Origin of the sequence: Ruegeria profundi, from assembly GCF_049800715.1 — a bacterium.
In the GTDB taxonomy this organism is placed as follows: Bacteria; Pseudomonadota; Alphaproteobacteria; order Rhodobacterales; family Rhodobacteraceae; genus Ruegeria; species Ruegeria profundi_A.
Window position 1 is genome coordinate 1 of the sequence record NZ_JBNAFO010000002.1, and the last position, 57,671, is coordinate 57,671.

The following is a 57,671-nucleotide window of genomic DNA, read 5'->3' on the forward strand; positions in this document are numbered from 1 at the left end:
CATAGCAAAAGCCCCGGGGTTTTGCCCGGGGCTTTTGGGTTTGTTGTTTTTGTGGTTACACGCAGTCTTGGACGGCGCGTTTCGTCATCACCCCAACCAAATGCGCGCGGTAGGTTTTGCTGCCATGCAGGTCGGCGATCATGTTCATCGGGTTGACGCTCAGCCCCATCAATGCCTCGGCGCTGAAGGATTTGTTCAAGGCCTCTTCGGCCTCTGCCCACCGGAACACGCCGTCTTCGCTGGCGCCGGTCACGGCCACGCGGACACCATCCGCGAACCGCGCCACGTAGACACCGACCAATGCAAACCGGGACGCGGGCTGCAGGAACTTCTGATAGCTCGCCGCCTGCGGCACAGGGAACCGGACCGAGGTGATGATCTCACCCTCATCCAGCGCGGTGGCAAACATGCCCTGAAAGAAGTCGTCCGCCGCGATCTGCCGCGCGTTGGTCACGATGGTCGCGCCTGAGCCCAGCACACCCGCCGGATAACAGGCCGCCGGATCATTGTTGGCCACCGACCCGCCAATGGTGCCGCGGTTGCGCACCGCCGGGTCGCCGATCTGACCCGCCAAAGCCGCCAGCGCCGGATACGACCCCGCCGCCTCACGCGCCACCGTGGCATGGGGCGTCGCCCCGCCAATGACGACCGAGCCGTCATCCTCGACACAGACACCCTGCATCTCGGCAATCCCACCCATGCTGACCAGCACCGAAGGGGCCGCCAGGCGCTGCTTCAGCGTCGGGATCAGCGTCTGACCCCCGCCCAATGGCTGCGCATCCTCGGCCCCCAACGCAGCAACCGCGTCGGCAATGCTCGAAGGCTTCTCAAACTCGAAACTGTACATTCCGCTTTTCCTTTCCGAAGAGCGCAGATCCGCTCTTCATCTGGCTAAAAATACCTCGGGGGTCCGGGGGCTGGCCCCCGGTCCGCCCTCTCAACTCAGCTGTTCATCGCCGCCCAGACGCGCGACGGGCTTACTGGCATGTCGATGTGATCCACCGCCTTGCCGCCCGAATTCATCGCATCCAGAACGGCATTGACCACAGCCGGCGGAGAGCCAATCGCCCCGGCCTCACCACAGCCCTTCACACCCAGCGGGTTATGCGTACAGGGCGTCTGGCTGGAATGATCCACGCCGTAGAAGGGCACATCATCGGCGCGCGGCATGGCGTAATCCATGAAGGACGCGCTCAACAGCTGGCCATTCTCATCATAGGCGCAGTTCTCCAGCAGAGCCTGGCCGATACCCTGGCCAATGCCGCCATGCACCTGACCATCCACGATCATCGGATTGACAATGTTGCCAAAGTCATCCGCCGCGGTGAAGGCCTCGATACTGACCTGACCGGTCTCGGGGTCGACCTCAACCTCGCAGGCATAAGCGCCCGAGGGGAAGGTGAAGTTGGCCGGGTCATAGAACGCGGTCTCCTCCAGCCCCGGCTCAACCTCCAGCGGGAAGTTATGCGGCACATAAGCTGTCAGGGTCACGTCGCCCCAGGCCACCGACTTGTCGGTGCCCGCGACGCTGAACTGACCGTCCTTCAGCTCAATATCGGCCTCAGACGCCTCCAGCAGGTGGGCTGCGATCTTCTTGGCCTTGTCGATCACCTTCTCGGTGGCCTTCACCATGGCCGAGCCACAGACCGCCAGAGAGCGCGAGCCATAGGTGCCCATGCCGAACGGGATTTTTGAGGTGTCGCCATGCACGATCTCGACCATCGATTCATCAATGCCGATCATGTCGGCCACAACCTGCGGGAAGGCGGTCTCATGCCCCTGCCCGTGGCTGTGCGCGCCAACCATGACGCTGATCGAGCCGGTGGCATTCACCCGCACGGTCGCCGCGTCATAAAGACCCGCTCGGGCCCCCAGCATGCCAACGATGTTCGAGGGCGCAATGCCGCACGCTTCGATATAGCAGTTGATGCCCAGACCCCGCAGCTTGCCCTTGGCCTCGCTTGCCGCACGGCGCGCGGCAAAGCCTGCCAGATCAGCCGCAGCTTCCAGCTTGTCCATGGTCCCGTTGTAATCCCCAGTGTCATAGGTCAGAGCGACCGGCGTGTCATAGGGGAACTGGGTGATGAAGTTCTGACGGCGCAGGGCAATCGGATCGACTCCCAGCTCGCGCGCAGCTTTATCCACCACGCGTTCCAACTGGAACGTCGCCTCGGGCCGGCCCGCGCCGCGATAGGCATCCACCGGCACTGTGTTGGTGAACATCGCCTTCACATTCACCTGAATGACCGGCGTCTTGTAATTGCCCGCCATCAACGTGCCGTGCAGCCATGTGGGCACCGAGCTGGAGAAGGTCGACAGATACGCTCCAAGGTTCGCGTAGGTGTTGGTCCGCAACCCGATGAAGTTATTGTCTGCATCCAGCGCCAGTTCGATTTTGCTGACATGATCCCGGCCATGGGCGTCCGACATGAACGCCTCGGACCGGCTGGAGGTCCACTTGACCGGGCGGTTGCAGGCCTTGGCGGCGAAGGTACAGAACGCCTCTTCCGCATAGTGGAATATCTTGGTGCCAAAACCGCCGCCCACATCCGGGGCCACCACGCGGACCTTATGCTCGGGCAGGCCCAGCACAAAGGCGCACATCAGCAGGCGGATCACATGCGGGTTCTGCGACGTGGTATAGAGCGTGTACTCATCCGTGCCCCGCTTATACTCACCAACCGCCACGCGTGGTTCCATCGGGTTGGCGACCAGGCGGTTGTTGACCAGATCCAGCGTGGTCACATGGGCCGCATTGGCGAAGACCTCATTGACCTTTGCATCGTCAGTCTCGCCCAGCTGCCAGTCATAGCAGATGTTGTTCTTCAGATCGTCATGGACCAGCGTCGCGCCCTCTTGCGCTGCGGCCTTCATGTCGATCACGGCGGGCAGTTCCTCGATCTCGAGGTCAATCGCCTCGGCCGCGTCACGCGCCTGCTCCAGGCTGTCGGCCACGATGGCGGCGATGGGATCGCCCACATGGCGCACCTTGCCCTGGGCCAGAATGGGATGCGCAGGCTCCTGCATGGGCGCGCCGTGCTTGTCCGTCACCTCCCAGCCGCAGGGCATGCCGCCCACGCCTTCGAAATCCTTGCCGGTGAACACCTTGACCACGCCCGGCATGGCCTCGGCCGCCGAGGTATCAAGGCTGGTGATCCGGCCATGCGCGATATCCGAGCGCAGGAAATGAACATAGGCCTGTCCGGCCACGTTGATGTCGTCGGTGTAATTGCCTGCTCCGGTCAGAAAGCGCACGTCCTCGCGCCGCTTGGAACTGGCTCCGATGCCACTGTCTTTGGGCATTGCTTGTTCTCCTCCCTCGGGCCGCTTATTCGGCGGCGATGCTGCTGACGTCCTGGCCCGAAGCGGCCATGATCGCCTTGACGATGTTGTGATAGCCTGTGCAGCGGCACAGGTTGCCTTCCAGATACTTGCGAATCTCGGCCTCGGACGGGCGGGGATTGTCCTTCAGCAAGGCCGCCGCGCTCATCACCATGCCCGGTGTGCAGAAGCCGCATTGCAGCCCGTGGTGATCCTGAAACGCCTGCTGGATCGCATTGAGCGTCCCATCCTCGGCCGCCTGACCCTCGATCGTGCCGACCTCGGCACCGTCGGCCTCAACCGCCAGCATGTTGCACGACTTCACGGCCTCGCCGTTCACATGCACCACACAGGCCCCACATTGCGCCGTATCACAGCCAACATGCGTCCCCGTCAAAGACAAATGATCCCGCAAAAAACCAGACAATAACGTCCGACCCTCAACATCACCGCTCACAGACATGCCATTCACAGTCAGCGATATATTTGGCATAAGACCTCCCCTTCTTTAGCTCATTCGCTTGGGGCGAGTTAAACACGGGAGGTCTGGCTTGAGAACAGGAATTTGTCGCTTTTTGACACCAGAGGGACGCAAAAGGCCGATGCCATAAACTCATCGGCGCCACCTGTGGGCCTCTGAACTATTTCTTCCGTTGCGCGCGAGGTTGCGGCCGGGTCGGGATTTCCTTGAGCAGACCGCCCACACCCATCGCAGCAATATCAGCACCAGTGGTCTCGACCCCACAGGCCACGCGGGACAAAACCCAATCGGCGCCGTTCAAAGCCGGAGAGCGCGCGCATCCCGGCAGGCCGATCACAGGGCGCGTGTTCAACGCCCCCAGAAACAGCAAATTGCCCGGATCCACCGGCATGCCGAACCGATCAACATCCCCGCCTGCGGCGCGCACGGCAGACGGGGCCACGTCTTTCACATCCGACGTCGCCGAGGCCGTCAGGATCATCAGCACATCGCCTTCGGCCCGATTAATGGCCGATGCAAGTTGATCGGTTTTATGCGGGACGATCTGCACATCGCATAAATCCATTCCTAGTGCTTCGACACGCCCGCGCATGGCCGCGATGCCCTTCTCATTGGGCGGCCCTCCGGCGATTTCCGTTACGATCAATCCCGCGCTGCGATAGACCGGCGCAACAAGGCGGACCGAGGCCTGCGCCAAGGCGGCCGCGCGTTCGACATCGGCTTTGGGAACGGCGTAGGAGATCACCTTGATCGTGGCGACCATGCCGCCCGCGCTCATCTGCTGATGCTGCGGGACCGTTGCGACGGTGATCATCGGATTGATGCGGTTGAACTGCTCGAGTGCGGCCACATCCAGCACCACCACGCCCGATCCCTCAGCCAGAAGGTTCACACGGCCGGTAAACGCCTCGGTCAAGCGTAGATTGGCGTCGGTGGGATCGGGGACCAGAGCACGGGCCAGCACTTCGGCAGCTTCGTCCTCATGACAATCGCCGGGTTCCAGACGGGCGACGATGACCTCGTCAAACCCCGCGCTGGACAATTGCGAGACATGCTCGGCAGTTAGCATGAGCCCTTTGCGCAGCTTTTGGTCCGAGACTTTGACGGAATGCGCGAGAATGGCTCCGGCAGCTTCGGTCACGGGCACAGGGCCGAATTTCATGCCTTACCTCGCAGAACCGCCGTCATCTGGGCCAGGATGGCCACGGCAATCTCGGAGGGACCTGCGGCACCGATATCTAGACCGATCGGACCATGTATCCGCGCGATCTGAGCTTGGGTGAACCCCGCCTCGGTCATCCGCTCAACCCTTTTGGCATGGGTGCGGGTCGACCCAAGGGCGCCAATGTAGAACACATCCGCATCCAACGCGGCCTGCAGGGCCGGATCATCCAGTTTCGGATCGTGGGTCAACAGGACAATGGCCGTACGTTGATCCAGACCCAGCTTGGCAACTGCCTCATCAGGCCAATCGGTCAACAGGGTCTCTCCGGGGAAGCGGCTGTCTGAGGCAAATGCCTCGCGCGGGTCGATGATGGCCGGGTCGTATCCCGCAATCCGCGCCATCGGCACCAAGGCCTGCGCGATGTGAACCGCACCGACTATGATCAATCGCAAAGGTGGGTTGTGAACGGCGACGAAGGTCTTGCCGTCTTCCTCGAACCCAGACCGATCCATACGCAACCGATCCGCGTAAGCATTGCGGCGCAAAGTCCTGTATCCGCTGTCTGTATTCACTTCATAGGCCAGCGGTTCACGGCGCACACGGGCGGCGACCAACTCGGCCAGCATCGGCTCAGGCAGGACAGAGCCGACCGGTTCGACCAGCACCCGGATGGTGCCGCCGCAGGCCAAACCGACGGCAAAGGCGTCTTCGTCGCTGACACCGAATTCAAGCAAACGCGCCTCGCCCTCATCAATGGCTTCAATGGCTTCGACGATAACGGCGCCTTCGACGCAACCGCCCGAGACCGACCCTTCGATCCGCCCGTCACCACCAATCACCAGCTGAGACCCCACGCGCCGAGGAGCGCTGCCCCAGGTTTCGACAACAGTTGCCAGCGCGGCACCGCGACCACTGCGGTGCCATTCCAAAGCGCGTTCCGGGCTGCTGTCGAATCGATCCATCGAATCCTCCTGGCTTGTTGCAAACCAACATAGGCAGCCTTGGACCAATGAAAAGCGAACGTTAGTCGGAGACGGCAGTCAATTCGCGTTTATGTGGGCAGTAAAAGGCCGATTTGATATTCACACTCTCAAAGGATTGATTGCGAATACCCCACGTCCTAAGTTGAAACTGTGCCTGAATTTGGATTGGGCGCTCTCAATAAATTTCTCAACGGAGACGAAGAGTTGAAACGCATTCTTACACTGGGAACGGCGATCGGCCTGTTGGCCTCGACCGCTGCATGGGCTGATACATTCGAACGCTACGGTGAGGTTGAAGGCTGGAAAGTCTTCATCGACAACGAAAAGAAATCCTGTCTGATTGAGGCCGTGGATGACGCGGAAAACGTTGTTCAGATGGGCCTGACCGAGGATCGCGGTGTAGGCTACGTTGGCGTTTTCACCAAGGCGGAAACCAATATCAAACGCGGAGAAAAAGAAGCCGTGGCAATCCTGCTGGGTGATAACCTTTACGTGGGTGAAGCCACTGGCATGAAGGGCAATATCACCAAGGGTTATTCCGGCGGTTATGTCCTGTCCGACGACCCACAATTTGCGGATGATCTGGCCAAGAAACAGGTCATGATCGTCTTCCCCGAAAAGGAATTTGCGTTCACCGTAGATCTGACCGGCACATACAAGGCTATGGAAATGGCGCGTGAGTGCAACGAAAAGCAGCTGGGCTAAATCCTAGCCGGAAAGCGCGGACATGAGCCGCGCTTTCTCTCCGACATCGTCCTGAGCAGAGATGACAGTGGCGAGGTCTTCGAGCGACGCAATCGAATGACCCGCGCGGAAGCTGTCGACATGGGGCAGCATGGCGGCCACGCCCTGTGCTTTGGGGGCGAACCCATCCCAACGCAGCAGTGGGTTCAGCCAGATCAGACGCCGGGCCGAAAGATGCAGACGCTCGGTCTCTTTCGCCAAAGCTTCGGGCGCGCCGCGATCCAGCCCGTCCGAGATCAGCAGAACCACCGCGCCCTGCCCCATGACGCGCCGCGACCAGTCTCGGTTGAAGGCGTGCAGGCAGTCTCCGATCCGCGTACCCCCTTCCCAATCCTGCGCCTCGGCCCCGGCGGCAGCTAGGGCGGCATCCACATCGCGATGGTGCAGGTGACGGGTTATATTGGTCAGTTGCGTGCCGAAGGTGAAGGCATGGACCTTGGCCCAGCCAGCCCCCTTGGCGTTCGAGACCGTGTGCAGAAAATGCAGGATCAGTCGGCTGTATTGGCTCATCGAGCCGGAGATATCGCAGAGCACGACCAGATTGGGCCAGCGCGGCCGGGGTTTTTGTTTCGCGATATCGTGCAGCTCACCGCCCTGACGCATGGCGGCGCGCAGGGTTCTCGCCCGGTCGATCCGGTGGCCGATATAGCTGGCCTGGCTGCGGCGGCTTTCGATCGGCTTGACCGGCAGGCTGAGGCGCGACAGGAGGCGCTTGGCCTGCGCTATCTCATCAGTACTCATCTGTTCAAAATCCAGACTGCGCAAACGCTCCTCGGACGAAGTCGTTTGCGAAGCGTCGATCTCAAGCTCGGTCTCGCCCTCCTGCTCCTCGGAGGTTTCAGGCTGATCGCGTTCAACCCCGTCAAGCAACGCCTCAGCCGCGCGTTTTTCACCGGCGTCGGCTTTGCGTTCTTCCTGCACACCGCGAATGGCGGGCAGCATCATGGACATCATGTGTTCCAGATACCTTGGGTCGCGCCAATAAAGGCGAAAGACTTGCGCGAAGACGGTGCGATGTTCGGGGCGGTTCACGAAACAGGCGTGTAGGGTCCAGTAGAAATCCTGCTTCTCAGAGAAGCCTGCGGCCTCAACAGCGCGGATGGCATCCACCACACGACCGGTGCCGATCGGCAGCCCGGCTTTTCGAAGGGCGCGGGCGAAATGTGTGATGTTCTGCGCCAGCTTCGGGTTTTCGGGAATGTCGAGCGGGATCTGTTCGGCCATCAGCGCTCATGGGGGCTCTGCCCCCATACCCCCGAGGTATTTTCAAACAGAAGAAGCATCAGGCCGGTTCTAAGTCGGCCTTGGCTTCGTCAAGAATGCGTTTGGCCTCGGACCCTTGCAGTTTCTGGATGTCGTCCTGATATTTCAGGATCGCGCCGAGGGTATCTCCGATCACTTCGGGGCTGAGGTTGATGACGTCCAGCGCAAGCAGGCATTTGGCCCAGTCGATGGTTTCCGCCACGCCGGGTTTCTTGAACAGATCTTCGGTGCGCAGACGCTGCACGAAGGCCACGACCTCGCGGCTGAGGGACTGGGCCGCTTCGGGCGCGCGGGCGTTTAAGATTTCAATCTCCCGGTCGAAATCCGGGTAGTCGACCCAGTGGTAAAGGCAGCGGCGCTTGAGGGCATCATGCACCTCACGCGTGCGGTTTGAGGTGACGATAACGACGGGTGGCTCGGGGGCTTTGACGGTGCCGAGTTCCGGGATTGTGACCTGAAAATCGCTGAGTGCTTCCAGCAGGAAGGCCTCGAAGGGTTCATCGGTGCGGTCAAGCTCGTCGATCAGCAACACCGGCGCGCCGTTTTCATCGGGCCTCATGGCTTGTAGCAATGGGCGTTCGACGAGATAGTCATCCGAGAACAGCTCGGTCTGCAGGGCTGAGCGGTCTGCGCCGCCCGCAGCTTCGGCGGTTCTGATAGCGACCATCTGCGCGGGAAAGTTCCATTCATAGACGGCAGAGGACGCATCAAGCCCTTCGTAGCATTGCAAGCGGATCAGGCGGCGACCAAGCCCTGCGGCCAGTGCCTTGGCGATCTCGGTCTTGCCTACACCGGCCTCACCTTCCAGAAACAACGGCCGGCCGAGTTTCAGCGACAGGAAGACGACCGTTGCCAGCGCGCGGCCGCAAACATAGCCCTGTGCGCTTAGCATTGTTTGAACCGCGTCTATGGAATCTGGCTGTGTCATATGCTGAATTCTCCCTTGCCACAAAAGGTCATGACCGCGCTTGTGCGTCAAGGCCATGACCCGTTTCTGAGCTACGACGTTCGAACGAGTTGACAAGGGCTTTTACGGCGGCGGCCTCTGTGCTAGCGGAGGCGCATGACCGATAGCATCACGATCCGCCGCCCCGACGATTGGCATCTGCACCTGCGCGATGGCGCGATGTTGCAGGCCGTCCTTCCCGAAACCGCACGCCATTTTGGCCGTGCGATCATCATGCCCAATCTGGTGCCCCCGGTGGTAACCGGCGCGCACGCCGCCGCCTATCGCGAGCGTATTATGGCGGCGCTACCTGAAGGGATGACGTTCGAGCCGCTGATGACCCTGTATCTGACCGAAGATACGGATCCAGAAGACCTCGCCGCTGCGCATGCAAGCGGGTTGGTGAAGGCGGTCAAGCTCTACCCGGCGGGTGCGACGACCAATTCGCATTCGGGTGTTCGGAATTTCGACAATGTGCGCCCGGTGCTGGAGAAGATGGCCGAGATCGGCCTGCCACTCTGTGTTCATGGCGAAGTCACCGATGCCGAGATCGACATCTTCGATCGTGAGGCTGTGTTCATCGACCGCGTTCTGGATCCGATCCGCCAAGCCACTCCGGGCCTGCGTGTTGTCATGGAGCATATTACGACTCGCGACGGGGTTCAGTATGTTGCCGCCGACGAGACCGATCTGGGCGCAACGATCACGGCGCATCACCTTATCATCAACCGCAACCACATTCTGGTGGGCGGGATCAAACCCCACTACTACTGCCTGCCAGTCGCTAAGCGTGAAGAACATCGGTTGGAGCTGCTGAAGGCCGCGACCTCGGGCGATGCGCGGTATTTTCTGGGCACGGACAGCGCGCCGCATACGGATGACAACAAGGAAATGGCCTGTGGCTGTGCGGGCTGTTTCACGGCGACCAACACCATGTCCTTGGTGGCCGAGATGTTCGACCGCGAAAGTGCCTTGGACAAGCTGGAAGGGTTCGTGTCGCTGAATGGTCCGGGTTTCTATGGCCTACCGGTGAACGAAAGCTCGATCACGCTGACCAAAGGTGACCCGGTCGAATACCCGTCGAAGATCGAAAGCGGCGACGGACCCGTCACCGTATTCGACCCCGGCTTCCCCCTGCACTGGCGCGTGGTTTAACCCGCCAGTTTTGCAGCCAGATCGCGGGCGCGACCTCCGGTGCGCAGCATCGACCATATCGCGTCCGCCTCGTCCCCTCCAATCAGTTTCGACGCTTTGGCCCGGACACGGTCTTCCCGATCCGCCAGAGACATCGGAGCCATCAGATCTTGGGTGACCTCGCGTCGCACGCCGTCGCGCCGCAGAAGCTCTAGGCGGGCCTGGGTCTCGGTGAGGGTTTCATCCGCCTCGACCGTGATGCGGTCTCGCAAAGAGCGAATGCGAGGATCAGCGCAGACCTTTTCGGTGTAACTGCTTGGCAAAGCGGTGTCGTAGCCGAGCGCCTGCATGGCGATCACCGTACGATAGGAAAACTTCGCCCCCAGCCCTGTGGTCGGAGACATCTGGTTGCAGACACTCATCCAGCGCGGATGGGTTTTGACCTTGATTTCAGCCACTTCAGGTTCGGCAACATCAAGACGCAGAGCAGCCTCAAGCGCGGCGTGCAAACCGTGGCAGCACGCGTGGAACTTGTGGCTGACCGATTCGAACAGCCACTCCTCCCCCAACCCGTCCAGCGCTGCTGATGTATCCGCCGCGCCCTGGTGGGTTGCACCAAAGCCGTACTGGCCTTCTAGCGCACTCGCATTGGGCTCAAAGCCCCGTTTAATCAGCAAGACGACCTCGATCCCGGCTGATGCGGCCAATCCTGCATTGTAGGGTTTGCCCATGGTGCCGAACTGAGCTTTCAGGCCGGCCGAGCGCGTGGATGTCAGGCCCAGAACTTGCTGCATCTGGTTCGCATCAAACCCAAGAACCCGACCCGCTGCAACCGCCGCCCCAAAGGCCCCCGCAGTCGCCGTTTGGTGGAACCCAGCCTGATAGTGGTCTCGACCGAGCCAGAGGCCGATACGGATCGAAACCTCCATCCCGATCAGGGCAGCTTCCAAGAGATCAACTAGAATACGGTCATCCCATTCTGAAACCGCCAAGGCCGCAGGTAGGATTGCAACCGACGGATGGCCGATATGGGCGAAATGGGTGTCGTCATAGTCCAGCGCGTGGGACACCGTTCCATTGACCAGTGCCGCCGCCCGCAGAGGTGCGGCCCCGCCGCCGAACAGATGGGCCTGCGCTGCGCCGCCCTCCTCCTGCACCAAGTCCCGGACGGCGACTGACACGGGCTCGGACACACCGGCACGGCCCACGGCGATCCAGTCGAGAACGGATAGAGATGTAGTAGCCCGCGCCTGCGCGGTTGTGTTGACGGGGCCAGCGGCAAAACTCGCAAGCGTTGAGGTGAATCCAGACATAGCGCGCAGTCTAACGCGCGCCGGTCGTTGGTAAAGCCTTAGCTGTAAAGCTCGGCAGCTCGGGCCTCGAATGCGCGCACGATGCGTTGCATGGCCTCGTTGAAGACGACACCAATAATCCCTTGCAGAATGGCGTTCTTGAACTCGAAATCTACATGGAACGAGACGTTGCACCCGCCTTCGGGGGCGTCTGCAAACTGCCAGTCCGATTTCATGTATTTGAACGGGCCGTCCAGATACTCGGTGTCTATCTTCTTTTGACCCGCAAACAAGGTCACCCGGCTGCCAAAACGCTCACGAAACACTTTGAACGAGATCACCAGATCAGCCTCCATCACCTCGGCCTCGCCAGCCGCATAGGTCCGGCGAATACGCGCGGCGGCGCACCATGGCAGGAACTTGGGATAGCTCGCCACATCAGCAACCAGATCATACATCTGTTGGGCCGAATAAGGCAGGTGACGCGTTTCCGAGTGGATAGGCATGGCAATCCGGCATTAGAAGGTGACAATGGCGCGTCATGTCGTATGTTGCGCGCCAAAGATCAAGGGGGCTGCGATGACTGACCGCGCTTATGTGATAGATGAGATGATCTCGGCCAAGGCAATTGCAGCCAGAATCGAAGAGCTTTGCCGCGAAATTACCGAAGAATTCGGCAATACTGACAAGCTCGTTGTCGTTGGCCTACTGCGTGGCTCTTTCGTGTTCATCGCTGATCTGGTCCGTGAGTTGGACCTGCCCATCGAGGTGGATTTCCTTGAGGCCTCCTCTTACGGCGACGCGATGGAGAGCAGCCGGGAAGTGCGCATTCTCAAGGACTTGCGGGGCGCGATTGAAGGTCGCGATGTGCTGGTCGTCGAAGATATCGTCGATACGGGCCATACGCTGAACCACGTCACCAACCTGCTACGCAGTCGTGAGCCAAAACGGCTTAAGTCCATTGCCCTACTCGACAAACCGAGCCGGCGCGAGGTCGATTTTCGTTCAGATTGGATCGGGTTCGAAATCCCCGATGAGTTCGTTGTGGGCTACGGAATCGATTACGCGCAGCGCAATCGCAACCTGCCGTTCATCGGTAAGGTTCGGTTTACCTGAACGCGACCTCAGCCCAGCACCTGCCGGATCGCCGCAAAAAAGACGCCCGTACCAATTGGGATCAGCGCGTCCGGGAAATCATAGTCGGGATTGTGCAACTGGGGGTGATCTCGCCCTGCTCCCAACCAAAACATCGCCGATTTTGCGCCTTTGCCGAACTGACCGAAATCTTCCGAGAACCTTTGCGGCTCATCGCTCAGCTTGCATGCAACAGATTGATCCGCACAGGCCTCGGCCAGAATAGTCACCGCGTCGGAGTCATTGGTGCAGGCCTCGAAGACATCCTCATAGGTGATCTCGACACTCAAATTCTCGGATTTGGCGATCTGCTGAACCAAGGCCTCAGAATCGGCAATGAGCTTTGCCATCCGGTCGTCAGACACGGTGCGCAATGTCACCCAAAGCTCAGCTTGACCGGGGGCGACACCAAAGGTCCGCTCTCCGAGGCTGGCATGGGTGATCGTGGTCAGCGCGTAGTCAGCGTTCAGCACCCCTGATGTGCCGAGCCGGGTAAGTTCCTGGATCAGTGCGGACAAAGCACCCGCCGGAGAAACCCCATCCTGCGGCGCGGCGGCATGAGAGGTCTTTCCGGTTAATGCAATCCGCATACCGCGAGAGGCGCAGTTGGTTGGCCCCTGACACAGCTCAACCTCGCCCAGTTCCAGCCCCGGCAAGTTATGGAGAGAAAGCACGTAATCCGGCGCAAGTTGCGCGAATTGGGGATCGTCGCGGAACGCCTTGGCCCCCTGCCCGGTTTCTTCGGCAGGTTGGAAAATCAAAACCACCCGTCCGCGCGTCGGGCGCTGTTCCTGCAACGCAAGCGCCACACCGAGAACCATCGACATATGGCCGTCATGCCCGCACAGATGCCCTTTACCCGGCACGGTCGAGACATACGGCAGCTCCGAGAGTTCCTTGATCGGCAACCCATCCAGCTCGCATCGAATGGCGACGGTGGGACCAGTCGCACCGCTGTCGAAGACCGCGGCAACTCCGTGCCCGCCGAGGTCAGTCACTACGGTATCAGCCTCCGCACGACGCAGCTCATCGGCCATGCGCGCGGCGGTTTGACGTTCTTGCCCAGAAAGTTCGGGATGTTGATGCAAACTACGGCGCAGCACTGTCAGCTGCGCCAATCTTTCAGGCGTCACGCTTGCCCCAGCTTCGCCTGCCGTGCCGCACGCAAACGCGCGAAATCATCCCCTGCGTGGTAGGACGAGCGCGTCAGAGGTGTAGCTGAGACCATCAGGAAGCCCTTGCCATAAGCCGCTTTTTCATAGGAGGCGAACTCTTCAGGCGTCACGAAACGGTCCACCGCGTGGTGCTTGGGCGTCGGTTGCAGATATTGACCAATGGTCAGGAAATCTATGTCCGCAGCGCGCATGTCATCCATGACCTGACCGACTTGCTGCTTGTCCTCACCCAGACCGACCATGATGCCGGATTTGGTGAAGATCGACGGGTCCAGTTCCTTCACTCGCTGCAACAGGCGCAGCGAATGGAAATACCGCGCGCCGGGGCGAACCTCGGGATAGAGGCCCGGTACGGTTTCGAGATTGTGGTTGAATACATCCGGCTTGGCCTCGACTACGGTCTCAAGCACTTCGGGTTCACATTTCAGGAAGTCAGGTGTCAGAATCTCGATCGTCGTCTTCGGGGAACGGTGACGGACGGCGCGAATTGTCTGCGCAAAGTGATCCGCTCCGCCGTCTTTCAAATCGTCCCGATCAACCGAGGTGATCACAACGTGGTTCAGACCCAATTTTTGAACCGCATGCGCTACACGACCCGGCTCAAACGCGTCCAGCGAGTCCGGACGTCCCGTGGCAATATTGCAGAAGGTGCAGCCGCGGGTACAAATCTCACCCATGATCATCATGGTGGCGTGACCCTGGCTCCAGCACTCGCCTACGTTGGGGCATCCGGCCTCTTCGCAAACCGTCACCAGATTGTTTTCACGCATGATCTTATGCGTCTCGGCATAACCCTTGCCGCCTGGCGCCTTGACCCTGATCCATTTCGGCTTCTTAGGCTGGGCGTTGTCCGGGCGATGCGCCTTTTCGGGGTGACGTTGTTCTGGGATTTTCAGATCGCGCACGGGCAGTTTTCCTAACTTTGGGTCAACTTTGTGTACCCATAACATAAAACACTCACGCCTGTTACACCAGCGACGCATAGCCGCTATGCACAAATCTGGCGAGCGTCAAATTAGTTTAAACTTAAACTATATTTTTCACTCGAAAAATCAATAGACAAGCCCATCAAACCAATCTTGCAGATGCAGCATTTCATGGATTGCAGGCAATCTAGAACTGATTTAGATCGCCAGAAAGTCACAACTGAATCACAGGAACTTGAACATGAAGACCGGAGCAAAACTGCCCGATGTGACCTTCCACACGCGCGTCCGCGACGAGGCCGTCGAAGGCCCCAACCCGTTCCGCTGGAAAGACAAGACAACCGCCGACTATTTCGCTGGCAAACGAGTGATCCTGTTCTCGCTGCCCGGCGCTTTCACCCCCACATGTTCGACCTACCAGCTGCCCGGATTTGAAAACGGTTACGCCGATTTCACCGCCAAGGGTATCGACGAGATCTACTGCATGTCCGTCAATGACAGCTTTGTCATGAACAAATGGGCACAGGATCAAGGCCTGAAGAACGTTAAGGTCATCCCTGACGGTTCGGGTGAGTTCACCCGCAAGATGGGCATGCTGGTCGACAAGGACAACCTGGGCTTTGGCATGCGCTCGTGGCGCTATGCGGCCATCATCAATGACGGTGTTGTCGAAGCATGGTTCGAAGAGCCCGGCCTGATGGACAACTGCCCCGAAGACCCTTATGGCGTGTCCTCGCCCGAGACTCTGATCCAGCATCTGGAAGCTGCCGCCGAACCCGCGTTGGCGTAAATCTGGTGCTTAAACGCTGAATACAGGCCCGCTTCTGGCGGGCCTTTTCATATCCGCGTGGCCGAAACGATTTGCTCCCCCACATCCCGGATTACCTGGGCCAAACGATCCACCCAACCGTCATCCGTTGTTGATGCACGCCGGACAAGCCCCACCGTGCGCGCCGGTTGCGGGGCGCCAAACCGCAAAAGCTTCAAGCCCGGAACCGCCTCTGATTCTGATTTCGCGGCCAGCTCGGGCATCAGGGTCAGGCCGAACCCCTCGGCAACCAGCCGGGAAAGCGTCGCAAGCGAAGAGGCCCCCATGTTGATCTGCCCACTGCCCCGGTCCTGCCCGCAGACCTCCAGCGCTTGATCCGTCAGGCAATGGCCATCCTCCAACAACATCAACTGCGCCGATTGCAGATCCAGAGGGCGCAGCATCTCGGGGCTGGTGTTCACACGTTGCAGCCGCGCGGCGCTGCCTGCCAGCAGGAAGTGATCTTGAAACAACGGCGTTTCGTGGAATTCTGAGCCACCTGCCGGCAGGGCCAGAACCGCAGCGTCGATCTCACCTTCGCGGAGCAATGATAGCAACCGTTCGGTCCTCGCCTCGCGGATCTGCACGCGCAGCGAGACATCTTCGGCGCGCAAACCACCCAGAACGCCGGGCAGAAGATACGGTGCAATCGTCGGGATGATCCCGATCGACAGCGATCGATGGCCGCCGGAGTGATCCCGCGCGAACTGGTCCAGCCGCACAGCTGCCCCCAGAACCTGGCGCGCATGCTCCAGAACGTCTCGCCCCAGCGGTGTCAGCAGGATGTCCCGCGCTTGACGCTCGAACAGAACACCGCCCAGCGTTTCCTCAAGCGATTTGATCTGAACAGACAGCGCAGGTTGCGATACATTGCAGACCTGCGCGGCGCGGCCGAAATTGCGCTGCTCGGCCACGGCTTGAAAGTACTGCAACTGTTTGAGTGTAAAATTCATAGCCCCTGATTATCACCAAGGGCCAAAACCACAAGAGAGGGTTATCCCTAGCCAATCATGCGATCTTGCCCAGAGAGGTCTTCATAGTGTCGCTTCAAGCGCTGCAAGGCGATGCGCAGAACGATCTTACCTGAACGCGCGGACCAACCCATGCGCTTTTCGGCCAGTTCCAGCCCCTCAAGATAACAACAACAGCGCAGCGCAACGTCGCTCAGCCCCGGCCCAAGGTCCGACAACGCGCACGCCACACGGTCTTTCGCGTCCGAGGCCCCTCGCCCGCCGTGAGATTCACTGTCGAAATTGCCGCGCCCTCCTCCGGTTAGAAAGCGATCCCAGTTCTGCGCAACCTGCGGGCCGATCTGAGCCAACTCAAAGTCTTCACGCAGACGTTCCCCGGCGCGGACAAGCGTTTCATCGAGAAAGGGTTTGCCGTCTCGGTCCCGCCGCCGCGCCAAGGCGATCAAAGGACTTTCCGCAGCACTGTAGCGCACGCGTCGGGAGCGTTCCGGTGCGTCTCCACTTAACTTCGGCTGGAACGCCGCCTGTGCCTCGGCCATGCCGAATTCGTTGCGCGACCGGGCCTTGTTTTCCGCCTCGGCCACCAACCTATTGAGCGCCGCGCGCCCTGATGTCGAGATCCGGTACCGCGAAATACGGCCCGGATTGTCGCAGGAAATCCAGTCCTGCAAGGCAAGCGCTTGCGCGATTTTGCAATCAACAACGGCCGTCCTTGTGGTGCCGGCCTCACCGGTGTCACGCACGACCACGGCCTTGTCCATGTCCTCGGCCACCGCCAAAACCGATCCCGTCTCACATAGGCGTCTCAGCACACGCAGCGCTTCACCCTCGAATGAGTCGTCTTCCTGGTTGTCCTGTCCGCTTGCGTCAAAGCGGCGCGTCCGATCAGAGACCGAGAAATGTGTCTCGGCCAGCGATTGCAGAGCCGCATCGACCAAGGGATCATCGCGGCGCATTTCGACCCGTCGGATTTGTCTGAGAATGGTCGAAGCATGGCACCCGGCCGATCTTGCGATATCCCGGATCGACTGACCGGTTTCCGTGTGCGCAAGGTAGCGCTGTGCTCCCTCGGGAACCCATGCCGGAATAAAGAATGCCACGTTGTTTTCCATGTTCATTTGCCCTCGTCGACAAAACAGACAGCCACTTTTGCCCCCGAAATTATAGTTAACCAAATCTAACTAGAGGTGGTTTCGTTACTCGTTCGTTAACCCCGAAGCGCAGCAACCAGATTTGATTCAAAAAGATAAACAGTCGTGAAACCAACGTTCGGGGCGATCTTGAAGAGCGCAACACCCTCTTAGGTTGTGTGACAAACAGGGCGTCAATTATCCGACCAAGAGGCACATGAAATGCAAGACTTGATGACCATGATCGCGACCCTGCGCCGCCCCCGACTACTGGCGCGCGCTGCAAAATTCGGGGCGCAGGATTACAACCGTGACCGGCATCTTCAGCGCATCCTGGGCTATGGTCGACTGCCCGGAAACGGGGCCGCTCTGATGCGGCTTATGGATATGGAGAGAGAGCAAGATACGCTGCGAAAAGAAGAGGACGCCGCCTATTCTCTGGTCAGACACCTTGATCTTCTGATTGCGCTTTTGGGTGAGGCGCAGCTGTACCAAGCCAGCCGCGCCGCACAGTTCGAATGATCAGGTAAATGCGTCCGGCATCGAGGCTTTCTTATCGGCAATATAAGCCTCGAGCGCCTCTTTGGTGGCCGGGTCCATCTGCGGCTGCTGGTAGTTGGCCAGCAGATACTCGACCCGGGCCGAGGCCAGCTGACGCGTATCGCGTGAACCTTCATCCTGCCAGGTCTCGAACGGTTTGTAGTCCAGCACCTCGGTTTTCCAGAAGGCTTCCTTGAAGTTGGCCTGCGTGTGCTCGCAGCCAAGATAGTGACCGCCCGGCCCAACTTCGCGGATTGCACCCATCGCCTGTGCGTTCTCGTCATAGGCTACGCCTTTGGCCAGGCCGTGCAGAACACCTAGTTGATCGGCGTCCATGACGAACTTTTCAAAGTCCGCAACCAGACCGCCTTCGAGCCAGCCGCACGAGTGCAGCATAAAGTTCACGCCCGACATCAGACCCATGTTCAACGAGTTCGCGGTCTCATATGCCGCCTGCGCGTCCGGCAATTTCGAGCCACAGAACGACCCCGCAGAGCGGTAAGGCAGGTTCAGACGACGTGCCAGTTGACCTGCACCATAGGTGATATGCGCGGCCTCGGGTGTACCAAAGGTCGGCGCGCCCGAGTTCATGTCGATCGAAGTCACAAACGCACCAAAAATTACGGGTGCACCAGGACGGATTATTTGGCTATAGGCGATACCCGCCAGTACTTCGGCCAGAACCTGCGTCAGCGTACCTGCAACCGACACCGGCGCCATCGCACCACCGACGATGAAGGGCGAGACAATGCAAGCCTGATTGTTCTTCGCGTAAACCTCTAGCGACCCCATCATCACATCGTCAAAGGTCATCGGCGAGTTGATGTTGGTCAGCGAAGTCATCACTGTGTTGTTCTGAACGAATTCCTTGCCGAACAGAATCTCGCACATCTCGACCGAATCTTTCGCGCGGCTGGGGTCGGTCACGGATCCCATGAAGGGTTTGTCCGACAGTGTCATGTGCGCCATCAACATATCGAGGTGGCGTTTGTTCACCGGGATATCGGTCGGTTCGCAAACGGTACCGCCCGAGTGGTGAAGCCATTTGGACATGTAGGCCAGTTTCACGAACTTGTTGAAATCATCCATGGTCGCATAGCGACGACCACCCTGCGCATCACGAACGAACGGAGGGCCGTAGACAGGCGCTAGAACCATGTTACGGCCGCCGATCACCACCGATTTCTCTGGGTTGCGGGCGTGCTGAGTGAACTGGCTTGGGGCTGTTTTTATCAGCTGGCGCGCCAGCCCACGCGGGATGCGCACGCGTTCACCATCAACATCCGCACCCGCATTGCGCCAACGCTCCAGCGCGGCGGGATTGTCGACAAAGTTGACGCCAACCTCTTCCAGAATCGTTTCGGCGTTGTACTCGATGATCTCCAACGCTTCTTCGTTGAGGACCTCAAAGTTCGGAATGTTCCGCTCAATGTACTTTGCGGTGTCGATCCGAACCGCAGTGCGTTCTGCCCGGCGGGCGGCTCCGCCACCACCGCGACCTCGACGACGTGCTGATGCTTCAGCCATTTTTCCTCACCATACTTTGGATGTGTTGATTAGGGTTCTATCTAGCCCGCCAACACTCGCTACTATTGGAAGATAACGGCTATTGGCACATAAAAGCGACATTACGCCGCGACGGGACCCTTTAAAACAACGGTTTCAGGTCTCGTTCGCATCTTCCCACTCAACACTCAGAATCCCCGGTTCAAGAATAAGTGGCGCTGCGATTTTGTGTTGCACGTTTTCGGGATGATCTTCGGTGGAAACGAGAATTTCCAGTGTTTGCAAACCTTTGTCGTCTGCATCTCCCTTTTGAAACCCGACAATGCGCACCCCGTTTTGCGCCAAAGCCTGTAGTGCCGCCGCACGGACCTCCGCCTGAGCATCCGCCGCGCACTGCACGAGGATGCGGAACTCCTGCGTCAAGGGAACCCCGGCACGTGTCGTTTTTTTCAACCATTTCACCAAAGGCCGAAGCCCCAGATTCACAAAAATGACGAAACCCGTCATCATGATCGCAAAGATCCAAGCCCCACTGCCGGCCATCATCCCCACAGCCGCCGAACACCACAAGGTCGCCGCCGTGTTCAGACCATGAATGGTGAACCCGTGCCGAAAGATGATGCCTGCCCCAAGAAACCCAATCCCCGAAACGACCTGCGCGGCCACGCGTGTCGGACTTACCTCATCCGGATAAAGCGCCGAGAACACCACAAAAGCTGCAGCGCTCAGGGCCACCAGCGCATTGGTGCGCAAACCTGCCATACGTTGGCGCACCTGACGCTCGGACCCGATCAAAGCCCCGCAGAACATGGCCAAAGCCAGATTCAAAGCGGCAAGTTCAACAGCTATGGGCAAACGCATCTCTCCTGTTCTGGGTGTCTGCATGACGCAGACGGAAAGATCGTCATATTTTTGTTACAAAACTTTTACAATAACCGAAGCGCAGTTTCCCCAAAATGTAGTGTCCTGCCCCCTACCAAAGACCTTATCTCTTGCGAATTCGTTACGCTTGGCCTATGGCCCGCACATGAGTGATACATCCCACGACCGCCTTCTGATCATCGACTTCGGCAGCCAGGTAACGCAGCTGATTGCACGCCGTCTGCGCGAGCTGAATGTCTATTGCGAAATCCACCCCTACCAGAACGTCACCATGGAATTTGTGCGCGAAATGGCGCCCAAAGCGGTGATTTTTTCGGGTGGGCCGGACAGTGTCACGCGTGAGGGTTCTCCGCGCGCGCCGCAAGAGATTTTCGACTATGGCGTTCCGATCCTGGGCATCTGTTATGGCCAGCAGGTGATGATGCACCAACTGGGCGGCAAGGTCGAAAGCGGCCATGGCACCGCCGAGTTTGGCCGCGCCTTTGTCACTCCGAAAGGTCAGTTGGATATCCTGAAAGACTGGTTCGCGGATGGTGATGAACAGGTCTGGATGAGCCACGGCGACCATGTCAGCGAAATCGCTCCGGGGTTTGAAGTTTTCGGCACCTCGCCCAACGCACCGTTTGCCATCACGGCAGACAGCAAGCGCCATTTCTACGCTGTGCAGTTCCACCCCGAGGTGCATCACACGCCCAAGGGCGCGAAACTGTATGAAAATTTTGTGAAGCTCGCCGGGTTCAGCGGCGACTGGACGATGGGTGCCTATCGTGAACAGATGATAGAGAAGATCCGCGAGCAGGTTGGTGATAAGAAAGTCATCTGCGGCCTGTCCGGCGGCGTCGACAGCTCGGTGGCCGCGATCCTGATCCACGAGGCGATCGGTGATCAACTTACCTGCGTCTTTGTTGACCACGGGCTGCTTCGCAAAAACGAGGCGCAGGAAGTCGTCGGCATGTTTCGCGACAACTACAACATTCAGCTGATCCATGCGGACGAAAGCGATCTGTTCCTGGGCGAGTTGGACGGTCAAAGCGACCCGGAGACCAAACGCAAGATCATTGGCAAACTGTTCATCGACGTGTTCCAGAAGCACGCCGACACTATCGACGGGGCGGAGTTCCTGGCCCAAGGCACACTCTACCCGGACGTCATCGAGTCCGTCTCTTTCAGCGGTGGCCCTTCTGTCACGATCAAATCGCACCACAATGTCGGTGGCCTGCCCGAGAAGATGGGCCTGAAGCTGGTCGAACCCCTGCGTGAGCTGTTCAAGGATGAGGTCCGCGCGCTGGGTCGCGAACTGGGTCTGCCCGACAGCTTCATCGGCCGCCACCCCTTCCCCGGACCGGGCCTCGCCATTCGCTGCCCCGGAGAAATCACCCGCGAGAAGCTCGAAATCCTGCGCGAAGCCGATGCAGTCTACATCGACCAGATTCGCAAACACGGCCTCTATGACGATATCTGGCAGGCCTTTGTGGCGATTCTCCCCGTGCGCACCGTCGGCGTCATGGGCGATGGCCGTACCTATGACTACGCCTGCGCGCTGCGTGCCGTGACGTCAGTTGATGGCATGACCGCCGACTATTACCCCTTCAGCCACGAGTTCCTGGGCGAAACCGCCACACGGATCATCAACGAGGTCAAGGGTATCAACCGATGCACCTACGATATCACTTCGAAACCTCCGGGAACGATCGAGTGGGAGTAGTTCAAAATGGGATTCAGGCAATCTGCATCGCATAGACTAAAAAAAGCCTTGCGAAAACTGAATAGTAATTGGAATTCAACCTATAATTCCAACCGGTTAAAGACCGACTATTCGATTGATGAACATCGCGGTACTGATAGGCAGAGTATTGTAGGCCTTTCCGTCGAAGAGTATGGCAGGATGGGGAATAGTCTTCTTCAATCAAGCAATGCTCTATTTTTGGCCCGCTCCCTGAGACTCCCCTTTATCCAGTTGCCAAAGACCGAATTGATCAAGATAGATAGCCCTACTGAGGTATCAGGACTAACGTTTCTTCCCCACGATTATGACACAAGCTCTCTCGGTCTTTTTTTGAAAGGCACATTTTACACTGGCCCGCGAATGGAGCGGCTTGGCATACGAATGCCTTTGCGTAGACAGGTATTGCAAAAATATCTTGTTCCAGCGGCTCACATCCCATTACCAGAACCAGAACCCCGAGGTTGCCTCACAATACACATTCGATCGGGCGATGCATTCGACGCGAGACCACACCCGGACTTTTCGCAGCCACCCTTGGCGTTCTACAAAAAAATGATTGAACAAGCACGCAAAGAGCTTGGTATCAACCGCGTTCGCTTGGTTTTCGAAGATCGGCGAAACCCGTGCGTCGGCGCATTGGAAACTTATATAGAAAACTCAGAACTAACACTGTTATTACAAAGTGGTTCTCTCAAGGAGGACTTGGATGTATTGCTGGCCGCGCGACATTTGACCTTTGGCTACGGTAGTTTTGGGGTGGGCATCTGTCTTCTCAGCATTGCTGCTGAGACAGTTTATGTATTTGGAGCCAGCGGGCACGCATACAATCAGTTTGATCACCTCAATAAGGTAGACGCGTGGGATGATGTATCCGGACGTTACCCTGATATTGGCGAATGGAAAGCTTCACAAGAACAACTTGCACTGATGCTCAATTTGCCAGGTTGTGCAATAGGAAAGCTAGAACAACGAGGCTTCAATTATAGCAAGAGGCCAGATTGGTGGATTCATCCAGATGAAGAGCTATGAATCTTACTGAAGTTCAGCGAAAACAGTCCCTTCCCCTCAAGAAAACAAAATAGGCAATTCATAGCCATGAGATTTTCCGACCTGATTGGCCGCAAGCGAAAAAAGAAACCCGAATCCAAGTATTTTGGCCTCAATAGCCTCGATCAAAAACTTGAACCCTACGTTGATTTTGACAACGGGTTCTATGTCGAACTTGGCGCCAACGACGGGGTGAACCAATCCAATACACTTTACTTCGAGAAGGAACGGAACTGGCGCGGGGTGCTGATCGAGCCATCTCCACACAATTTCCTAAAATGCCTGAAACGTCGCGGCGAAAACAACCAAGTTCATTGTAACGCCTGCGTAGAGTTCGGGTTCCCTGACAAGTTTGTCGAAATGGCCTATGCGAATTTGATGACTGTTCCCGTAGGAATGGAATTGGACCTGCCTGATCCAAACGCGCACCTCCTAGCGGCGCAACAACATATGAGAGAAACGGAACGCACCTTTACCTTTGGCGCCGCGGCCAAACCTCTCAACGATATTTTGGTTGATTCGAATGCTCCTTCTCGTATCAATTTTCTTTCACTCGATGTTGAAGGAGCGGAACTCAGTGTATTGAAAGGTCTGGATCACAACCAGTTTCGGTTTGACTACATGCTGATCGAGTGCAGGGACTATGACCGCATGGCCAGCTACCTTGAATCCGTAGGATATAAATTAGAAGCCTTACTTTCACAGCACGACTATCTCTTTAAAGATGAACGGAAAAACACTTAAGTCTGCGTAGAGACAAATGTTCTGCTGCAACAGAGATTAAATATCGCGAGATTGTCCATCGTAAAATGAAACAACGCGCAGGCTCTTCACTTTCTGCCGCTCTGTGGATGACCGGCGCTATTGCCTCGTTCTCCTCAATGGCCGTCGCCGGTCGAGAGTTGAGCCTGCATCACGATACTTTCGAGATCATGATGTATCGCAGCTTTGTCGGCGTGCTCATCGTAGCGCTAGTACTGACGGCGACCCGCAAATGGCATCAGGTCACAACCGAGCGTCTTGGTTTGCACGCCTTACGCAATACGTTCCATTTCACCGGCCAAAACCTCTGGTTCTACGCGGTCGGAGTGGTCCCTCTGGCGCAGGTATTCGCGCTTGAATTCACCCAACCGATCTGGGTTATCCTGCTCTCTCCGCTTCTCTTGAAAGAGCGCCTTACCGCAATCCGTATGACTTCGGCGTTGATTGCGTTTGCCGGAGTTCTGATGGTGACAAGACCCGGAACCGCAAGCCTTTCGCCGGGTATTCTCATGGCAGCGGGAAGCGCGATTTTCTTCGCGTTTACAACAATCACGACGAAACAGCTCACCCGACACGCCAGTATCGGATGTATCGTGTTTTGGTTGACTGTGATGCAGGCTGTTCTTGGCACGGCTGCGGCAGGGATAGACCAGCAAATCGCCTTGCCAACGCTACAGACGGCACCCTTTTTGTTGCTGGTTGGTCTGGCCGGTCTTCTTGCTCATTTCTGTATCACAAACGCGCTTGCAATCGCCCCCGCGACCGTGGTGGTGCCGTTCGACTTTGCCCGCCTGCCGACAATCGCAGTTGTCGGTATGCTTCTTTATCATGAACCACTGGATCACTGGACGCTGCTCGGAGCAGCCGTGATCTTTTCAGGTATCTTTCTGAATGTTTGGTCCGAAAATCGTAACAGTTTAGCAACAGTTCGTGCCGACACTCATAAGAAGTAACGCACGGTCACTAGTTGACGATAAAATAGACACCGAGACAGTATCGGGCATTCAAATCGAGCGGGTCGGCATCCGTACACTCACACGATGCCATACAGGCCTTCAAGGGACAGTAAGGGAGGAATACATGAGAAAGGCGCTACTATCAGCGTGCGCGATTTGCGTGGGGGCAACGGCCGGGTACGCTGGCGGTCTGGACCGAAGCGGTCAGGGCATCAACTTGATCTTCGAAGAAGGATCGGTAGTACAGTTTCGCTTGGGCTACACAGACCCCAGCGTAAGCGGGACCATGCCGAGCTTTACTACAGGTGAGCCGATTGACTCTGGAAACGTCGCCAATGACTTTTTCACTCCACATCTGGGATATAAGACTGCGCTCACAGAAAAACTTGATTTTGCGATTATGTATGACGAGCCCTATGGTGCCGATATCGCGTATTCGCCCGATTATCCCCTTTCGACAAACCTAGTTCCGGGTGGTAGATCTGATGTACTGCGAGCAAAAGCCGACACAGAGGCGATCACTGCTTTGCTGCGCTACAAGTTTGACGGTGGTTTCAGCGCTATTGGCGGTATTCGTGCGCAACGCGTAAAAGCATCAGTTACCGTACCTCTCGCACAGGGCTACGAAACGCGTTCCGATAAAGACCTTGCCTTCGGCTATGTTATTGGTGTGGCTTGGGAGAAACCCGAGATCGCGGCGCGCGTGGCTCTGACCTATAACTCAAAAATCTCTCATGACCTGTCGCAGACAGAGTCCTTCAACCCGATTCCGATCCCGCCTGTCACACCGGGACAAGTGAACTCAGAGAATACAAGCACGGAAATCGAAACGCCTCAGTCTATCAATTTGGACTTCCAAACCGGTGTCGCGCCAAAAACGCTTTTGTTTGGTTCTGTTCGTTGGGTGGATTGGCCACAGCTTTCTTACGCTCCACCAGTTTATGTGAACAACGTAGGTGCCGCACTAGTCGACTACGACGATGACACTTTCACCTACACCTTAGGTCTTGGATATCAATTCTCGGAGGAGTTTTCGGGCGCGGTTACATTGGGTTACGAGACTTCGTCAGGCGACCCGGTATCAAATCTCGGTCCCACAGACGGCTTCTGGAGCATTGGTCTCGGCGGCACATACTCTTTGGAAAAAGCCAAAGTCTCCGCTGGTGTGCGGTACACTGACATCGGAGATGCGACGGCCGACGGAGCCCGCGGTGTTACGGCAGACTTTACCGGCAACAGCGCTTGGAGTGTCGGTTTCCAGATCACCTACGCACTGGACTAATCAACCCCAGACAAAAACCAATCAGACCCCGCCGTTTCGGTGGGGTCTTTTTGTTTCCGCATCTTTCGGGTCGCCGCATGAACTTAAAGCTGCCACAACCTGTTCATGGAACAGCAAAAACACCTATCCCCTCGCGCATGGGCTGAACTTTCGCTGCTGGGTCTCATCTGGGGCGCGTCTTTCATTTCAATCCGTATTGCGCTGGACACGATACCAGTGATGACCTCGGTATTGCATCGAACGTTCTGGGCAATGCTGGCCTTGTGGTTGGTGGTTTGGCTTAGGGGTCTAAGCGTCCCGTCCTCACCGCGCCTCTGGTTTGGTTTTCTGGTCATGGGACTGCTCAACAACGTGATTCCGTTCTCGCTGATGGCGTGGGGACAGTTGTACATAGACACCGGCCTCACGGCGATTTTGAACGCGGCAACGGCCATCTTTGGCGTACTCGTTGCTGCGCTCTTCTTTTCCGACGAGAGGTTGACATCACCGCGCCTTCTCGGCGTCGGCCTCGGTTTTTTCGGCGTTTCAATCGCGATCGGGGTCGGCAACCTCACCAGCTTCAGCCTGCAAAACACAGCTCAACTTGCCATCCTCGCGGGCACTATCTCCTACGCATTTGCCGGCGTTTGGGCGCGCAAACATCTAAGCTCCCTCCCGCCGATTGTCGCCGCCGCCGGGATGCTGACCGGCTCGACACTCTTTTTGATCCCAATTGCCCTCATGACGGACGGCATCCCAAGCCTCAGCCTGCCCGCGGTCACATGGGCGGCAATCGCGTATTATTCCCTGATCGCGACGGCGGGTGCATATCTTCTCTACTACCGGGTCCTAGCAATGGCGGGCAGTGGCAATCTGTTACTCGTGACCCTGATCATCCCACCTGTCGCGATCGTTTTGGGCGCGTTGCTGCGAGACGAGGCACTGGATCCCCGCGCCTATATCGGCTTTGCCGTGCTGTCTGCGGGACTATTGATCCTCAATCGAGCCGTCCCACGCGATTGACGCCGCCGCCTGCCCGAATTAGCAAAGGCAAAAACAAGGGACAGCGCAAGATGATCTACAGCTCGGCAAGAGATTGGCGTGGGGCTGCACGCAAGAAGGTGCTGTTTTTCGGCATGTCGGGGCTGGGCAAGACCTATGTATCCAACATCCTGCGGGACAGCGGTGGCTGGTTTCACTACTCGGTCGACTACCGGATCGGTACCCGCTACATGGGCGAATACATCGCCGATAACGCCAAAGCCGAGGCGATGAAAGTCCCGTTCCTGAGGGACCTTTTGCTGTCGGATTCGATCTATATCGGCTCGAACATCTCGTTCGAGAACCTGACCCCTGTCGCATCCTATCTTGGCAAGCCCGGTAATCCGGCGCTTGGCGGGTTGGAGATGTCCGAGTACCGGCGCCGACAGGAACAATTCCGATTGGCCGAAATTCACGCCCTTCTGGACACCGAATATTTCGTGGACCGGGCAGAGCGTCTCTATGGCTATCCGCATTTCATCTGCGACACGGGCGGGTCGATTTGCGAGTGGGTCGACCCGAACGACCCAGCGGATCAACTGATGTCTGAGCTGTCAAAACAGACGCTGATGATCTGGCTGAAGGGTGACGACGACCACACCGCCGAGCTGGTCCGACGCTTCGACAAGGCCCCAAAGCCGATGTCCTATCAGGCTGAATTCCTGACCCGAGTCTGGTCCGAATATCTGGATCAACACGGCTGCTCCGAGTCCGACGTGGACCCGGACGCGTTCATCCGGTGGACCTACGCTCAGGCGCTTGCCCATCGTCAGCCCCGGTACGAGGCGATGGCGAAGAAGTGGGGCGTTACGATAACGGCCAAAGACATCGGAGAAGTGCGCGATGCGGCTGATTTCGATGAGTTGATCGAACGCACCCTTGAGACCGGGCGCGATCGCGCCTAACTACCTCCTCCTAACCTATTCAGAAGTCTGACCCGATGCCGATCAAAATCCCATCCGAACTGCCCGCCTTTGACGTCCTGACCCAGGAAGGCGTCATGGTCATGGCTGCGGATCAGGCAATGCGTCAGGATATTCGCCCCCTGCGGATCGGGCTGCTGAACCTGATGCCCAAGAAGATCCAGACCGAGAACCAGTTCGCGCGTCTGATCGGGGCCACTCCACTGCAGATTGACCTGTCTCTGATCCGCATGACCGAACATCGGACCAAGAACACCGCCGCTGCGCACATGGCTGAGTTCTATCAGCCGTTCAAGGACGTGAAGGACCAGAAGTTCGACGGCCTGATCATCACCGGTGCGCCGATCGAGCATCTGGAATTCGATGATGTCACCTATTGGGAAGAACTCCGAGAGGTGTTTGAGTGGACCCAGACCAACGTCCATTCCACCTTCGGAGTCTGCTGGGGCGGCATGGCGATGATCAATCACTTCCACGGCGTGAAAAAACACATGCTGGACGCCAAGGCCTTTGGCTGTTTCCGGCATCGGAATCTGCTCCCGTCGTCTCCGTTTTTGCGGGGATTCTCGGATGATTGCGTTATTCCCGTCAGCCGCTGGACCGAGATGAAGCAGGCCGAGATTGACGCCGCGGACGGCCTTGTCACGTTGCTTGGCAGCGATGAAGCAGGTCCTTGCCTTGTCGAGGACCCGGCGCATCGTGCGCTCTACATTTTCAACCATTTCGAATATGATAGCGATACGTTGAAGCAGGAATATGATCGGGACATCGCCAATGGCACGCCGATCAACGTGCCGATGAACTACTATCCAGATGATGATCCGACGCAGGCGCCGCAGAACCGATGGCGCAGCCATGCGCATCTGCTCTATGGTAACTGGATCAATGAAATATATCAGTCCACACCCTTCGATATGAGTGAAATTGGCCGCTAAAATCGGAATACTCCTAGCGCTGGGCCTTGTAGGTTTCGCAGCGTTCACATGGTGGCGCGCGACCCAGAGCGAGGCGCGCGCCGAGCAGGCGTTTCCGCCCGAAGGTCAGATACTCGATGTGGATGGGATTGCCGTGCATGCGGTTGTCATGGGGAATGGCCCTGATGTGGTCTTGATCCATGGCTCCAGCGGCAATACCCGCGACATGACCTTCGCCTTGGCTCCTATTCTGGCCGAAAACTACCGCGTGATCGTGTTTGACCGTCCCGGCCTTGGCTATTCGGACAGTTTCAATCCCGAAGGTGAAACCATTCAGGAACAGGCGGATATCCTGCAGCGTGCCGCTGCCCAACTTGGCGCAGAAAAACCCATCGTCGCCGGGCAGAGCCTTGGAGGGTCGGTGGCGTTGGCGTGGGCGGTGACCCGTCCCAACAATCTCTCGGCCCTTGTGCTGATTGCCCCGGCCGCCATCCCGTGGGAGACGCCGCTGGACAATTTCAACCGATTGGCAGCGACCAACCTAGGAAGCGCGCTTGCCCTGCCCCTCATCACCTCTTACGTGCCGGAATCTTATGTCGAAACGGCCCTCGACAAAGTGTTTGCTCCGCAAACTGCACCCGAAGGCTATGCCGAGCATTTCGGCCCCGCCCTGACGATGCGCCGCGCCTCAATGCATGCCAACGCAAAACAACGGGTTCGGCTCTTGGAAGAGGTTGAGCGTCTGCAGCCCCGATACGGTGAAATCTCTGTACCTACCGAAATCATTCACGGCACGGCAGACACGACCGTCAAGCTGGATTGGCACTCAACCCGCTTGATCGAACAAATCCCCGGTGCCGAGCTGATCGAGTTGCGGGGCATTGGCCATATGCCCCAGGTCGTCGCAGCCGAAGAGGTCGCCGCCGCCATAGACCGCGCCGCACAACGGGCGGGTTTGCGTTAGGCCAGCACCTAATCCATAGTAAGATATGGATTTTATCGCGAGGTAGCTCATGGCCCGGTCAGAAAAAGGTGCAATCGAGAAGTATTACCGCAAGAAAGCGCCCGGCGACGTGCGCAAAATGATCGAAAAGGCTAACAAGGGCGACATCCTGAATCCAAGCTATCCTTACGCCGAAAAAATGAAGACCAAAGACTATGAGCAGCAGATCGAAGCGCTGCAAATCGAACTGGTCAAAATGCAATCCTGGGTCAAAGAAACCGGCCAACGCGTCGCGATCATCTTTGAAGGTAGAGATGCGGCGGGAAAAGGAGGCACCATCAAGCGGTTCCGCGAGAACCTGAACCCACGCGGGGCGCGGAATGTTGCGCTCAGTAAGCCCTCAGATTCCGAGCGCAGCCAGTGGTATTTCCAACGCTATATCCAGCACCTGCCCTCGGCCGGTGAGATCGTTTTTTTCGACCGCAGCTGGTACAACCGAGGTGTCGTGGAAAACGTCTTTGGGTTCTGTAATCAGGAGGAGCGCGAACGGTTCTTCCGTCAGGTCTTGCCGCTCGAAACCGGGTTCGTGAACGACGGGATCAGCCTGTTCAAGTTCTGGCTGAATGTCGGCCGTGCTGAACAGCTGAACCGCTTTCTGGCGCGTGAAACGGATCCGCTGAAACAGTGGAAACTCAGCCCGATTGATATCGCCGGTTTGGAAAAATGGGATGAATATACTCAGTCGATCTCTGAAACTCTGACCCGATCACACTCGGAAAACTGCCCATGGACGATCGTGCGATCAGACGACAAAAAACGTGCGCGCCTTGCTGCCATCCGAACGGTGCTGCTGGCTTTAGACTACGATGAAAAAGACGAAAAAGCCATCGGCGAGAATGATCCGAAAATCTGCGGCGGGCCGGATGTCTGGGAGTCCTGACGTAAATAAAGGTCTGGTCAATAATTAATCGCGTGCGCGTTGGACCATTGGCTGAAATTGGACTATCTCTTGGCACCCGAACACGTGAAAAACCAATAACCTGAGGCCGGAATGACGAAGCGCGGGTATCACCACGGAAACCTGAAGCAGGCCTTGATTGAGGCCGCGCTCTCGTTGATCGAAGAAAAAGGCCCCACCGGGTTCACCCTTTCCGAGGCCGCCAAGACCGCCGGGGTCACTCCTGCTGCCGTCTACCGGCACTATCACGGGCGTGAGGACCTGATTGCCGAAGCCGCCCGGCAAGGGTTCGAGATGTTCGCCGACCTGATGCAATATGCCTATGACGAGGGCCAGCCATCCGCGCTGGCCGCGTTTGAGGCCACCGGGCGCGCCTATCTGGCCTTTGCTCGCAAGCATCCCGGCCATTACATCGCCATGTTCGAAAGTGGGATTTCCCCGAACCGCACTCCCGAGCTGTCGTTAGCGTCAAACCGGGCCAAAACGGTTCTGGAGAAAGCAGCTGCGGACCTGTCGAAACATATTCCACCGGAAAAGCGGCCGCCCGCGTCCATGTTCTCGGCCCACATCTGGGCGATGAGTCACGGTGTGGTCGAACTCTATGCGCGTAACGCGACAGGTGCGACCTCGCCCTTTTCGCCCGAGGACCTTCTGGAAAGCGGGATTGGGATTTACCTGCGCGGGTTGGGTCTGGTGCCGCAGGACGACTGATCCTCAGAACAATCGGCTTCCTTGATTGGCGCTGAGGCCTGACGAGACGTTGATCAGATCCATCTCCCCCATCCCCTTGATCTCGACCCGCCCCAGGTCTGAGACCTGAAACTCATCGATCAACGCATACTTCATCGCCTCCGGCGCGACGATATTCATCGGGTTTGCAAAGACTTGCAGGCGCGCAGCGATGTTCACGGCTGGGCCAAACACGTCATAGACATATTTCTGAATGCCCACGACCGACCCTACAGCTGGCCCCATACCCAGACCGATCCGGGCCTGCCATTTATGCGGGTGGCTTTCGTTGCGCCGCTCGAGATACCGCAAGAAGCGCACCGCGCAATGGGCGACAGCCGTGGCATGGTCGGGCGTCGCATCCGGCATGCCAGAGACGGCCAGATAGGCGTCCCCAATCGTTTTGATCCGCTCGCAACCGTACTGCTCGACGATCCGGTCGAAGGCCGTGAAGATATCATTCAACTCGCTCAACGTGACCGTAGGGTCGGTTTTAGCAGCAAAATCTGTGAACCCGACGAAATCCAACATCACCACCGAAACTTGATCAAACAGCTGAGGGGTCACGACGCCAAAGGTCTTGAACTCTTCATAGACCGCACGGGGCATCACGTTCAGCAAGAGGCGTTCAACCCTCTCCTTCTCGCGCTCCAATTCACGAGTGTTACGCTCGACCATGGTAGAGTAGCTGTCGATCATGCTCTCAAGCTCGCGAATACGCGTGATGTTCTGGCATTCCACGATCAACACTTGTTCCGACAACCCACTGGCCAGTGAGACGGTGACCGCAAAGATCAGCGTCCGGCGCTTGGGTTTGATCTGAAGCTCGACCGAATACCGCAGGCCGGATTGCTTGACGTCCTCCAGTTCTCTCACGTCGAGGTCCGGTAGGATATCCAAAAGAGACTGCTTTTTCTCAGGCTTGCCAAACCATTCGGCGAAAGGGCTGTTATGAAAGACGAATTTCAGATCCGACGCCCGAACAACGGCAACACCAACGCCGATGGCACGCAGCAGCTGTTCGTTGATGGCAAGGATGCTCATGCCACGTCACGGCTGACGATGATCGAGCGTTTGCCTTCAATCGCGCCAAGGGCCGTTTTGATATCGCGCTCGGACATGCCATGCATCTCAAGCGCTTCACCGAATAGCTCTGCCATGACATCGAAATGGTCATGAGAAATGCCAAGGTGGCGATGCACGGCCTCGATCCTGTCGTCGCTGAACGCCGCAGGCCCCCCAACCAGGGACGAAACGAACTTGGTCTGATGGTCAATCAGGCGCGGCATGTCGATATCTTCGAAGAAATGCCCGATTTCGTCGGACTCTAGCGCTATTTCGTAGAAACTCATCACCACACGGCTGATGGTTTTGAAGCCGCCGTATTTCTCGTAAAGCGTTTGTGACACCCCAACACCCAGTCAATAACTAGAAATAACGTCACAAGCTTATATCAAATTGGTATTTTTGTTAATGCTTTTGAAAACTTGAAGTCTGAGGCGTCGGTTTACCTCTGCGCCGGTGAGACAGGCCTCAGACCCGAAGGTCCGTATCAACCGGAATGAACCCAAGAAACCCACCCTGATCGAGCAGTTTCTTCTGCCCTCCAATGCGCCAACCAAGCTTGCGTTTTGCCGCCAACAGCTCGCGACGAGCCCGGAACCAGAACGGGCCTTTGTCCAAGCCCATATTGGTGGATTGATCGCCTTCCCGCTCGCTGGTCTTGACCTGTTCAAGATCCTGCTGCTGCTTCGACCAGATCATCTGCACACCCACAGCCGGGAACACCTGATACATCCGCCAATCTGGCCGGGGGATCGATACGAAATCATCGAGATGGTCGGAATACTGCTGAGACCATGCCAACAGTTTGCGACACCCCTCCTGCGATAAGATATAGGCGGCAGCACTTGGGGCCATTTCCAACAGAGGACGAACTGTGGCGCCGCCTATCTCCATCTCGGACCCAAAGCGCAGGCTGCGCGGCGAGTAGTCCATCTTTGCGAAATCGAACCTGTCCGCGTTCTCGACGAGGCTGTCGACCACCTCCCCCAGTCGGGACGACATCTCGACATCATCCTCGAAAATCGCAGCCGCCTTCAGGTTTTGATCCACTGCTTGCTGCCAGACGGCGCGATGGCTTTCAAAACAGGCGATCTCGCTTTGCTTCAAACCCCAGCGAGAGCCAACGCCCGGCACATACCCATTCTCCTCCAGAGCATCCGCCTGACGTGCATCAACTGCGCTAAAACGGATCGGGTCGGTCACGCCAGCTTTTGCGAACTGCGCCTCCATGAACGCGCGGCGTTCGGGAACCCGGTCAAGGTTTATGTAGAACACAGCCGTACTAAGCTGTTTGTCCGCTTGCGTCACGCGTTGTCCTTTCGCTGCCTTTTATGCGCCATGCGACCGGTCATAGGCCGAGACACTGGGCTGAACATGCGACTGCCGCGCGACTTCACCCGGATCAAAGACCTCGATCAGCAACGGATAGCACGCGGCGGTATCCGAGGAATGCTTGGAGGAGCAGTCCCCACCCGGACAGGCTGAAAGGCCGACAATCAGGTCGATCTCGGCGTGGAATTCAAGGTAATCACCCGGACGCACCGGGCTGGCCTTCATAAAATACTGGCCGGTATCGCGCGTGAAACCGGTACACATGAAGACGTTTAGAACGTCATGCACATGAGTCTCCGCCTCGTGCAGGGGCAGATCGCAATGCTGCGCCAAGGCCCGGGTCAAGTTCGAATGACAGCAATAGTGGTAATCATCCCCCGACAGCAACCGTCCGGTATACGGGTCGCAGCGGGTGCCGATCACGTCATGAACAGAGCCCCCAAAAGCGTCAAAGCCGTACCAGTCCAGCGTATCAGCCGTGATCGTCGCCATCGGCCGCATATTTGGGAAACTCGACCACATGCGGTCTCCGGTCGAAAGATGCGTACCGTGCAGGGCGCGGGTTTTACCGGAGTAGAACCGTTCGGTCAGATCGTGTTTGTTCCACAAGTTCAGATCACCGACCTGCGCGGCTTCGACGGATGTGATGCGGAAAAAAGCACCGGCTGGCACGTCGATACAGGACGCGTCTCGCGGCGCGGCGGTGACTTCGGCAGTTTTCACGGATGTGTCCCGCAAGCGGGTCAACCGATCCAGATCAGGACTGGGCAGAGTCTCTGGCGGATAGCAGATTACTGGGCGGATGGCCTTGCGGTCCTCGGCATCAGCTGGGGCTGGGAAATTTGGGGTTGAGAGTTTCACTTAGCACCTCCGCCAATTTGGGCTGTCTTGCACCTAACATCGCCAGACATAAAGCAAATACAGGACAGCGGCCAATGCTCAAATCGGTCCATTCTGACGCAACTAGCCCGCCATGCGCGCACGCCGCCGCGCCATGGATTTGCGAAATGCCCAATCGCTGAACAATGTCAGAGGCAACAGGACCCTTTCACCCAACCCGTCAATGACGACAAGTTTGCCACCGCGCTCTTGCGCGCGCACAATGTTTCCGATCCCCATGTCACCGACGATGATGCGTCCGCGCTCCAGATCGTCCAGCAACTCCAGCAAGTCGGCCCGCAGCTTCTGAGCCACTTCCGGGTCACCATTTGCAGCCATCATCTCAGCATGCAAGGACGGGGCGAGATCCCCATCCGGTCCGGTCATCTTTTCCACCACGATTGAAGGCCCGCGAGAGGTTGGTGCATAGCCCATGAACTTCGCCAGACGCTCAATCTCGGGGCAGCCACGGTGCAGCGCGGCAAGGTATTCGTTTGCCTCGCGGTTCCATTGTCGCAAATTGCCGTAACGCCATTCCGCATAGCGCGGTATGAGGTGGTTTCGCTTCGGCTCATCCACGCGGACTTTCAACAGGGCGCCATCCATTTCGGGATGCTGGAAAATCTCATAATTCTGGCTTGTACGCAGAGGCACCTGCCCGGTCAGGTCAATCATGTTCGTCCGTCTGTCCTGTGCAGAAAATTCGCGTCGACCGGCACTATATGGCTGTCATGGAACTGATACAATGCAACCAGATCTCGCCACATAGAACGCTCGTATCTAGGTGCGGCATAAACTGGTCAGGGGGATTGTGGCGGTGCTGTCAGACGAATTCGAACCAGTCTTAGTTTGCCGCAGAAACCACGAACCTATCCAGAACAAAGCTGACGCCACTCACAAAGAGCGGCGCTGCGTGTTAACTTGAAGGTGTCTCGGCTGGCTAGCGATCTTTCCTGATTGAAGTGGTTGTAGACGGACGAGTGGACGGAGGCGAATTTCTGCAAACTTCGCATGCGCCTGAAACGCTGCATCGCGCGCTCGCGTCGTCGAAACGGGAGGTGCGAATTCTCGACGCGGTTGTTGAGCCACCTACCCGTCCTTTGTTTTTCGATAGCGCCAAGCTCTCTTAGAGCGGCCCGATACGATGCGAAGCAATCCGTGACAACGGCTACCGCCTTACCGTGTCGCTTCATTAATTTCTTGAGGAATTTCAGTGCTGCAGCTTTGTTTCGGCGTTTGGTGACAACGGCTTCCAGTACCTCGCCTTCGTGATCAACGGCCCGCCAAAAATAATGCCGCTTGCCATTCACCTTCACGAAAACCTCGTCCACATGCCACTTCCATTTGCAGTATGCTCTCAATTGCTGAACACGCTTTCTTCGGATTTCGGCAGCAAACACTGGGCCAAACCTGTTCCACCAATAACGTACAGTTTCGTGACTCACTTCGATGCCTCGCTCGTGCAGCAGATCTTCGACATTTCGAAGCGAAAGCGGGAAGCGGATGTACAACATCACCGCAAGGCGGATGATCTCGCGGCTGGTTTTGAAGTATTTGAAAGAGGCAGGTCTGGTCATTCCTTAATGCTATGCACCCGCCCTGCCCCGCTCAAGCAAAGTTCTTCTGACAAGACCAATTGCCGCTTATCAGGGAAAACCAGCCCAAAGCGACCCCGCCAAAATTCGGCACTGAGACTGCGGCCGGAATTGCGTTCTGAGTGTACGATCTGCTCCGTCTCTGATTGAAAGCGCACGCGCCAACGCACGGGAAATGCGGCGAAATTCCGGGTCAGAAAACACAACTGAAGTGAGACAGGTATGAGTGGCGGAGAGACAGGGATTCGAACCCTGGAGACGGTTTCCCGCCTACACACTTTCCAGGCGTGCGCCTTCGACCACTCGGCCACCTCTCCGTGAGCGCGATATGTGACGCAATGCAAAAGGATTTGCAAGGCCCCAATTCCGTGAATTCACACCCGTTTGCACATTAGTTTGCGGACCATTCCCAACGCGAGCAATGGTCAGACTTCGTCCCCTCCGTCGCCGTCCAGATCTCCCTCGGTCATGGCTGCGGGTTCGGTGCTGGGTGCTCGTTGCTCCGGGGCTGGCGAGGTTGGGTCTTGTGATTCAGTGCGCAGGGCTTCGGGGTTGCGAAGCCAAACGTCGCGTTGTGCGAATGGAATCTCGATCCCTTCTTCCACGAACCGGCGATTGATTTCGTGGTTCATGTCGGATTTGACCGACAGAACCCAATTCACGTCCCGCAGAATACCCCGGATTTCAAAGTCCAGCGAATCCGCGCCGAACCCCTGAAACACCACGCTGGGGGCTGGGTTCGCCAACACCATAGGATGAGAATTCGCGATCTCTCCCAAAATGGTCTCGACCTTGCGCGTGTCGGTTCCGTAGGCCACACCCACCGGCACGATCACCCGGCCAATCGTGTTGCCACGCGTATAGTTAGTGACCACGCCACTGATCAGATCCGAATTAGGAACAATAACATCCGTCCGGTCAAACGTCTCAATCCGCGTGGATCGGACCGAGATATCGCGGACGTAGCCCATCATGCCGTTCACATCGATCCAATCCCCTTTCGAGATGGGACGCTCGACCAGAAGAATGATGCCAGAAACGAAGTTCGAAACGATGGTCTGAAGACCAAAACCAATACCGACAGACAGGGCACCGGCGACAATCGCGAGCGATGAGAGATCAAAGCCAGCCACCGTGATTGCAACCAGCGAAGCGAGGAAAATACCGACGTAGCCAGTGCCCGATACGATCGCATTTTGCCCGCCTGGATCAATACTTGTCTTGGGCAGCAGCGAATTGCGCAAGCCTCCCTGTAGCAGTCGTGTTAGGCCATATCCGATGGCAAACACGGCGACAAAAGTCAGGAAATTGGACGGAGAGATCGTAACCCCGCCCAAGCTGAACCCTTGCAGGATCTGCGACCAGATCTCGCTCAGATCCGCTTCGCGCGCGCCCCAGAAAAGGGCCAGGATAGGGATCGAAATCAAGGCCAGGAAGAAACCCACCAGAACCGCGAACAGAGAATCGCGGGCGTTATCCCCCTGCCCCGTAAACCAGCCGTATAGTGAGCTGATAAAGCGCTGCACGATCACAAGAATGGCGATCAGGATCAGCGTATTGACTGCAGGAAACACAATCGCTTCGGCCGCGTTGGTGTAGCCCAACAAGGCCAGAACAGGCGCGCTGACACCAAGCAAAAGCACGATGCGCCGGACAACCTCGACAACCTGCGAAAATCCACTGGCACGTGGGATCTCGCCGCCCTCGGTCGCTGGATCTGATTGTCTGATCTGACGAATGCGCAGCAGAAGAAGTGAGGTGACGACAATGACCGGAAAGATCACAACAGCGCGGGTGGACTCCGCTATGTTCTCAATCCTCTCGAACAGGCCAACCATGTCGTGCAGGATCAGCATCACTGCCAGAATATCGACATAGATACGTATTTCGGTGATCTGCCCCGCCGAGAATCTTCGGAAATTCTGTGCCGCGGCCATCAGGTAGACCTGCCGTCCGACCCAGTCGAAAACAAGCACGATTGCCGCCCAATAAGGCACCTGCTGCAGCAAAAGCGTACCGCGCAGCCCAAGTACTCCGGTCAGGTCAATCGCAGCTGTCAGAGCCACCACGCCAATCCAGGGAAGGATGATGCGTAGAAGGGAAATCACAAAGGTCCACGCGCCGGTTCCGCGCCCACCGAAACGACGCAGATAGTCGCCTCCGCGTTCAGACCAACGGCGCCCGTAAACCAATAAGATGACGGCCAACGCCACCAAGGCCAGTATCGCTGGGGCCTGATTCTGCACGCGCTCTTTGGTGACGTCCGAGGTCAGACTGGCCGACGTCTCGTTGAACAATCCGAACAGAGCCTCGCGAATATCCGACCACGCGGCGGGCCATGTCGACAGGTTCAGCGGTGAAGGACCACGTTCCAGAAACTGCTTTCTCTGACGTTCTCGCAGAATACGGTCAATTTCACTGATCAGACCGTTGGCACGGCTAAAGGCCTCCTCGGAGATAATCCGTGGTACCCGCAAGGCGTTGAGCTGTTCGTCCAGATGCTCGCGAAGCTGCGCGATATCCTCCGGCTCCGTGACCCCTTCTTCAGGTTTGGGACCCAGCGCATTTACCTGACTTTCCAGCGTCTGGATGCGGTCTGCATTGGCGTTGCGAGCCGTATTGAACGTGTTGCGATAGCCGTCGATCTCAGTTCGCAACTGCTCCATCGCGGCGTCCGACGCCCTGTCGGCTTCAACGACGCTTTCGGCACGGTCCGCAGTGCTGAGCCAGCCCTTATAGAACTCGCTCTGCCGATCAGTCAGTTGCGCCGAGGCCGCCCCCGCCAATCCGACAAAGATCAGCGCAGCGAGTGTCAGAAACAGGCGGACCTGTCGCAGCATCAGACGTCCTCGAATACGCCCGGTATCTTGCGCGGGGCGTCTGTCATCCAATCCGGTACCGGCAGTTCTTTTTCGCGCAGGAACTCGGGATTGAACAGTTTGGACTGATAGCGTGTGCCATAGTCACACAGGATGGTCACAATCGTATGCCCCGGCCCAAGGTCCTTGGCCAAACGCACCGCACCAGCCATGTTGATCGCGGTCGAACCACCCATGACCAGACCTTCTTCACGAAGCAGGTCAAAGATGTACGGCAGGGCTTCGTTGTCGGTCGCCTGATAGGTGTAGTCCGGCTTGAACCCTTCGAGGTTCTTGGTGATCCGCACCTGTCCGATACCTTCTGCGATCGAGCCGCCCTCCATCGCGATTTCGCCAGTTGTGTAATAGGAATACAGCCCCGCGCCCATCGGGTCGACCAGGCCTATCTTCACGCCTTTTGGCTGCAGCGCATCGGCCACGCCCGCCAGCGTTCCGCCCGAGCCGACCGCGCAGACAAAGCCATCGACCTTGCCGCCGGTCTGTTCCCAGATCTCGGGGCCGGTGGTTTCCACATGGGCCTGACGGTTGGCAACATTGTCGAACTGGTTTGCCCAGATCGCGCCATTGGGTTCAGTTTGCGCCAGTTCATCGGCCAGACGGCGGGAGTAGTGAACGAAGTTGTTGGGGTTGCGATACGGTGCCGCCGGAACCTGAACCAATTGCGCGCCTGCAAGACGCAGCATGTCTTTCTTCTCTTCTGACTGGGTTTCCGGGATAACGATCACCGTCTTGAACCCCATCGATGCACCGACCAGAGCCAGCCCGATGCCTGTATTGCCTGCGGTGCCTTCCACTATGGTGCCACCGGGCTTCAACTCACCCCGCGCAACTGCGTCGCGGATGATGTAGAGAGCAGCACGGTCCTTGACCGACTGGCCGGGGTTCATGAATTCCGCCTTGCCGAGGATCTCGCACCCGGTTTCTTCACTGATGCGCTTCAACCGGATCAGCGGCGTTTTTCCGACGGCTTCGGCAAGATCTCGTGCAATGCGCATGGCACCCTCATTTCATTACGTAATACTGCAGATTTACAGCCGCTCTGCGCCAACCACAAGCGCGATAGTCACCCACGCAGGCGGTCGCGGTGACGCGCCAGCCAATGGGCCAGAGTCAACAGCGGTAAGTCTTTGAATTCACCGCGATCCACCATGGCAATAAACATGTCAAATGGTAGAACACGAGAGCGTATATCCTCACCTTCGGTGGTCAGCCCTGCGGTTATTGCGGGATCTGTCAAATCACCAAGCCCGACATAGAGATAGACGTACTCGGTCGACGACCCGCTGGAGGAATAACCTCCTCCTGCGCTATGCAGAGCATCGAAAGCGATGCCTGCCTCCTCCATTCCTTCACGATGTGCGGCCTGCTCTGGCGTTTCACCAGGGTCGATCATGCCTGCAACCGGCTCCCACATCCAAGGTTCGGGATCATCGATCAGATAGACTGGGGCGCGGAACTGCTCGATCAGCAACACGGTATCTCGCACCGGATCATAGGGGAGAACGATTACCGCGCTGCCTTGCAACAGCGCGCTTCGGTTCAGCGTCGGCCCCATGGTTCCATCGTATTGACGGTGTTGCAGGTCAATCTCTTCCATCGCGAAGTAGTTGACATGGGCGCGGTGATGGCGATGCACGATAACATCCTTGGACACATCGCGCGCATCCCCGGTTCGCCGCTGCCGTGCGAAGAGTTTTGCCCAGGCCCGCGTCTGAATCGCCGGCATGCTGCGCGCCATATCCGAAGGCGCAACCCGCCCGAGATAGCTCATTTCCTCCTCGGCGGCGAGCGCGGTGACGTCACCGAGGCGTTCAACCCACCCGTCCAGAGACCAAGTCCCATCCGCCACCCAGGCCGTAGGTTCGGGAAAAAACACCTGAGCCTGCGCCCAGGTTCCATCCTCTAGCGTCACTGCCAAAGGCCTCAGATCATAGTCGAACCCGCCCTCGTAATAAGCCAGTCGATCCAGATCCGCTTGCGTGAGGCCTTGCACGAACAATCCCAAAGCCTGTTCATCATCTGCCTGTTGAATCATTGGGAAGTCCTGTCCCTGAACCGCAGAGACGAAGTGGCCTCGCAGGATGGCAGGTGTCAGCGATAGCTCAGACGAAGAGCGCCCCAGAACGGCCTCCAACAGCGGCACATGCCGCAGGGTTCCATAGAAGAACAAATCGGACACGAGAGGACAGGCTTTCGTTAAGTGTTCACATTCAGCGCCATCGGCGGCTTGCTATTTCTGTCAGCAAACCGGTGGCAACGGCCCCAACACCCAAGGTGATCAGGATTTCGGGCGCGAGCAACTGTTCACCGAATTCGACGCCAATCTTGAATATGGCAATCAGCGCCTCGAAGGGGCCATCATAACGGTGGCGCATGGCCAACCGGAACATCTCATAGGTGCCCTGAACAAAAAGGCCCCAAAACACCAGTGAAGCCACGCCAGTCAGGCCGTTGTTAATCCCGGCCGTCCAGCCTCGGCCAGCGCGCTTGCCCATGATTTTCCAACCGCAGATCCAACCCAAGGCGATGTTGACCACGGTAAAATACCCGTAGTCCTTCCCCTCTTCTCCGTTTGCGATAACCATGCTGGACACGATGAACGCCACCACCACAAGACAAGCGGCGGCGACAAGGCGACTGGCGGTGGGCATGTATGACTTCCGTTCGTTAACTAGGCTTTGCTATGGTGATCTGTGTCACATCGCAATTGCCCGTGTCAAAGGCTGCGCCGCAGGCCGTCAAATAATAATTCCACATGCGGCGGAAACGCTCATCAAATCCCATCTCCGAGATCTGGTCCCACTTGTCGTTGAACGTATCAAACCATCGCCGCAAGGTCAGGTCATAGCTCTTGCCGAACTCCTTCGAGCGCACGACATTCAACCCCGCCTGATCAATCTGCTGTCGCAAGATCGTAGGTGATGGCAGCATTCCGCCCGGAAAGATGTATTTCTGAATGAAATCAACGCCGTTCTTGTAGTAGTCCCAGCGATGATCGCCCACGGTGATGATCTGCAACGTGGCTTGCGCCCCCGGCTTTAACCGTTCCCGCACAGTATCGAAATAGACCGGCCAGTATTTCTGGCCCACGGCCTCAAACATCTCGATCGAGGCAATGCCGTCGTATTGCCCTTGTTCGTCGCGATAGTCTTGAAGTTTCAGATCAACCAGATCGGATATACCTGCCTTATCAATGCGTTGTTGTGCGAACTTCAACTGCTCTTGACTGATCGTCAGACCCGTCACACGCAGGCCACGCTCTTTCGCGGCATATTCGGCGAAGCCGCCCCAGCCACAGCCGATCTCAAGCACATGATCGCCTGGTTTGACGCCCATCTCATCGACCATGCTGGCGTATTTGGCGGTCTGCGCCTTCTCGAGGCTCTCCTGCCCTGTCTCGAAAATGGCGCTGGAATAAGTCATCGTATCGTCAAGCCAGAGCGCATAAAAATCGTTCCCCAGATCGTAGTGATACGAGATATTCTTCTTGGCCTGTTTGCGATTGTTCCGATGCAACCAAAACCTCAGGCGCTCATAGGCCTGCACGAGAAACTTGCCAGTGAACCCATCGTAGGCCGTTTCACTGCCCATATGGACCAAATCCATAAAGGCGCGCAAATCAGGCGTACTCCAATGGCCCTCCAGATAAGCGTCGGAAAAGCCAAGCTCACCTTCCCGGATCAGGCGGGCGAACACGTCGGGATCGTGAATTTCGACCTCGGCAACCGGTCCTGGCTTTGAGCCCTCAACACGGAAGGTCCGTCCGTCGGACAAAGTGATATCCAAGCGCCCGGCTTCCATTTTGCTCAGCATCTTGAAAACCTGCGCGAAATATCTGGGCAGACCTTTTTGGCCTTCGGTCGTTGTCAAGATCATCCGCTCTCCCCTCTGCGGTGGTTGATGCAGGCTAGGACGCAATTGTGTTTGTGGCAAGTTTTCAGTTCCTTACTGGTTTTTTCGGCGTTCATACGCGGCCAGCGCGCGGGCGCGACCTGTTGGCAGATCGACCACCGGTGGCGGGTAATCCGCCTTGGGGTTCAGTCCCCAGGAACGGGGCGTGGCTTCAAAGTAGGACAAGGCCGTCTCGGACGGGTTTGGCCTGCCTTCGGCGATCCACTGTTTTAAATAGACACCCTTGGGGTCGAACTTTTCCTGCTGAGTAACGGGATTGAAAATGCGGAAGAACGGAGACGCATCCGGTCCGGACCCCGCGACCCATTGCCAGCCCATCGCGTTGCAGGCCGGGTCCCAGTCGATCAGGCAATCCTCGAACCACTCCATCCCGATTTTCCAATGGGTCATCAGATGCTTGGTCAGGTAACTTGCCACGATCATCCGGGCGCGGTTGTGCATCCGCCCGGTCACATACATCTGCCGCAGACCCGCATCCACAACCGGAATGCCGGTTCTGGCTTGCAGCCAAGCCTTCACCTCGGGCGCATCTCGGGCCTCGTTCCATGGAAAAGCGTCCCATTCTGGCTTCCAGTTGCCCGACACCAGCTGAGGCGTGTGGTACATCAGATGATAGGCGAACTCGCGCCAGACAAGCTGTCGCAGAAATGAACCAGTGCCTTGGGTCCCTTCGAAAGCCGCGCGTTGCACGCGATGCCAAGCGGTACGCGGGCCGATCTCACCCAATGAGAGGTATTCGGACAGGTTCGAAGTCCCATCAAGATCCAGCCTGTCACGGTCGGCGCCGTAATTCGCGATCCGGTTCAGGAACCCCTCCAGATGATCAAGCGCCGCTTGTTCGCCCGGTTGCACATAGGGTTTGACGATCTTCGCCCCTCGGTTCATCGCTGCGCCAAGGTGCCAGGTCGCCAGATCGTCCGAGGCGGGCCAGTACGCGGGGGCGATTAGCCGGGTCGGCGCGGCCTCGGGCGGAGGGACCTCACGCCCCTGCACTGCGCGCCACATCGGGGTGAATACGCGAAACGGTTGACCGGCTTTGGTTGCAACCGTCCAGGGTTCGAACAGAAGATGACCGGCAAAGGATTTGGCCTCGATCCCCTGCTCTTTCAGCGCCGATTTGACCTTTGTGTCCCGCGCAATCGAGGCCGGATCGTAAGCGCGCGACCAATACACATCCGTCGCTCCGGTTTCAGCGATCAGCAGCTGCAACTGTGCCAACGCATCGCCCCGCCGCAGGATAAGACGGCTGCCAATGTCGTTCAGCGAGCGTCCAAAGACCTCAAGCCCCAGCCCAAGCCGCCACTTCGGGGCCGCGCCAAGGGTGTGCACCAGATCATCACACAGGAACACCGGCACCAAGGGACGCCCCGTCGCGACCGCGGCAGCAAGCGCCGGATGATCGCTTAGCCGCAGGTCACGCCTGAACCATAAAATGATCGGAGGTTGCCCGTCTTCCATATTCGCCCCGCCGTTTTCTTTCCACTACGGAGCATATCGAAAACTGGATCACAAAACCCGGTCAAGTGCATTCAATAACTGATCAATTTCCAGTTGGGACGTGTAGTGCGTGAAGCTGACCCGCAACACGCCTTGATCCGGATCAACCCCCATCGCCTGCAAGGCGCGTACAGCATAGAAGTCACCACCGCCGGCCATCACGCCATGCGCCGCCAGCTCAGCCGCCACAGCAGCGGCCGGTCGACCCAAAGCCAAGGCAACGGTGGGCGCGCGCCGCGTCGCCTCGGACGGGCCGAGCAGTCGCACTGCGTTTCGGTTTTTAACAGCATCAAGCACCGGTTGCAGCAGCGCCACTTCGTGATCGCGCATCAGGTCATGGGCGAAAGCGCCTTGCGCGGCGGCACCCTCAGTTGGGCCGCCATGGTGGGTGCTGAGCAGCGAGATATAATCCGCCATCCCCGCGCTGGCCGCTATTTGCGCATGGTCCGGGCCTGCCGGAGTGAACCGTTTATAAAGAGTATCGCCGTTGAAATAATGCGCCTGATTGGGCAGCAACTCACCCAGAGCACGCCGGATGACCATGCAACCCTGATGTGGGCCGTAGGTCTTGTAGGCCGAGAAAAGATAGATATCCGGCCCCAGATCACCCACATTCGGAAACCCGTGCGGCGCGTAGGACACGCCGTCCACGCACACAAAAGCGCCAGCAGCATGGGCAATGGCGGTGATCTCGGTCACCGGGTTGATCTCACCCACCACGTTCGAGCAATGCGGGAAGCAGACCAGCCGAGTTTTTTCATCCAGCAGGTTTTCCAGATCCTGCGGGTTCAGAGATCCCGTTTCGGGATCAATCTTCCACTCGCGCACTTCGATCCCGGCCTCGACAAGGCGTCTCCACGGGCCGGAATTGGCTTCGTGATCTTGATTGGTGACAATAATTGCTTCGCCGGGGTTCATCCACTGACGGAAGGCCTGTGCCAGAACGTAGGTGTTCTGGGTGGTCGAGGGACCAAAACTGAGTTCGTCAGTCTCAACCCCAAGAATCGCTGCCATCCGGGCGCGAGCCTCGTCCATTTCTGCACCCGCAAGACGGCTGGCCTCGTAGGGCGCGTATGGCTGCACCTTTCGCTGAGTGTAAAACCGCGTCAGCCGGTCGATCACTGGCTGGCAGGTATAAGACCCACCTGCGTTCTCGAAAAAGGCCTGCCCCTGAAGGCTGGGTTCGGCAAAGGCCGGAAACTGAGCCCGAACGAAATCAATATCCAACGCTGTCATGGCCAGACCTTTCGATGAGTGGAGAGAACGGTAGCAGCTGAGTTCGCGTTTTTAGCCTTCAACCTTGGTATAGGTCCCCTCACCGGCCAGAATGCCCCGGAAACCGCCCGGCTCATCCAGACCGAACACGATCAGCGGCAGGTTGTTGTCACGCGCCAGCGCAATGGCCGAAGCATCCATGACCCGCAGCCGTTTGGCCAGTACGTCGTCGTAAGAAACCGTGTCATACCTCTTTGCATCGGCATGTTCTTTCGGGTCCTTGTCATACACCCCGTCCACGCCGTTTTTGCCCATGAAGATCGCCTGACAGGCCATCTCATTCGCGCGCAGGGTCGCGGCCGTATCAGTGGTAAAATACGGGTTGCCCGTACCAGCGGCAAAGATACAAACCCGTTTCTTTTCAAGGTGGCGCACGGCGCGGCGGCGGATATACGGCTCGCAGACCTCATCCATACGGATGGCCGAGATCACGCGGGTAAATACCCCGATCTCCTCCAGCGCCGACTGCATCCCGAGCGCGTTCATCACGGTCGCCAGCATCCCCATATAGTCGGCCGTGGTCCGTTCCATCCCCTGGGCCGAGCCGCTGAGGCCGCGGAAGATATTGCCGCCCCCGATCACCATACAAATCTCTACGCCCAGATCGTGGACCGATTTCACCTCCTGCGCGATGCGCTGGACGGTCGGCGGGTGCAGGCCGAATCCCTGATCACCCATCAACGCCTCGCCGGAAATCTTCAGCATCACGCGATCATACTTGGGTTTTTGGGTGTTGGGGGACGAGGTCAGGCTCATATTGCGCTCCGGGCTGGCACGGGTTTATTTTCCGGCGCAAAATGAAGCAAAACGACCGCAGGTTCAATGCGGATACTGAGGGACCATGACCAATCACCCCACCGCATCGATTTGGGACCGGCTCCCCGAGATACCGGATGACAAGCCGGTTCTGATCGCTGGCCCGACAGCCTCGGGCAAGTCCGAGCTGGCGCTGCGCATTGCCGAAAGGTTCGGAGGGGTGATCGTCAACGCCGATGCAAGTCAGGTTTACGATTGCTGGCAGGTGATCTCGGCGCGCCCCTCGCCGGACGAGGAAGCGCGCGCGCCGCATCTCCTCTATGGTCACGTCGCGTTTGATCAGGAGTATTCCACTGGCCACTGGCTGCGTGAGGTCACACCACTGCTGACGGGCAGCCAGCGCCCGATCATTGTCGGCGGCACCGGGCTGTATTTCACCGCTTTGACGGAAGGAATGGCCGAGATACCGCCAACACCCCCGCATGTGCGCCAGGATGCCGATCAGATGGACTTGGCCCGGCTGATGTCGGGCGTGGACGCTGAAACCCTGATCCGGCTGGACACCAACAACCGCGCACGCGTTCAGCGCGCGTGGGAGGTTCAGCAGGCAACCGGACGCAGCCTTGCATCCTGGCAAGACGACACTCCGCCGCCCGTGCTGGCCCTGCAGGACACAGTGCCCATTGTCTTTGACGTCGACAAATCATGGCTGCTGGACCGCATCACCCGTCGGTTCGATCATATGTTGGAGAGCGGCGCTTTGGACGAAGTTGCGGCCATGCGCGACCACTATGATCCGTCGCTACCCGCCTGCAAGGCCATCGGGGTGCCGGAACTCATGGCCTATCTTGATGGCTCAATGACATTGGAGCAAGCACGCGAACGGGCCACGATCTCGACCCGTCAGTTTGCGAAACGCCAGCGCACATGGTTCCGGGCGCGTATGAAGGCGTGGAATCACCTCGATTTATCAAACTGATACGAAACGCAGTTGATTCCCTGTATCCAATCTGGCTGCCCGCCGGAATGAACCAATATTTCCAGTACTTTCGGCGCTTGGCTTCCATGAGTTGGCGTCATGCCCCACGTCGGGAACCGGTAAGAAACACTGGACAAGTGACGCGCAACAACTGCCCATACATGTCGTTTTTTTGCTCTTCATGCCGCATTCGAACATTGACGTCCTTCGGATTCTGTTGCCGAATACCGACATGGGGAATTCCAACGTTCAAAAAACCGAACCCTTCAACCTTCGCCTTGGCCTGAAAAACGCCGGCTAGGTTCGTTCAATCCATGCAAAAAAACAAATATGTCACAGGGAGAGACATTCATGACTAACCATACAACAAAGGGAACGTCGGTGCACTGGGCCGCAGAGATGCACGCCCAGGAATACCGCGACGGCAATCTTAGCCGCCGTGAGTTTATGGCCCGCGTCACCGCACTGGGCGTTGCCGCTCCGGTCGCCTACGGCATGATCGGTCTGCAATCACCCGCAGCCGCAGCTGAGCCGCAACAAGGCGGTACCATCCGTTACCAGATGGAAGTCCGCGCACTCAAAGACCCACGCACCTATGACTGGACGCAGATTGCGACCTTCACGGCGGGCTGGTTGGAGTATCTTGTCGAGTACAACAACGACGGTACGTTCAAGCCCATGTTGCTGGAAAGCTGGGAAGCCAATGACGACGCCACTGAATACACGCTGAACGTCCGCAAGGGCGTCAAGTGGAACAACGGTGACGACTTCACCGCCGAAGACGTGGCTCGCAACATCGAAGGCTGGTGTGACGCGACGCTGGAAGGCAACTCGATGGCCTCGCGCATGGCGTCACTGGTCGACGAAAGTACACAGAAAGCCTCTGATGGCGCCATTACCGTTATCGATTCGCACACCGTTAAACTGAAGTGCAACACGCCGGACATCACCATCATCCCCGGGATGGCAGACTATCCGGGTGCTATCGTCCACAGCAGCTTTGACCCGAATGACATGCTGTCGAACCCGGTTGGCACAGGCTTCATGATCCCCGAAAGCCACGAGGTCGGCGTGAAGGGCGTTCTGGTCCGCAACGAAGGCTTCGACTGGTGGGGCTACGAAGCGGGCAAAGGTGGCTACATCGATCGGATCGAATTCATCGACTATGGCACCGACCCTGCCGCCTTCCTGGCCGCTTATGAGGCCGAAGAGATCGACATGAACTGGGAGTCGGTCGGTGAATTCGTCGACATCTTCGACGGCATCGGTCTTGTCCGCTCGGAAATCCCATCGGGCTTTACCATCGTGATCCGCCCGAACCAGCTGGCAGAAGATGCGGACGGCAACAAGATCTACGGCGACAAGCGGGTCCGTCAGGCTCTTGCCATGGCGGTGGACAACGAGGTTTGTCTTGAACTCGGCATGTCCGGTTACGGCATCCCAGCTGAAAACAGCCATGTCGGTCCGATGCATCCGGAATATGACTCGTCGATCACCCGCATCCCCTATGATCCGGCCGGCGCTAAGGCCCTGATGGAAGAAGCGGGCATGGCTGACTTCGAGCACGAAGTGCAGTCCATCGACGATGACTGGCGCCGGAACACGACTGCTGCGGTTGTGGCCCAGCTGAACGACGCAGGAATCAAGGCCAAGCACACGGTTCTGCCGGGCTCGACCTTCTGGAATGACTGGACCAAGTACCCATATTCCTCGACCAACTGGAACCACCGCCCGCTGGGTACACAAATCCTAGCCCTCGCCTACAAATCGGGCGTCGCTTGGAACGAATCCGGTTTCTCCAATGAAGAGTTCGACACGCTGCTGGCCGAGGCGAACTCGCTCGCTGATGTCGACATGCGCCGCGAGGTAATGGCGAAGCTGCAAGCGATCATGATCGACGAAGGTGTTGTCATTCAGCCTTACTGGCGGACTGCAATGCGCCACCATCGCGACAACATGGTCGGTGTCGAAAAGCACATCGCGGACCTGCCGCAGCTTTACAAGTTCGGCCTGACCTCCTGACCCAAAACAAACAAGGGCCGCGCCGCACTGGCGCGGCCCTTCGTCCTCAATACGGCGACCATAAGAATAGCAACGCGTGAGGCGGAATGCCCTCCACGCCAGCCGACCAACAGGGGCTAACATGGGACTTTTCATTTTAAGGCGTGTGGGGATTATGCTGCTGACAGCATTGTGCCTGACATTCCTGGTTTTTTTCCTCACCAATCTCTACCCGAACCTGGAAAAGCTAGCGAAAACGCAGGGCAATTTCCGGATGTCGGATGAGCAGGTCGAGAGCTTTTTGGAAAAAGGCGGATACCTTCAGTCGACGCCAATAAAATACGGCGAGTGGCTGGGCGTTCTGCCTTCGTACCGGCACACGAATGAGGACGGCACCGTTCAAGGCCGATGCATTCTACCGGGCAAAACCGCCGAAGAGTCTCCTAATTTCTGCGGCATCCTTCAGGGCTACTGGGGGTATTCGACGGTCTTCAAAGAAGAAGTCGGGACCGTTGTCGGCACTCGGCTGGCTTTGACAGGCCGGCTGATGTTCTGGGTAATGCTGCTGATGGTCCCCTCGGCCCTGATCCTAGGCATTCTGGCTGGGATGAAAGAAGGGTCGGCCACGGACCGGACCCTTTCGACCTTTGCCATTACAACCACCGCGACGCCGGAATACGTCTCTGGTGTGATCTTCATCGCGATCTTCACGTCATCCGCTGTGGGCCTGAAATGGTTCAAGGGCACGGCGACGCAAGCGATGGAGAACCCGACGTTCGAGAACTTCTTCTTACCGGTTCTGACGATCGCGCTTTATGGGATGGGCTATATCGCCCGCATGACCCGCGCCTCAATGACCGAGGTAATGACCGCGCAATATATCCGCACCGCGCGCCTGAAGGGTGTCTCGTTCCCGAACATCGTCATGAAACACGCGCTGCGGAACGCTCTGATCGCGCCGTTTACCGTCATAATGTTGCAGTTCCCATGGCTGCTGAATGGCGTGGTGATCGTCGAGACCCTGTTCAACTACAAGGGCTTTGGCTGGGCGCTGGTGCAGGCGGCGGGGAACAATGACATCCAGTTGTTGCTGGCGATCTCGGTCGTGTCGGTCTTCGTGGTGCTGGTGACGCAGCTGATCTCGGATATCGGCTATGTCTACCTCAACCCGCGCATTCGCATTTCTTAAGGGAGGGTCAGATCATGGAACCACTTACCTGGACCGGCTCTATCGCCTTCCTCAACCCGCTACTCGCGCTGGCACTGGGTGTCATGGCCCTGTCCATCGTCGTCTGGATGCTGGCCAGCATTGTGCTGCCCGAGGATCAGATGACGGTGAACCCAGATGGTACGTTGACCTCAAGCTCGGGCCTGCGGAACATGATACAGGCCGCGCTGCGCTATAGCTTTATGGCCAGCGTGGCGATCGCTGTCGCCTATGTCGTGCTGGGCATCCTGATGGGTACCAGCGCCGGGATCATTGGTGCGATTTCGCAGCAGTTCCTGCCCGTCTGGCTGTCACTGATCATCCTGTATGCGATGTCAATCGCGTTCAAACGCAAGCTGGGCCTTTACGGCAAGCTTTTCGACAGCCCCATCGGCATGATCGGTTTTGGCCTTGTGATGTTCTGGGTCTTTACCGGCATCTTTGGCGCACTTGATCTGATCGTGACCCATGACCCGCTTGCGCAGGTCTCGGGCATGAAGAACAAGGTACCCGGTACGCCGCTGCCAAATCTGGAGGACGGCCAATATGCCTGGTACCTTCTGGGCGGAGACAATCTGGCCCGCGACGTATTCAGCCGGATGGTAAAGGGCGCGTGGATTGTGGTTCAGATCGCGCCGCTTGCCACGATGTTTGCCTTTATGGTCGGGATCACGCTGGGCCTGCCTGCCGGTTACTATGGCGGTCGCCTCGATACACTGTTGTCGTTCCTTGCAAACCTGATCCTCGCCTTCCCTGTGATCTTGCTGTTCTACCTCTTGGTGACACCCGAGATCGTGGCGACCGGTGTGCCGAACTATATGGCAGCCATCCTGTTTGTCTTCCCGATCATCTTCCTCGGTGTCCTGCTGAATTCGCGCTACTACACGCGTCCGAATTTCCGAACACCTCTGCTGATCGGCGTTCTGGGCGTGGCGCTGTGGTTCTACCTGTCACTGATTTCGACCGGAGGCTACATTATCAACACCGACAGCTACCGCATCTGGGGTCTGCCGACCTATCTGGATTTGTTCGACATTCCGGGCGGTATTCTGGTCGTGTTCGTCTCGGTGGTCTTCGTGAACTCTCCCACGGTGTTCCGCATCGTGCGCGGGTTGGCGTTGGATATCAAAACCCGCGACTATGTGGCTGCGGCCCAAACGCGTGGTGAGGGTCCGTGGTACATCATGCTGTGGGAAATCCTGCCGAACGCGCGTGGTCCGCTGATCGTCGATTTCTGTCTGCGGATTGGCTATACAACCATCCTTCTGGGGACCTTGGGTTTCTTCGGTTTGGGCTTGCCGCCCGAAAGCCCGGACTGGGGCTCGACGATCAACGAAGGGCGCAAGCTGCTCTCGATCTATCTGCACCCTGCCCTTCCGCCTGCTTTGGCCCTGTTGTCACTGGTTCTGGGTTTGAACTTGCTGGCAGACGGTCTGCGCGAAGAAAGTCTGAAGGACTGATGTGATCAAGGCCGGGGGCTCTGCCCCCGGACCCCCGAGGTATTTTTAGCCAGATGAAGGGGATCCCCCCGGACTCTCGCGAGGAGTAACAAGATGAACAAACTGGCGGACTATGACGGGCCTATTCTTGAGATCGACAAGCTTTCGATTTCCTTTTTTACCCGGCTGAGGGAAATTCCCGCCGTTATGGATTTCTCGGTAAGTGTGCAGCCGGGTGAGGCTGTCGGGCTGGTGGGTGAATCCGGCTGCGGCAAGTCTACGGTGGCGCTGGGTGTCATGCAGGATCTGGGCAAGAACGGGCGCATCGTTGGCGGCTCGATCAAGTTCAAGGGGCGTGATCTGGGTGAAATGACCACCGAGGAACTGCGCGACATTCGTGGCAATGAAATCGCAATGATCTATCAGGAGCCGATGGCCTCGCTGAACCCGGCGATGAAGATCGGCAAGCAGTTGATGGAAGTGCCGATGATCCATGAGGGCGTTGGACAGGAAGAGGCTTATGCGCGTGCTTTGGAGGTCGTCACGGATGTGCGCCTGCCCGATCCAGAGCGGATGCTGAACTCATTCCCGCACCAGTTGTCGGGCGGCCAGCAGCAGCGGATCGTCATCGCGATGGCGTTGATGTCGAAGCCTGCCCTGTTGATTTTGGACGAACCCACAACAGCGCTGGACGTGACCGTTGAGGCTGCCGTGGTCGAGCTGGTCAAGGATCTGGGCAAGAAATACGGCACCTCGATGCTCTTCATCTCGCACAATCTGGGGCTGGTTTTGGAAACCTGCGACCGGCTGTGCGTGATGTATTCGGGCGAAGCGGTCGAGCGCGGCTCGATCCACGATGTGTTCGACGAGATGCAGCACCCTTATACGCAGGCGCTCTTCCGCTCGATCCCCTTGCCCGGTGCCGACAAGAACGCGCGCCCGTTGGTGGCTATTCCGGGGAACTTTCCTCTGCCACATGAACGTCCGCCAGGCTGTAACTTTGGCCCGCGCTGCGACTATTTCGAAGAAGGCCGCTGCGACGCTCAGAACATCCTGATGGAGGCTGTGCCGGGCAATGATCGCCACCATACGCGCTGCCTGAAGTTCCAAGAGATCGACTGGAACGCGCCGATCACCGTTGGAGAGCAAAAGGAAAAGGGCGAGATCGGTCGGACCGTTCTGAAGATGGACAACCTAAAGAAATACTATGAGGTGGCGGCCAACGCTCTTTTTGGAGGCGGTACGACCAAAGTGGTCAAAGCCAACGAGACGCTGAGTTTCGAAGCCCATGAGTCTGAGACACTGGCCATCGTGGGTGAATCCGGTTGCGGCAAATCCACCTTCGCCAAGGTTCTGATGGGGCTTGAAACGGCGACCGACGGGCAAATACTGTTGGACAACCGAAATATCGAGGCCGTTCCGATTGAAGAACGCGACGCCAAGACCGTGGGTGAAGTTCAGATGGTGTTCCAGAACCCGTTTGACACTCTAAACCCTTCGATGACCGTCGGGCGTCAGATCATCCGGGCGCTTGAGATCTTCGGGGTCGGCAATTCCGAAGCTGAGCGCAAGAAGCGCATGCTGGAACTGCTGGATCTGGTGAAACTGCCCCGCGCCTTTGCGGACCGGATGCCGAGACAACTCTCGGGTGGTCAGAAACAGCGTGTCGGTATCGCGCGCGCCTTTGCGGGTGATGCTCGGATTGTGGTTGCGGACGAACCGGTCTCGGCCTTGGATGTGTCGGTGCAGGCGGCGGTGACCGATCTGCTGATGGAGATCCAGCGCGAACACAAGACCACGCTGCTGTTCATCAGCCATGACCTGTCGATCGTGCGCTATCTCAGCGACCGTGTGATGGTGATGTATCTCGGCCACGTAGTCGAACTGGGCACAACCGATCAGGTCTTCTCGCCCCCGTATCACCCCTACACCGAGGCGCTGCTGAGCGCGGTTCCGATTGCCGATACCTCAATCGAGAAGCAGCATATCGTGCTGGAGGGCGATATTCCTTCAGCTATGAACCCACCGCCGGGTTGCCCGTTCCAGACGCGCTGCCGCTGGAAATCCGAGGTGCCCGACGGGCGTTGTGAATCAGATGTCCCGCCTGTGAAAACTCTGGCCGATGGCCATCAGGTAAAATGTCACCTGGCCGAGGATGTTCTGGCCCGAATGGAGCCCGTAATCAAAATCGCTGCGGAATAGGCGCTTGTACGAACTTGAAAGGCCGGTCACTGACCGGCCTTTTTCGTTGAATACTACTGACAAATTGCGCTGTTCTGCGCCTTAACCGCCCCAGATCACCTTCACGTAATTCTGGGTTTCCGCGTAGGGCGGAATGCCGCCGTGTTTCTCAACGGCCTTTGGACCAGCATTGTAAGCCGCAAGCGCCAAGGGCCACGACTTAAACTTTCGGTATTGCCACGACAGATACCGCGCGCCCCCTTCGAGATTCTGCTTGGGGTCATGCGGGTTGACGCCCAAAAGCTGGGCCGTCTGCGGCATCAGCTGCGCCAGACCAAGGGCCCCTTTGTGAGATTTCGCTGCAGGGTTCCAGCCGCTTTCCTGTTGCACCAGACGCAAAAACAGCTCTTCCGGGATGTTGTGTTGGCGGGCTGCTTGGCGGGCAAGCTTCAGGTATTCTCCTCGATACTTCCCAGTATAGCGCTTGTCGAAACGCCCCTGCGCCACTTTCGGTTTAAGCCGCTCAGATCCGCGATACTGCGTCGCCGCGCGCGAGTCCAACACTTTGGATTGCTTGAGAAATATGTCTTTTCTATTCTTAGTAGACAGTGTCTGGGCCTGCACCGGGGCCGTAGTCAGCAGCAGACACACACCGACAAAACCTAAAACCAAAGACCGCATAAATGCCTATCCTGCCCGATCCGAAAACAAGCGGAGTATATGGTCCCTCCGCCTGAATTAAAAGCGTGCAGAACGGGGCAAACAGATTCTTGTTCGACACTGTGTCATCAACGTGTTTTCACCCTGATGCAGGCCGTATAGGGTCTCTGGCATATTCAGCGCCAGATTCGGCGCATTCAAGTGAGAGCAAAGCGGGGAACTACATGGCGGGTTCAGTTAACAAGGTCATTCTGGTCGGAAATCTCGGCGCTGATCCGGATGTGAGAACTTTTCAGAACGGCGGAAAAGTTTGCAATCTCAGCGTTGCGACTTCGGAAAACTGGAAAGACCGCAATACAGGGGAACGTCGCGAACGGACGGAATGGCACAGGGTCGCAATCTTCAATGAAGGTTTGGTTCGGGTTGCCGAGCAATATCTGAAAAAAGGCTCCAAGGTTTATCTTGAAGGTCAACTGCAAACCAGAAAATGGCAGGACCAATCTGGACAAGAACGCTACACGACGGAAATTGTCTTACAGGGCTTCGGATCGACCATGGTAATGCTTGATCCCCGTGGAGAAGGCGGAAGCAACTACGGTGGTCGCCAATCGGGCGGCTACGGCGGCGGACAGGCTGGCGGCGGCTACGGCGATCCTTATGGCGCACCGTCCGGCTCACCTGCCCCCGCATCCGGCGGAATCGACGACGACGAGATTCCGTTCTAAACGAAACGGAGACACAACATGGCATGGTCCTTCGCTCTCGGCCGTCTTCTCGGGTCCGAACTGAGGGTCCATGTCACCTTTTTCCTGTTGTTGGCCTGGGTCGGATTCGCGGCCTATTCCAGCGGAGGTTGGCCGGCCGCGATCGAAAACCTGATCTTCGTGTTGGCCCTGTTTGCCTGCGTAGTGGCACATGAGTTCGGCCACGCCCTGATGGCGCGCCGCTTTGGCATCAAAACTCCTGACATCACGCTGTTGCCCATCGGCGGTCTGGCCCGGTTAGAGCGTATGCCGGAAAAACCGATGCAAGAGGTCTGGGTGGCCCTCGCCGGTCCGGCCGTCAATGTCGCGATCTGGTTGGTTCTGGTGGCGTTTGGTGCCGGGATGCCCTTTGAGACGATTAGCCAGATAGAATCCGCAAACATCGGGATGCTGGACCGTCTCGCCTACATCAATCTTCTGCTGGCCGCGTTCAACATGATCCCCGCCTTCCCGATGGATGGAGGTCGCGTTTTCCGAGCCCTCCTCTGCCTTCGTCTGGACCGCGTCACAGCCACGCGCATCGCGGCGCTGAGCGGTCAGATGCTTGCCGTTGGGCTCGGGTTTTACGGACTCAGTTCGGGCAATCCGATCCTCGTCGTGATTGCGGTTTTTGTGTTCTTCGCGGCCAATGCGGAAAGTCAGGATGTGGCGCTGCGCTCGGCCACGCGGCATGTTTTGGCGCGTGATGCGATGATTACAGAATTCCACGCGCTGTCGCCTCAGGACACATTGAATACAGCCGCACAGGCCGTGATCCATACAACGCAACATGAGTTTCCGGTTCTGGACGACAAAGGCCACCTGCAGGGCTTCGTAACCCGAGATCACTTGTTCAAGGCGCTGGCGGGCGATCAACCACGCTCTGAACCCGCCGTTTCGATCATGGAGCGTAACATCCCGCAGGTCGGCTTGACCGCTGGATTGGCAAAGGTCCTGGACGGGTTGCACAAAGGCGCGCCGGCGGTCGCCGTGATCAATCGCACCGGGCTTATGATCGGCTATATCACCCGTGAAAACATCGGTGAGTTGATGGTTATCCGAGGGCGCTGACCGTCTCGTCAGACGGACGCCAACGCATCCTCTAGTACCGAGAGGACTGCCTCACGCGGGACATCCGAGGTGACAAAGGCCTGACCAATCCCTCGCGCCAAAATGAAACGCAACTGACCGTCGATCACCTTCTTGTCCTGCGCCATCAGGTCCACCAGGGCCTCGGCTCCGGGAAGATCACCGGGAATATCGGCCAGATCGGTTTTCATCCCCATAGCCTTCAAATGCGCCCGCACTCGGCTTGGGTCTTCCTGCGAACACAGGCCCAGTCGTGCCGACAATTCAAAGGCCAGCGCACAGCCGATGGCAACGCCTTCGCCATGCAACAGCCGGTCGGAATACCCTGTCGCGGCCTCCAACGCGTGACAGAACGTGTGCCCGAGGTTCAAAAGCGCGCGATCCCCTTGCTCGGTCTCGTCACGCGCGACGATATCTGCCTTCATCTGGACCGATCGCGTGACAGCACGCACCCGCGCAGCCATATCGCCTGAGGAGACATCGGTTCCGTTCCCTTCAAGCCATTCGAAGAATTCGGCGTC

Annotated in this window: 54 protein-coding genes and 1 tRNA gene (1 of these 55 running past the window's edge); 23 read left to right on the forward strand and 32 right to left on the reverse strand. The window is 57.8% G+C overall.

The features are described from left to right. Window positions 1-55: 55 nt before the first annotated feature. From ACP15L_RS03895 to ACP15L_RS03915, 5 genes are all read right to left on the reverse strand, one after another. Window positions 56-847 (reverse strand): FAD binding domain-containing protein, encoded by a 792-nt coding sequence (locus tag ACP15L_RS03895; protein WP_425082682.1) that lies wholly within the window; start codon window positions 845-847, stop codon window positions 56-58. A gap of 95 nt (window positions 848-942) precedes the next feature. Next, window positions 943-3,303, reverse strand: coding sequence for a xanthine dehydrogenase family protein molybdopterin-binding subunit (locus ACP15L_RS03900; protein WP_425082681.1), 2,361 nt, complete (start codon window positions 3,301-3,303; stop codon window positions 943-945). Between the two features lie 25 nt (window positions 3,304-3,328). Next, window positions 3,329-3,814: a (2Fe-2S)-binding protein gene (locus tag ACP15L_RS03905; RefSeq protein WP_170718083.1), complete on the reverse strand. Its 486-nt coding sequence runs from the start codon at window positions 3,812-3,814 to the stop codon at window positions 3,329-3,331. Window positions 3,815-3,962: 148 nt separating this feature from the next. Next, window positions 3,963-4,964: a molybdopterin-binding protein gene (locus ACP15L_RS03910; protein ID WP_425083213.1), complete on the reverse strand. Its 1,002-nt coding sequence runs from the start codon at window positions 4,962-4,964 to the stop codon at window positions 3,963-3,965. After that, window positions 4,961-5,929, reverse strand: a complete 969-nt coding sequence (locus ACP15L_RS03915) for an XdhC family protein (protein ID WP_425083214.1) — start codon at window positions 5,927-5,929, stop codon at window positions 4,961-4,963. The genes ACP15L_RS03910 and ACP15L_RS03915 overlap by 4 nt, the downstream gene beginning before the upstream one ends. A 225-nt stretch (window positions 5,930-6,154) precedes the next feature. On the opposite strand from ACP15L_RS03915, the gene ACP15L_RS03920 reads away from it, so the two are divergent. Next, the gene (locus ACP15L_RS03920) at window positions 6,155-6,655 is read left to right on the forward strand and encodes a hypothetical protein (protein WP_170665241.1); all 501 of its coding nucleotides are present in this window, start codon (window positions 6,155-6,157) and stop codon (window positions 6,653-6,655) included. Between the two features lie 3 nt (window positions 6,656-6,658). Here ACP15L_RS03920 and ACP15L_RS03925 read toward each other — a convergent pair whose 3' ends face one another. Together ACP15L_RS03925 and ACP15L_RS03930 are read right to left on the reverse strand one after the other, a co-directional pair. Then, window positions 6,659-7,918, reverse strand: a complete 1,260-nt coding sequence (locus ACP15L_RS03925; protein WP_425083215.1) for a vWA domain-containing protein — start codon at window positions 7,916-7,918, stop codon at window positions 6,659-6,661. A gap of 58 nt (window positions 7,919-7,976) precedes the next feature. After that, complete coding sequence (locus tag ACP15L_RS03930) at window positions 7,977-8,885, reverse strand: AAA family ATPase (RefSeq protein ID WP_170483861.1); 909 nt, start codon at window positions 8,883-8,885, stop codon at window positions 7,977-7,979. A gap of 135 nt (window positions 8,886-9,020) precedes the next feature. Between ACP15L_RS03930 and pyrC the strand changes: the two genes are divergently transcribed. Then, window positions 9,021-10,058, forward strand: coding sequence for a dihydroorotase (gene pyrC / locus ACP15L_RS03935; RefSeq protein ID WP_425083216.1), 1,038 nt, complete (start codon window positions 9,021-9,023; stop codon window positions 10,056-10,058). On the opposite strand, the gene ACP15L_RS03940 is transcribed toward pyrC, so the two are convergent. Together ACP15L_RS03940 and ACP15L_RS03945 are read right to left on the reverse strand one after the other, a co-directional pair. Then, window positions 10,055-11,350 carry an MmgE/PrpD family protein gene (locus ACP15L_RS03940; protein WP_425083217.1) on the reverse strand — a complete coding sequence of 432 codons (1,296 nt, stop codon included), beginning with the start codon at window positions 11,348-11,350 and terminating at the stop codon, window positions 10,055-10,057. The genes pyrC and ACP15L_RS03940 overlap by 4 nt on opposite strands. Window positions 11,351-11,388: 38 nt before the next feature. Continuing rightward, on the reverse strand, window positions 11,389-11,835 hold the full coding sequence (locus tag ACP15L_RS03945) for a type II toxin-antitoxin system RatA family toxin (protein WP_425083218.1): 447 nt from the start codon (window positions 11,833-11,835) through the stop codon (window positions 11,389-11,391). A 73-nt stretch (window positions 11,836-11,908) separates the two neighbouring features. On the opposite strand from ACP15L_RS03945, the gene hpt reads away from it, so the two are divergent. Further along, entirely contained in the window at window positions 11,909-12,445 is a 537-nt protein-coding gene (gene hpt, locus ACP15L_RS03950) for a hypoxanthine phosphoribosyltransferase (RefSeq protein ID WP_170642023.1), read from the forward strand. 8 nt (window positions 12,446-12,453) lie between these two features. Here the strand turns inward: hpt and ACP15L_RS03955 are convergent, their stop codons facing one another. Both ACP15L_RS03955 and lipA read right to left on the reverse strand, forming a co-directional pair. Further along, window positions 12,454-13,596: an amidohydrolase gene (locus tag ACP15L_RS03955; protein ID WP_425083219.1), complete on the reverse strand. Its 1,143-nt coding sequence runs from the start codon at window positions 13,594-13,596 to the stop codon at window positions 12,454-12,456. Then, window positions 13,593-14,543 carry a lipoyl synthase gene (gene lipA, locus ACP15L_RS03960; RefSeq protein WP_170551141.1) on the reverse strand — a complete coding sequence of 317 codons (951 nt, stop codon included), beginning with the start codon at window positions 14,541-14,543 and terminating at the stop codon, window positions 13,593-13,595. Before lipA ends, ACP15L_RS03955 begins: the two co-directional genes overlap by 4 nt. Window positions 14,544-14,805: 262 nt before the next feature. On the opposite strand from lipA, the gene ACP15L_RS03965 reads away from it, so the two are divergent. Then, window positions 14,806-15,354, forward strand: a complete 549-nt coding sequence (locus tag ACP15L_RS03965) for a peroxiredoxin (RefSeq protein ID WP_425083220.1) — start codon at window positions 14,806-14,808, stop codon at window positions 15,352-15,354. Between the two features lie 47 nt (window positions 15,355-15,401). Here ACP15L_RS03965 and ACP15L_RS03970 read toward each other — a convergent pair whose 3' ends face one another. Continuing rightward, a complete protein-coding gene (locus ACP15L_RS03970; protein ID WP_425083221.1) occupies window positions 15,402-16,325 on the reverse strand; it encodes a LysR substrate-binding domain-containing protein in 924 nt (307 codons plus the stop codon). Window positions 16,326-16,372: 47 nt separating this feature from the next. Next, on the reverse strand, window positions 16,373-17,455 hold the full coding sequence (locus ACP15L_RS03975) for a DUF6456 domain-containing protein (RefSeq protein WP_425083506.1): 1,083 nt from the start codon (window positions 17,453-17,455) through the stop codon (window positions 16,373-16,375). Between the two features lie 240 nt (window positions 17,456-17,695). Between ACP15L_RS03975 and ACP15L_RS03980 the strand changes: the two genes are divergently transcribed. Next, the gene (locus tag ACP15L_RS03980) at window positions 17,696-17,995 is read left to right on the forward strand and encodes a DUF6477 family protein (protein WP_425083222.1); all 300 of its coding nucleotides are present in this window, start codon (window positions 17,696-17,698) and stop codon (window positions 17,993-17,995) included. Here the strand turns inward: ACP15L_RS03980 and ACP15L_RS03985 are convergent, their stop codons facing one another. Both ACP15L_RS03985 and ACP15L_RS03990 read right to left on the reverse strand, forming a co-directional pair. Further along, window positions 17,996-19,540 carry a trimethylamine methyltransferase family protein gene (locus ACP15L_RS03985; protein ID WP_425083223.1) on the reverse strand — a complete coding sequence of 515 codons (1,545 nt, stop codon included), beginning with the start codon at window positions 19,538-19,540 and terminating at the stop codon, window positions 17,996-17,998. A gap of 135 nt (window positions 19,541-19,675) precedes the next feature. Next, on the reverse strand, window positions 19,676-20,380 hold the full coding sequence (locus tag ACP15L_RS03990) for an MgtC/SapB family protein (protein WP_170638848.1): 705 nt from the start codon (window positions 20,378-20,380) through the stop codon (window positions 19,676-19,678). A 166-nt stretch (window positions 20,381-20,546) separates the two neighbouring features. Between ACP15L_RS03990 and guaA the strand changes: the two genes are divergently transcribed. The 11 genes from guaA (at window position 20,547) to ACP15L_RS04045 (ending at window position 31,643) form a co-directional block, all read left to right on the forward strand. Continuing rightward, on the forward strand, window positions 20,547-22,106 hold the full coding sequence (gene guaA / locus ACP15L_RS03995; RefSeq protein WP_425083224.1) for a glutamine-hydrolyzing GMP synthase: 1,560 nt from the start codon (window positions 20,547-20,549) through the stop codon (window positions 22,104-22,106). Window positions 22,107-22,112: 6 nt separating this feature from the next. Continuing rightward, window positions 22,113-23,156, forward strand: a complete 1,044-nt coding sequence (locus ACP15L_RS04000; protein ID WP_425083225.1) for a hypothetical protein — start codon at window positions 22,113-22,115, stop codon at window positions 23,154-23,156. 66 nt (window positions 23,157-23,222) lie between these two features. Further along, window positions 23,223-23,918 carry an FkbM family methyltransferase gene (locus tag ACP15L_RS04005; protein ID WP_425083226.1) on the forward strand — a complete coding sequence of 232 codons (696 nt, stop codon included), beginning with the start codon at window positions 23,223-23,225 and terminating at the stop codon, window positions 23,916-23,918. Window positions 23,919-23,983: 65 nt separating this feature from the next. Further along, window positions 23,984-24,889, forward strand: a complete 906-nt coding sequence (locus tag ACP15L_RS04010; RefSeq protein ID WP_425083227.1) for a DMT family transporter — start codon at window positions 23,984-23,986, stop codon at window positions 24,887-24,889. Between the two features lie 127 nt (window positions 24,890-25,016). After that, a complete protein-coding gene (locus ACP15L_RS04015) occupies window positions 25,017-26,174 on the forward strand; it encodes an OmpP1/FadL family transporter (RefSeq protein ID WP_425083228.1) in 1,158 nt (385 codons plus the stop codon). Between the two features lie 105 nt (window positions 26,175-26,279). Then, window positions 26,280-27,176 (forward strand): DMT family transporter, encoded by an 897-nt coding sequence (locus tag ACP15L_RS04020; protein ID WP_425083229.1) that lies wholly within the window; start codon window positions 26,280-26,282, stop codon window positions 27,174-27,176. A gap of 50 nt (window positions 27,177-27,226) precedes the next feature. Beyond that, window positions 27,227-28,099: an ATPase gene (locus ACP15L_RS04025; RefSeq protein ID WP_425083230.1), complete on the forward strand. Its 873-nt coding sequence runs from the start codon at window positions 27,227-27,229 to the stop codon at window positions 28,097-28,099. 35 nt (window positions 28,100-28,134) lie between these two features. After that, window positions 28,135-29,052 (forward strand): homoserine O-acetyltransferase MetA, encoded by a 918-nt coding sequence (gene metA, locus ACP15L_RS04030; RefSeq protein ID WP_425083231.1) that lies wholly within the window; start codon window positions 28,135-28,137, stop codon window positions 29,050-29,052. Continuing rightward, entirely contained in the window at window positions 29,042-29,995 is a 954-nt protein-coding gene (locus tag ACP15L_RS04035; protein WP_425083232.1) for an alpha/beta fold hydrolase, read from the forward strand. The genes metA and ACP15L_RS04035 overlap by 11 nt, the downstream gene beginning before the upstream one ends. Window positions 29,996-30,044: 49 nt before the next feature. Then, window positions 30,045-30,914, forward strand: a complete 870-nt coding sequence (gene ppk2 / locus ACP15L_RS04040) for a polyphosphate kinase 2 (RefSeq protein WP_170765417.1) — start codon at window positions 30,045-30,047, stop codon at window positions 30,912-30,914. 111 nt (window positions 30,915-31,025) lie between these two features. Then, window positions 31,026-31,643, forward strand: coding sequence for a TetR/AcrR family transcriptional regulator (locus tag ACP15L_RS04045; protein WP_170469681.1), 618 nt, complete (start codon window positions 31,026-31,028; stop codon window positions 31,641-31,643). 3 nt (window positions 31,644-31,646) lie between these two features. Here the strand turns inward: ACP15L_RS04045 and ACP15L_RS04050 are convergent, their stop codons facing one another. From ACP15L_RS04050 to pyrH, 15 genes are all read right to left on the reverse strand, one after another. Further along, window positions 31,647-32,705 (reverse strand): adenylate/guanylate cyclase domain-containing protein, encoded by a 1,059-nt coding sequence (locus tag ACP15L_RS04050; protein ID WP_170469684.1) that lies wholly within the window; start codon window positions 32,703-32,705, stop codon window positions 31,647-31,649. Continuing rightward, complete coding sequence (locus ACP15L_RS04055; RefSeq protein WP_425083233.1) at window positions 32,702-33,070, reverse strand: group I truncated hemoglobin; 369 nt, start codon at window positions 33,068-33,070, stop codon at window positions 32,702-32,704. The genes ACP15L_RS04050 and ACP15L_RS04055 overlap by 4 nt, the downstream gene beginning before the upstream one ends. A gap of 124 nt (window positions 33,071-33,194) precedes the next feature. After that, window positions 33,195-34,034, reverse strand: coding sequence for a glycosyltransferase family 25 protein (locus tag ACP15L_RS04060; protein ID WP_425083234.1), 840 nt, complete (start codon window positions 34,032-34,034; stop codon window positions 33,195-33,197). 21 nt (window positions 34,035-34,055) lie between these two features. Continuing rightward, window positions 34,056-34,919 (reverse strand): urea carboxylase-associated family protein, encoded by an 864-nt coding sequence (locus ACP15L_RS04065; protein ID WP_425083235.1) that lies wholly within the window; start codon window positions 34,917-34,919, stop codon window positions 34,056-34,058. Window positions 34,920-35,021: 102 nt separating this feature from the next. After that, window positions 35,022-35,612, reverse strand: a complete 591-nt coding sequence (locus ACP15L_RS04070; RefSeq protein WP_425083236.1) for a YrbL family protein — start codon at window positions 35,610-35,612, stop codon at window positions 35,022-35,024. Between the two features lie 194 nt (window positions 35,613-35,806). Then, complete coding sequence (locus ACP15L_RS04075) at window positions 35,807-36,514, reverse strand: IS6 family transposase (RefSeq protein WP_425083237.1); 708 nt, start codon at window positions 36,512-36,514, stop codon at window positions 35,807-35,809. 245 nt (window positions 36,515-36,759) lie between these two features. After that, a tRNA-Ser gene (locus tag ACP15L_RS04080) sits at window positions 36,760-36,849 on the reverse strand. A gap of 108 nt (window positions 36,850-36,957) precedes the next feature. Continuing rightward, window positions 36,958-39,372 carry a DUF3772 domain-containing protein gene (locus tag ACP15L_RS04085; protein WP_425083238.1) on the reverse strand — a complete coding sequence of 805 codons (2,415 nt, stop codon included), beginning with the start codon at window positions 39,370-39,372 and terminating at the stop codon, window positions 36,958-36,960. After that, complete coding sequence (locus ACP15L_RS04090) at window positions 39,372-40,406, reverse strand: cysteine synthase A (RefSeq protein ID WP_425083239.1); 1,035 nt, start codon at window positions 40,404-40,406, stop codon at window positions 39,372-39,374. Before ACP15L_RS04090 ends, ACP15L_RS04085 begins: the two co-directional genes overlap by 1 nt. 68 nt (window positions 40,407-40,474) lie before the next feature. Continuing rightward, entirely contained in the window at window positions 40,475-41,590 is a 1,116-nt protein-coding gene (locus ACP15L_RS04095) for an NUDIX domain-containing protein (protein ID WP_425083240.1), read from the reverse strand. Window positions 41,591-41,621: 31 nt separating this feature from the next. After that, window positions 41,622-42,062 (reverse strand): TrgA family protein, encoded by a 441-nt coding sequence (locus tag ACP15L_RS04100; protein WP_425083241.1) that lies wholly within the window; start codon window positions 42,060-42,062, stop codon window positions 41,622-41,624. Window positions 42,063-42,078: 16 nt separating this feature from the next. Further along, a complete protein-coding gene (locus ACP15L_RS04105) occupies window positions 42,079-43,287 on the reverse strand; it encodes a class I SAM-dependent methyltransferase (protein ID WP_425083242.1) in 1,209 nt (402 codons plus the stop codon). Between the two features lie 69 nt (window positions 43,288-43,356). Continuing rightward, a complete protein-coding gene (locus ACP15L_RS04110) occupies window positions 43,357-44,781 on the reverse strand; it encodes a cryptochrome/photolyase family protein (RefSeq protein ID WP_425083243.1) in 1,425 nt (474 codons plus the stop codon). A 48-nt stretch (window positions 44,782-44,829) separates the two neighbouring features. Then, window positions 44,830-46,056: an aminotransferase class V-fold PLP-dependent enzyme gene (locus ACP15L_RS04115; protein ID WP_425083244.1), complete on the reverse strand. Its 1,227-nt coding sequence runs from the start codon at window positions 46,054-46,056 to the stop codon at window positions 44,830-44,832. A gap of 51 nt (window positions 46,057-46,107) precedes the next feature. Beyond that, a complete protein-coding gene (pyrH, locus tag ACP15L_RS04120) occupies window positions 46,108-46,851 on the reverse strand; it encodes a UMP kinase (RefSeq protein ID WP_170469717.1) in 744 nt (247 codons plus the stop codon). 85 nt (window positions 46,852-46,936) lie between these two features. Between pyrH and miaA the strand changes: the two genes are divergently transcribed. From miaA to ACP15L_RS04145, 5 genes are all read left to right on the forward strand, one after another. Continuing rightward, window positions 46,937-47,830, forward strand: coding sequence for a tRNA (adenosine(37)-N6)-dimethylallyltransferase MiaA (gene miaA / locus ACP15L_RS04125; protein WP_425083245.1), 894 nt, complete (start codon window positions 46,937-46,939; stop codon window positions 47,828-47,830). 351 nt (window positions 47,831-48,181) lie between these two features. After that, entirely contained in the window at window positions 48,182-49,852 is a 1,671-nt protein-coding gene (locus ACP15L_RS04130) for an ABC transporter substrate-binding protein (protein ID WP_425083246.1), read from the forward strand. Window positions 49,853-49,973: 121 nt separating this feature from the next. Further along, window positions 49,974-51,020 (forward strand): ABC transporter permease, encoded by a 1,047-nt coding sequence (locus tag ACP15L_RS04135; protein ID WP_170376750.1) that lies wholly within the window; start codon window positions 49,974-49,976, stop codon window positions 51,018-51,020. Window positions 51,021-51,034: 14 nt separating this feature from the next. Continuing rightward, window positions 51,035-52,498: an ABC transporter permease gene (locus ACP15L_RS04140; protein WP_425083247.1), complete on the forward strand. Its 1,464-nt coding sequence runs from the start codon at window positions 51,035-51,037 to the stop codon at window positions 52,496-52,498. 93 nt (window positions 52,499-52,591) lie between these two features. Continuing rightward, entirely contained in the window at window positions 52,592-54,679 is a 2,088-nt protein-coding gene (locus ACP15L_RS04145) for an ABC transporter ATP-binding protein (protein ID WP_170551194.1), read from the forward strand. A gap of 81 nt (window positions 54,680-54,760) precedes the next feature. On the opposite strand, the gene ACP15L_RS04150 is transcribed toward ACP15L_RS04145, so the two are convergent. Further along, window positions 54,761-55,339 carry a lytic transglycosylase domain-containing protein gene (locus ACP15L_RS04150; RefSeq protein ID WP_170660343.1) on the reverse strand — a complete coding sequence of 193 codons (579 nt, stop codon included), beginning with the start codon at window positions 55,337-55,339 and terminating at the stop codon, window positions 54,761-54,763. A gap of 203 nt (window positions 55,340-55,542) precedes the next feature. On the opposite strand from ACP15L_RS04150, the gene ssb reads away from it, so the two are divergent. Both ssb and ACP15L_RS04160 read left to right on the forward strand, forming a co-directional pair. Further along, window positions 55,543-56,043, forward strand: coding sequence for a single-stranded DNA-binding protein (ssb, locus tag ACP15L_RS04155; RefSeq protein WP_425083248.1), 501 nt, complete (start codon window positions 55,543-55,545; stop codon window positions 56,041-56,043). A gap of 18 nt (window positions 56,044-56,061) precedes the next feature. Further along, on the forward strand, window positions 56,062-57,132 hold the full coding sequence (locus ACP15L_RS04160; protein ID WP_425083249.1) for a site-2 protease family protein: 1,071 nt from the start codon (window positions 56,062-56,064) through the stop codon (window positions 57,130-57,132). Window positions 57,133-57,140: 8 nt separating this feature from the next. Here the strand turns inward: ACP15L_RS04160 and aroB are convergent, their stop codons facing one another. Then, a protein-coding gene (gene aroB / locus ACP15L_RS04165) for a 3-dehydroquinate synthase (RefSeq protein ID WP_425083250.1) crosses the window boundary here: on the reverse strand, window positions 57,141-57,671 show its 3' end. Its footprint extends 582 nt past the window's final position; only the last 531 of its 1,113 coding nucleotides appear in the window; the start codon falls outside the window, past its right edge — the gene reads right to left on this strand; it ends in the stop codon at window positions 57,141-57,143.

Bases quoted from the DNA above. Each gene is read 5' to 3' on its own strand.
- ACP15L_RS03895 (WP_425082682.1), bottom strand. From the start codon at position 847: ATGTACAGTTTCGAGTTTGAGAAGCCTTCGAGCATTGCCGACGCGGTT.
- ACP15L_RS03900 (WP_425082681.1), bottom strand. From the start codon at position 3,303: ATGCCCAAAGACAGTGGCATCGGAGCCAGTTCCAAGCGGCGCGAGGAC.
- ACP15L_RS03905 (WP_170718083.1), bottom strand. From the start codon at position 3,814: ATGCCAAATATATCGCTGACTGTGAATGGCATGTCTGTGAGCGGTGAT.
- ACP15L_RS03910 (WP_425083213.1), bottom strand. From the start codon at position 4,964: ATGAAATTCGGCCCTGTGCCCGTGACCGAAGCTGCCGGAGCCATTCTC.
- ACP15L_RS03915 (WP_425083214.1), bottom strand. From the start codon at position 5,929: ATGGATCGATTCGACAGCAGCCCGGAACGCGCTTTGGAATGGCACCGC.
- ACP15L_RS03925 (WP_425083215.1), bottom strand. From the start codon at position 7,918: ATGGCCGAACAGATCCCGCTCGACATTCCCGAAAACCCGAAGCTGGCG.
- ACP15L_RS03930 (WP_170483861.1), bottom strand. From the start codon at position 8,885: ATGACACAGCCAGATTCCATAGACGCGGTTCAAACAATGCTAAGCGCA.
- pyrC (WP_425083216.1), top strand. From the start codon at position 9,021: ATGACCGATAGCATCACGATCCGCCGCCCCGACGATTGGCATCTGCAC.
- ACP15L_RS03940 (WP_425083217.1), bottom strand. From the start codon at position 11,350: ATGTCTGGATTCACCTCAACGCTTGCGAGTTTTGCCGCTGGCCCCGTC.
- ACP15L_RS03945 (WP_425083218.1), bottom strand. From the start codon at position 11,835: ATGCCTATCCACTCGGAAACGCGTCACCTGCCTTATTCGGCCCAACAG.
- hpt (WP_170642023.1), top strand. From the start codon at position 11,909: ATGACTGACCGCGCTTATGTGATAGATGAGATGATCTCGGCCAAGGCA.
- ACP15L_RS03965 (WP_425083220.1), top strand. From the start codon at position 14,806: ATGAAGACCGGAGCAAAACTGCCCGATGTGACCTTCCACACGCGCGTC.
- ACP15L_RS03970 (WP_425083221.1), bottom strand. From the start codon at position 16,325: ATGAATTTTACACTCAAACAGTTGCAGTACTTTCAAGCCGTGGCCGAG.
- ACP15L_RS03975 (WP_425083506.1), bottom strand. From the start codon at position 17,455: ATGGAAAACAACGTGGCATTCTTTATTCCGGCATGGGTTCCCGAGGGA.
- ACP15L_RS03980 (WP_425083222.1), top strand. From the start codon at position 17,696: ATGCAAGACTTGATGACCATGATCGCGACCCTGCGCCGCCCCCGACTA.
- ACP15L_RS03985 (WP_425083223.1), bottom strand. From the start codon at position 19,540: ATGGCTGAAGCATCAGCACGTCGTCGAGGTCGCGGTGGTGGCGGAGCC.
- ACP15L_RS03990 (WP_170638848.1), bottom strand. From the start codon at position 20,380: ATGCGTTTGCCCATAGCTGTTGAACTTGCCGCTTTGAATCTGGCTTTG.
- guaA (WP_425083224.1), top strand. From the start codon at position 20,547: ATGAGTGATACATCCCACGACCGCCTTCTGATCATCGACTTCGGCAGC.
- ACP15L_RS04000 (WP_425083225.1), top strand. From the start codon at position 22,113: ATGGGATTCAGGCAATCTGCATCGCATAGACTAAAAAAAGCCTTGCGA.
- ACP15L_RS04005 (WP_425083226.1), top strand. From the start codon at position 23,223: ATGAGATTTTCCGACCTGATTGGCCGCAAGCGAAAAAAGAAACCCGAA.
- ACP15L_RS04010 (WP_425083227.1), top strand. From the start codon at position 23,984: ATGAAACAACGCGCAGGCTCTTCACTTTCTGCCGCTCTGTGGATGACC.
- ACP15L_RS04015 (WP_425083228.1), top strand. From the start codon at position 25,017: ATGAGAAAGGCGCTACTATCAGCGTGCGCGATTTGCGTGGGGGCAACG.
- ACP15L_RS04020 (WP_425083229.1), top strand. From the start codon at position 26,280: ATGGAACAGCAAAAACACCTATCCCCTCGCGCATGGGCTGAACTTTCG.
- ACP15L_RS04025 (WP_425083230.1), top strand. From the start codon at position 27,227: ATGATCTACAGCTCGGCAAGAGATTGGCGTGGGGCTGCACGCAAGAAG.
- metA (WP_425083231.1), top strand. From the start codon at position 28,135: ATGCCGATCAAAATCCCATCCGAACTGCCCGCCTTTGACGTCCTGACC.
- ppk2 (WP_170765417.1), top strand. From the start codon at position 30,045: ATGGCCCGGTCAGAAAAAGGTGCAATCGAGAAGTATTACCGCAAGAAA.
- ACP15L_RS04045 (WP_170469681.1), top strand. From the start codon at position 31,026: ATGACGAAGCGCGGGTATCACCACGGAAACCTGAAGCAGGCCTTGATT.
- ACP15L_RS04050 (WP_170469684.1), bottom strand. From the start codon at position 32,705: ATGAGCATCCTTGCCATCAACGAACAGCTGCTGCGTGCCATCGGCGTT.
- ACP15L_RS04070 (WP_425083236.1), bottom strand. From the start codon at position 35,612: ATGATTGACCTGACCGGGCAGGTGCCTCTGCGTACAAGCCAGAATTAT.
- ACP15L_RS04075 (WP_425083237.1), bottom strand. From the start codon at position 36,514: ATGACCAGACCTGCCTCTTTCAAATACTTCAAAACCAGCCGCGAGATC.
- ACP15L_RS04085 (WP_425083238.1), bottom strand. From the start codon at position 39,372: ATGCTGCGACAGGTCCGCCTGTTTCTGACACTCGCTGCGCTGATCTTT.
- ACP15L_RS04090 (WP_425083239.1), bottom strand. From the start codon at position 40,406: ATGCGCATTGCACGAGATCTTGCCGAAGCCGTCGGAAAAACGCCGCTG.
- ACP15L_RS04100 (WP_425083241.1), bottom strand. From the start codon at position 42,062: ATGCCCACCGCCAGTCGCCTTGTCGCCGCCGCTTGTCTTGTGGTGGTG.
- ACP15L_RS04105 (WP_425083242.1), bottom strand. From the start codon at position 43,287: ATGATCTTGACAACGACCGAAGGCCAAAAAGGTCTGCCCAGATATTTC.
- ACP15L_RS04110 (WP_425083243.1), bottom strand. From the start codon at position 44,781: ATGGAAGACGGGCAACCTCCGATCATTTTATGGTTCAGGCGTGACCTG.
- ACP15L_RS04115 (WP_425083244.1), bottom strand. From the start codon at position 46,056: ATGACAGCGTTGGATATTGATTTCGTTCGGGCTCAGTTTCCGGCCTTT.
- pyrH (WP_170469717.1), bottom strand. From the start codon at position 46,851: ATGAGCCTGACCTCGTCCCCCAACACCCAAAAACCCAAGTATGATCGC.
- miaA (WP_425083245.1), top strand. From the start codon at position 46,937: ATGACCAATCACCCCACCGCATCGATTTGGGACCGGCTCCCCGAGATA.
- ACP15L_RS04130 (WP_425083246.1), top strand. From the start codon at position 48,182: ATGACTAACCATACAACAAAGGGAACGTCGGTGCACTGGGCCGCAGAG.
- ACP15L_RS04135 (WP_170376750.1), top strand. From the start codon at position 49,974: ATGGGACTTTTCATTTTAAGGCGTGTGGGGATTATGCTGCTGACAGCA.
- ACP15L_RS04140 (WP_425083247.1), top strand. From the start codon at position 51,035: ATGGAACCACTTACCTGGACCGGCTCTATCGCCTTCCTCAACCCGCTA.
- ACP15L_RS04145 (WP_170551194.1), top strand. From the start codon at position 52,592: ATGAACAAACTGGCGGACTATGACGGGCCTATTCTTGAGATCGACAAG.
- ACP15L_RS04150 (WP_170660343.1), bottom strand. From the start codon at position 55,339: ATGCGGTCTTTGGTTTTAGGTTTTGTCGGTGTGTGTCTGCTGCTGACT.
- ssb (WP_425083248.1), top strand. From the start codon at position 55,543: ATGGCGGGTTCAGTTAACAAGGTCATTCTGGTCGGAAATCTCGGCGCT.
- ACP15L_RS04160 (WP_425083249.1), top strand. From the start codon at position 56,062: ATGGCATGGTCCTTCGCTCTCGGCCGTCTTCTCGGGTCCGAACTGAGG.